Annotated in this window: 35 protein-coding genes and 4 pseudogenes; 17 read left to right on the top strand and 22 right to left on the bottom strand. The window is 61.5% G+C overall.

The features are described 5' to 3' along the window. Nucleotides 1-303: 303 nt before the first annotated feature. Complete coding sequence (locus BV911_RS14505; protein ID WP_086054342.1) at nt 304-1,890, bottom strand: hypothetical protein; 1,587 nt, start codon at nt 1,888-1,890, stop codon at nt 304-306. A gap of 102 nt (nt 1,891-1,992) precedes the next feature. Here BV911_RS14505 and BV911_RS14500 point away from each other — a divergent pair. Continuing rightward, a pseudogene (locus tag BV911_RS14500) lies at nt 1,993-2,550 on the top strand (transposase). 25 nt (nt 2,551-2,575) lie between these two features. On the opposite strand, the pseudogene tnpB reads toward BV911_RS14500, so the two are convergent. The 3 genes and pseudogenes from tnpB to BV911_RS20400 all read right to left on the bottom strand — a co-directional run. Then, nucleotides 2,576-2,868: pseudogene (tnpB, locus tag BV911_RS14495) on the bottom strand (IS66 family insertion sequence element accessory protein TnpB); the annotation flags it as partial. Continuing rightward, entirely contained in the window at nt 2,865-3,032 is a 168-nt protein-coding gene (locus tag BV911_RS20030) for a hypothetical protein (RefSeq protein ID WP_240512262.1), read from the bottom strand. The pseudogene tnpB and the gene BV911_RS20030, both read right to left, overlap by 4 nt. Nucleotides 3,033-3,119: 87 nt before the next feature. Continuing rightward, a pseudogene (locus tag BV911_RS20400) lies at nt 3,120-3,164 on the bottom strand (hypothetical protein); the annotation flags it as partial. A gap of 349 nt (nt 3,165-3,513) precedes the next feature. Here BV911_RS20400 and BV911_RS14485 point away from each other — a divergent pair. From BV911_RS14485 to BV911_RS14475, 3 genes are all read left to right on the top strand, one after another. Continuing rightward, complete coding sequence (locus BV911_RS14485) at nt 3,514-4,905, top strand: phosphomannomutase (RefSeq protein ID WP_086054340.1); 1,392 nt, start codon at nt 3,514-3,516, stop codon at nt 4,903-4,905. Nucleotides 4,906-5,324: 419 nt separating this feature from the next. Further along, a complete protein-coding gene (locus BV911_RS14480; RefSeq protein WP_240512261.1) occupies nt 5,325-6,413 on the top strand; it encodes an IS4 family transposase in 1,089 nt (362 codons plus the stop codon). A 50-nt stretch (nt 6,414-6,463) separates the two neighbouring features. Beyond that, the gene (locus tag BV911_RS14475) at nt 6,464-7,273 is read left to right on the top strand and encodes a hypothetical protein (protein ID WP_139840100.1); all 810 of its coding nucleotides are present in this window, start codon (nt 6,464-6,466) and stop codon (nt 7,271-7,273) included. Here the strand turns inward: BV911_RS14475 and BV911_RS14470 are convergent. Both BV911_RS14470 and galE read right to left on the bottom strand, forming a co-directional pair. Beyond that, a pseudogene (locus BV911_RS14470) lies at nt 7,254-8,185 on the bottom strand (IS5 family transposase). The gene BV911_RS14475 and the pseudogene BV911_RS14470 sit on opposite strands and share 20 nt — an antisense overlap. A 74-nt stretch (nt 8,186-8,259) precedes the next feature. Beyond that, nucleotides 8,260-9,249 (bottom strand): UDP-glucose 4-epimerase GalE, encoded by a 990-nt coding sequence (galE, locus tag BV911_RS14465; protein WP_086054338.1) that lies wholly within the window; start codon nt 9,247-9,249, stop codon nt 8,260-8,262. A gap of 384 nt (nt 9,250-9,633) precedes the next feature. On the opposite strand from galE, the gene BV911_RS14460 reads away from it, so the two are divergent. After that, nucleotides 9,634-10,935, top strand: coding sequence for a UDP-glucose/GDP-mannose dehydrogenase family protein (locus tag BV911_RS14460; protein ID WP_086054337.1), 1,302 nt, complete (start codon nt 9,634-9,636; stop codon nt 10,933-10,935). A gap of 191 nt (nt 10,936-11,126) precedes the next feature. Further along, nucleotides 11,127-14,090 carry a LamG-like jellyroll fold domain-containing protein gene (locus BV911_RS14455; RefSeq protein WP_086054336.1) on the top strand — a complete coding sequence of 988 codons (2,964 nt, stop codon included), beginning with the start codon at nt 11,127-11,129 and terminating at the stop codon, nt 14,088-14,090. A gap of 219 nt (nt 14,091-14,309) precedes the next feature. Here BV911_RS14455 and cysN read toward each other — a convergent pair whose 3' ends face one another. Both cysN and cysD read right to left on the bottom strand, forming a co-directional pair. Further along, nucleotides 14,310-16,217, bottom strand: a complete 1,908-nt coding sequence (gene cysN, locus BV911_RS14450) for a sulfate adenylyltransferase subunit CysN (protein WP_086054335.1) — start codon at nt 16,215-16,217, stop codon at nt 14,310-14,312. A gap of 53 nt (nt 16,218-16,270) precedes the next feature. Then, nucleotides 16,271-17,200, bottom strand: coding sequence for a sulfate adenylyltransferase subunit CysD (cysD, locus tag BV911_RS14445; protein ID WP_256388263.1), 930 nt, complete (start codon nt 17,198-17,200; stop codon nt 16,271-16,273). A 73-nt stretch (nt 17,201-17,273) separates the two neighbouring features. On the opposite strand from cysD, the gene BV911_RS14440 reads away from it, so the two are divergent. Beyond that, a complete protein-coding gene (locus BV911_RS14440; RefSeq protein WP_086054333.1) occupies nt 17,274-18,389 on the top strand; it encodes a hypothetical protein in 1,116 nt (371 codons plus the stop codon). Here the strand turns inward: BV911_RS14440 and BV911_RS14435 are convergent. Then, complete coding sequence (locus BV911_RS14435) at nt 18,355-19,152, bottom strand: glycosyltransferase domain-containing protein (RefSeq protein ID WP_168184092.1); 798 nt, start codon at nt 19,150-19,152, stop codon at nt 18,355-18,357. The two genes, BV911_RS14440 and BV911_RS14435, sit on opposite strands and share 35 nt — an antisense overlap. Nucleotides 19,153-19,398: 246 nt before the next feature. On the opposite strand from BV911_RS14435, the gene BV911_RS14430 reads away from it, so the two are divergent. The 3 genes from BV911_RS14430 to BV911_RS14420 all read left to right on the top strand — a co-directional run bounded on the left by BV911_RS14430 (nt 19,399) and on the right by BV911_RS14420 (nt 23,518). Continuing rightward, nucleotides 19,399-19,824, top strand: a complete 426-nt coding sequence (locus BV911_RS14430) for a hypothetical protein (protein WP_086054331.1) — start codon at nt 19,399-19,401, stop codon at nt 19,822-19,824. A 132-nt stretch (nt 19,825-19,956) separates the two neighbouring features. Beyond that, entirely contained in the window at nt 19,957-21,885 is a 1,929-nt protein-coding gene (locus tag BV911_RS14425) for an acyltransferase family protein (protein ID WP_086054330.1), read from the top strand. A 229-nt stretch (nt 21,886-22,114) separates the two neighbouring features. Continuing rightward, nucleotides 22,115-23,518: an oligosaccharide flippase family protein gene (locus BV911_RS14420; protein ID WP_139840098.1), complete on the top strand. Its 1,404-nt coding sequence runs from the start codon at nt 22,115-22,117 to the stop codon at nt 23,516-23,518. Nucleotides 23,519-23,567: 49 nt separating this feature from the next. Here the strand turns inward: BV911_RS14420 and BV911_RS14415 are convergent, their stop codons facing one another. The 9 genes from BV911_RS14415 to BV911_RS14375 form a co-directional block, all read right to left on the bottom strand. After that, on the bottom strand, nt 23,568-24,836 hold the full coding sequence (locus BV911_RS14415) for a nucleotide sugar dehydrogenase (RefSeq protein ID WP_086054328.1): 1,269 nt from the start codon (nt 24,834-24,836) through the stop codon (nt 23,568-23,570). Nucleotides 24,837-24,946: 110 nt separating this feature from the next. Further along, nucleotides 24,947-25,165, bottom strand: a complete 219-nt coding sequence (locus BV911_RS14410; RefSeq protein WP_086054327.1) for a hypothetical protein — start codon at nt 25,163-25,165, stop codon at nt 24,947-24,949. Nucleotides 25,166-25,172: 7 nt separating this feature from the next. Next, entirely contained in the window at nt 25,173-25,721 is a 549-nt protein-coding gene (locus tag BV911_RS14405; protein ID WP_086054326.1) for an acyltransferase, read from the bottom strand. Then, on the bottom strand, nt 25,703-25,996 hold the full coding sequence (locus BV911_RS14400; protein ID WP_086054325.1) for a hypothetical protein: 294 nt from the start codon (nt 25,994-25,996) through the stop codon (nt 25,703-25,705). The genes BV911_RS14405 and BV911_RS14400 overlap by 19 nt, the downstream gene beginning before the upstream one ends. Before the next feature lie 149 nt (nt 25,997-26,145). Further along, on the bottom strand, nt 26,146-27,378 hold the full coding sequence (locus tag BV911_RS14395) for a hypothetical protein (RefSeq protein WP_139840097.1): 1,233 nt from the start codon (nt 27,376-27,378) through the stop codon (nt 26,146-26,148). Between the two features lie 56 nt (nt 27,379-27,434). Further along, nucleotides 27,435-27,953 (bottom strand): DapH/DapD/GlmU-related protein, encoded by a 519-nt coding sequence (locus BV911_RS20325; RefSeq protein WP_205963863.1) that lies wholly within the window; start codon nt 27,951-27,953, stop codon nt 27,435-27,437. A 138-nt stretch (nt 27,954-28,091) separates the two neighbouring features. Continuing rightward, complete coding sequence (locus BV911_RS14385; RefSeq protein ID WP_086054323.1) at nt 28,092-29,114, bottom strand: SDR family NAD(P)-dependent oxidoreductase; 1,023 nt, start codon at nt 29,112-29,114, stop codon at nt 28,092-28,094. Nucleotides 29,115-29,205: 91 nt separating this feature from the next. Next, entirely contained in the window at nt 29,206-30,651 is a 1,446-nt protein-coding gene (locus tag BV911_RS14380; protein WP_086054322.1) for a hypothetical protein, read from the bottom strand. A 250-nt stretch (nt 30,652-30,901) separates the two neighbouring features. Beyond that, nucleotides 30,902-31,966: a glycosyltransferase family 2 protein gene (locus tag BV911_RS14375; RefSeq protein WP_086054321.1), complete on the bottom strand. Its 1,065-nt coding sequence runs from the start codon at nt 31,964-31,966 to the stop codon at nt 30,902-30,904. Nucleotides 31,967-32,152: 186 nt separating this feature from the next. On the opposite strand from BV911_RS14375, the gene BV911_RS14370 reads away from it, so the two are divergent. Next, entirely contained in the window at nt 32,153-33,043 is an 891-nt protein-coding gene (locus BV911_RS14370) for a glycosyltransferase family 2 protein (protein WP_086054320.1), read from the top strand. A 43-nt stretch (nt 33,044-33,086) separates the two neighbouring features. Here BV911_RS14370 and BV911_RS14365 read toward each other — a convergent pair whose 3' ends face one another. Together BV911_RS14365 and BV911_RS14355 are read right to left on the bottom strand one after the other, a co-directional pair. Continuing rightward, entirely contained in the window at nt 33,087-34,304 is a 1,218-nt protein-coding gene (locus tag BV911_RS14365; protein WP_086054345.1) for a glycosyltransferase family 4 protein, read from the bottom strand. 222 nt (nt 34,305-34,526) lie between these two features. Continuing rightward, nucleotides 34,527-36,653, bottom strand: a complete 2,127-nt coding sequence (locus BV911_RS14355) for a right-handed parallel beta-helix repeat-containing protein (protein ID WP_086054318.1) — start codon at nt 36,651-36,653, stop codon at nt 34,527-34,529. Between the two features lie 354 nt (nt 36,654-37,007). Here BV911_RS14355 and BV911_RS14350 point away from each other — a divergent pair, with 354 nt between their 5' ends. Then, a complete protein-coding gene (locus tag BV911_RS14350) occupies nt 37,008-37,832 on the top strand; it encodes an SGNH/GDSL hydrolase family protein (RefSeq protein ID WP_168184091.1) in 825 nt (274 codons plus the stop codon). Here BV911_RS14350 and BV911_RS14345 read toward each other — a convergent pair. Then, nucleotides 37,801-40,233 (bottom strand): hypothetical protein, encoded by a 2,433-nt coding sequence (locus BV911_RS14345; protein WP_086054316.1) that lies wholly within the window; start codon nt 40,231-40,233, stop codon nt 37,801-37,803. The two genes, BV911_RS14350 and BV911_RS14345, sit on opposite strands and share 32 nt — an antisense overlap. A gap of 334 nt (nt 40,234-40,567) precedes the next feature. Between BV911_RS14345 and BV911_RS14340 the strand changes: the two genes are divergently transcribed. From BV911_RS14340 to BV911_RS14325, 4 genes are all read left to right on the top strand, one after another. Then, nucleotides 40,568-41,599 (top strand): endonuclease/exonuclease/phosphatase family protein, encoded by a 1,032-nt coding sequence (locus tag BV911_RS14340; protein WP_139840096.1) that lies wholly within the window; start codon nt 40,568-40,570, stop codon nt 41,597-41,599. Between the two features lie 152 nt (nt 41,600-41,751). After that, nucleotides 41,752-42,030 carry an acyltransferase gene (locus tag BV911_RS14335; RefSeq protein ID WP_086054344.1) on the top strand — a complete coding sequence of 93 codons (279 nt, stop codon included), beginning with the start codon at nt 41,752-41,754 and terminating at the stop codon, nt 42,028-42,030. A gap of 97 nt (nt 42,031-42,127) precedes the next feature. Continuing rightward, on the top strand, nt 42,128-43,546 hold the full coding sequence (locus BV911_RS14330; protein ID WP_086054314.1) for a mannose-1-phosphate guanylyltransferase/mannose-6-phosphate isomerase: 1,419 nt from the start codon (nt 42,128-42,130) through the stop codon (nt 43,544-43,546). Nucleotides 43,547-43,761: 215 nt separating this feature from the next. After that, a complete protein-coding gene (locus BV911_RS14325) occupies nt 43,762-44,718 on the top strand; it encodes an IS5 family transposase (protein ID WP_086054313.1) in 957 nt (318 codons plus the stop codon). Nucleotides 44,719-44,916: 198 nt separating this feature from the next. Here the strand turns inward: BV911_RS14325 and BV911_RS20395 are convergent, their stop codons facing one another. Then, nucleotides 44,917-45,030, bottom strand: a complete 114-nt coding sequence (locus BV911_RS20395) for an integrase core domain-containing protein (protein ID WP_086054343.1) — start codon at nt 45,028-45,030, stop codon at nt 44,917-44,919. 95 nt (nt 45,031-45,125) lie between these two features. Between BV911_RS20395 and BV911_RS14315 the strand changes: the two genes are divergently transcribed. Further along, on the top strand, nt 45,126-45,579 hold a 454-nt coding region (locus BV911_RS14315; protein WP_240512260.1), incomplete at its 3' end, for an IS6 family transposase.

Here is a 45,579-nt window from a genome sequence, read left to right as displayed (position 1 = left end):
CTGACCAAACCCGCTTCTTCTGCCCCTTCTTGCCCGCCATCGCTTACCTCAAGATGTCCACTATCCATGGTGGACATCTAGCAGGCACTCCATCACGCCGTCAGAGCGGGGACACCGGACGGATACAGCGCTCCCGCTGGGCCAGACGATGATCGCCCGGGCGAACCGCGCTGATGCAGGAACGGCCGGTCCCGGCCAAAATTGTGTTGCTGGAGAAGTTGATCCGGGCGGTCCAGACATCAAGCGTCGCAGATTACCCTGACCTTCGGTCTGGGTTTGATCCCGAAGAGGCCGCGTCTCGTGTCAAGGTTCTGGGCTTGCCGCGGCTCCCATGTCAGCGCGCGGCCTTCCGTAAAGCGCGCAGAACGTTGCGAGAAGCGGCAAAAGCCAGATCACCCTGGCACCATATCGCGTTGCGGGCTGCGAGACGCCGCCGCAGACAAAGGCATTGGTCAAAACGCCCAGTAACCCCATGAGCACAAGCGCGCGGAGCGGGCCGGTCATTTTTCCGGGCCAGACCAGCAGCGCTAGAAGTACAAGCAGGGAGGTCCCATAGAGCAGGTTCTGCGCGACCGTCACCGGGTCAAGCCAGGCGGTATTCCGGCTCACGCCGCCCAGCCGGAACGCCCCCTTGGCAAGGCCGTCCTCGTCTGCGAACCTCTCGACAAGAGCGGCCGTCGGCAGGGTCATGTCGACCCGGTTCATCCGAACCTGACGCAAGGTATTCTTCAGGAACGCCAAACTGGTCTGCACGGGCATGGCACGCAGGACCGCAGCGAACAGCCGGTATTGTTCTTGGGCAATCGCGACCTGCTCTGGCTGGGTCAATAACCGATAGGAGCCAAGCTCGGGCGTCCGTTCGAACAGGATATGGGTTGCCGTCCGGCGCATCGGGTCGCCCGGCTGTGCCAGCACCTGATAGAGGGCGCAGGTGGCGAATGCCGCTGTCTCACAATGGGTTTCCAGAAACGTATAGGTGACGCCATCCTGAAACAGCCGGGCTGTCAGGAACGGCATGGCCAAGGTTTCCCGCCCGGACATCTGCTTGACGGCCACATTGAAGACCGATTTCAGGCCGATGCCGGCGACGACGATGCAGGCCACCAGCAGCGGTGCCAGCCACCACCGCTTGCGCGACACCAGCAGCGAAAGCCCGGCGGACAGCGGCAGCAGCAGTATGGCAATCAGAAGATGCGAGGTATGGGTCGACACTGACAGAACGCCCAAAGCCAGCCAGGCTAGGATTTCCCATCGGGTCATCTGGCGACCAAACCCGGTCAGGCTGGCGATGGTCAGGATCAGCAGCGGCGCATAGATATCCGGCATCAGAAAGGCGACATAAAACGGCAGAGACCCCAGACAGGCGACCAGCAATGACAGGCAAACGGCGGGGGCCACGGCCAGCGACGGGGTGATCTGGCGAGCGGCCACCCGGACCATCAACCAGACCGCAGCCAACACCAGAGCCGCGTTGAAGACGGTCATCGCGCCAAGCTGATGCACCGAGGCAAACAGGCCCGACATCAACGAGAAAACCGGCGATCGCGACGATTCAACGGGGAGGGTTTCGCCGCCCCCCGCCCCGGTTCCGCTCGCGGGGATCGCAGCCTCGCCGGGCAGCAGGCGCAGCAGGCTGTCGATCATTTTCTGACCGACAGCCAGATAAGACCCGGTATCGAAATAGAACAGAGGCGTTCCGTTTAATAGGACGATCGCCAGACAGGCCAGCAGTGCGATGCCATAGCACAGCGCGTCCCGCCCCGCCGTGGCAGAAATTCGAACGCCCATCCTGTCAGGGTCACCAGCGATCATCCCGTCCTCGTTCCGAGAGATATGGCCATCATAGACCCTCCAGATGAACACTCGGTGAATGGCGTTGCCGCCCCGCATCCCGGCCTGCCGGAGGCTTTGTCGCAAACTTTTGCGACGGTGTAGCTGTCGCGCCGCCAGTGATAGCCGGCTCCGGTTGATATTTCAGATAGGGACCCGGACGTGGCGATTGATTTCGAAGGCGTGCATTATCCAAAAGACGTGATCCTTTTTGCCGTGTCCTATCGCGATCTAGAAGACATCATGGCCGAACGCGGCGTGGATGTGGCCATGCGACACCAAGCCGATGGGTCGTGAAATTCGCGCGGGTGGTTGCTGCCGAAGCCCAGCGGCGCAAATCACCTACCAGCAAATCTTGGCGCATGGACGCGACCTATATCAAGGTCAAAGGCGTGTGGACGTATATGTATCGCGCTGTCCGAGCGACGTGATGAGGCGGCCACGGCCTTTTTCGCAAGGAAAATCCGTAACAATGGCTAGCCGGAGACGGTCGTGATCAACAAAAGAGGCGCGAACCTGGCCGGGCTCGAAAAACTGACCCGCCCGAGGAAGGGGTTCAAATCATTCCGGTCGGCGTCTGCAACGCTGGCAGGTATCGAGGTCGCCCACATGTTGCACAAGGGCCAGTTCGAGATGGCTGGGAAAACCGTATTTCAGCAATTCGCGGAACTCGCAGCATCACTGTGTCCGTGGAAAGGGGGGGCTCCGCAAAATCCATAAATTTGCGACAGAACCCGATACCTTCCAGAAGATAACCCAACTGCGCTGCCGAGATCTGTACCGCGTCGCCCGATCGGCTTGCTGGCCAGATGAACTTTCCCGCTTCCAAGCGCTTCAAGTAAAGCGACATACCCACGCCATCGTGCCATAAGATCTTGACCACATCGCCCTGCGGCCCCGGAAGCAAAATATCTCTCTGACATGCGGATCGCGCCCCAACCCTTCCTGAACCTGCAGCGCCAGGGTGTTCATACCTCGACGCATATCAGTCACGCCGCCAGCGATCCAGACCTTCACACCTGCCGGAAACGCAATCATTGATCGTCCACCACCGACAGAAGCCGGGCAAGCGCTTCCGGGTCCACTCGGGTCGGCACGATAAGCCGACGGCCATTGAGCAGGGCAATCTCGACCTGACAGTCTCGGGTCGGCACAATGGGATCGATCGATTTCTGCTGGGAGGCCGCGATATCCTTCGCCACGGCGACAGGCGAAAAAGATGCTGCACAGGAATTGCCAAGTTCTCCGTCACGATACTGTCGGCACCAGGGTGTCCGCAACGAGCGGCAAATGCCATGTCGCCGCGCCGTGGCCGCCGTTTGGCGATGGCCGATAAAGCTTTCCTCGACGATCCGGGGCTTGTCCTCATCCGGCCAATGCCGACGGCGAACACCATCGGCAGCGGAAAGAACCTCAATTTTCGGGCGGTAGGTGGTAAGTTCGGACTTAGCATCGGATCGCAGGCCGCGTCAGATGGCCGCCGCCGGAGCATTACTGTGGGCTGCTTGCCTCAGGAATTCATATCAAAAGAAACCGGAACTAGACTGCGACAAGACTAACATCATCATTTTCTACACCATTGCCACCAGCCGCCCATCCTAAGACCTAGGATGCGAATGCTTGGCCTGCCGTCCTCTGCCGGATAGGGAAGGAGCAGTCTGTCTTTCGTTCCCGGAGTACCTCATGTCTGTCCAAGCCGTTCCTACCGCCCCGCCCCGCCTGACTTGCTTCAAGAGCTACGACATCCGCGGCCAGTTGGGAAAGAACCTCGATCCCGGAATCGCCTATCGCATCGGCCGCGCTTTTGCCGCTGTGATGACGCCAGGGTTGACCGTCACCGGCCGTGATACCCGCGAGAGCAGCCCCGAGTTGCAAGCGGCGCTGATCGAGGGGCTGCGTGATGGCGGCTCCGACGTGATCGACATCGGCCTTTGCGGCACCGAGGAGGTGTATTTCGCCACCACGCATTACGGCGCCGGTGGCGGGATGATGGTGACCGCGTCCCACAACCCGATCGACTACAACGGCGTCAAGCTGGTGCGCGACGGCAGCCGCCCGGTGTCCGGCGACAATGGCCTGACCGAGATTCACGACATGGCCGCGGCGGAGTCGTTTCCCGAGGGGGCCGTGCGCGGCACGCTGCGGCAGGAAGACCCGCGCGCTGACTATGTGGCGCGGGTGCTGTCCTTCGTCGACGTCGCAGCCCTCCGCCCGCTGAAGATCTTGGTCAATGCCGGCAACGGCGCGGCAGGTCCGACCTTCGATGCCATTGCCGCAGGGCTGGCCGCTGTCGGCGCGCCGCTGGAGTTCGTGCGCCTGCACCATGATCCCGACCCGGCGTTTCCGAACGGCATTCCGAACCCGCTGCTGCCCGAGAACCAGCCGGTGACCGCCGAAGCCGTGCGCGCCGCCGGGGCCGACTTTGGCGTCGCTTGGGACGGCGATTTTGACCGCTGCTTTCTGTTCGACGAAACCGGTGCCTTCATCGACGGCGAGTACATTGTCGGCCTGCTCGCCGCGGCCTTTCTGGCCAAGGAACCGGGGGCGAAGATCGTCCATGACCCGCGGGTGATGTGGAATACGCTGGACGTGGTGGCTGGTGCCGGCGGCGAGGCGGTTGTGTCGCGCACCGGGCACGCGTTGATCAAGGCGCGAATGCGCGAGGTCGACGCTGTTTATGGCGGTGAGATGTCGGCGCATCACTACTTCCGCAATTTCATGTATTGCGACAGCGGTATGATCCCTTGGCTGCTGGTGGCAGAACATGTTTCGCGCGCGACACAGCCGCTTTCAGCGCTGGTGGCCGAAATGCAGGCCGCTTTCCCATCCTCCGGCGAGATCAATTTCTGCCTCGATGATCCCGGCGCCGCGATAGCCCGCGTCGAGGCCGAATACGGCCGCGCTGCGACCGGAACTGACCGGCTCGACGGGCTCAGCTTGGCCTTCGCCGACTGGCGGCTGAACCTGCGCAGTTCCAACACTGAACCGGTGCTGCGCCTGAACGTCGAAACCCGAGGCGACCGCACCCTGCTGGCGGAACGTGTGGCCGCCCTGCGCGAGATGATCGAGGGATAGGCCGCTCAGGGCGCCGCTGTCGGAGCCGGGCCGGCGGCGGCCGCTGTCCTGACAGACCCTTGCCCCTATGACGCCGCCAATGTGCCGGTAAAGCGGATGCTTTACCTAATCCGCGGACCGTTTCGCGCGCGAAACGGTCCGCCCCATGCAAGGGCAGAGCCCCTGAGCAAGGCCCCGGTCTTCAGGCCAACGCCTGCCGAAAACTTTCTTGCGCAACGTCATTTCAAGACGCTTGTGCGAACGCGAAGTTTGTTCGAGGATTTGACGGCACATTTTATTTTAGGAACAGATATTTATGAAAGCTATTCTGATAGCGATCAGACTACACGACACTGGGCGCATATTGCAGATTTTCGGGCTGGTGCCGACCGGCGAGGTGGATTCTGAATACGGACTCGTTCCCCTCAAGGAGTTCGTCCATGACCAGTTTTGCTCTCGTCGATCTACAGAGGGTGTTAACCCCACATGTTCATCTGGGCAAATCACGCGTGGAGACACTCTGCCTGCTTGTGATTGGGATGATCAGCGCCCGCACCGTCAACCTGACCCATATTGCTGCAGAGCGACCGGCTCGCGCTAAGGTTGCGTCAACCTACCGCCGCCTGCAACGTTTCTTCCAACAGGTGATCCTGCCCGACGATTGGAGTGTCGGCATCGTAATGGCGCTGATCGGAAATCCAGATCGTTGGTATCTGTGTCTCGATCGAACGAACTGGAAGATCGGCAAGTCCGACGTCAATGTCCTTGTGCTGGCCGTGGTTGCCGAGCGCTACCGCGTTCCCCTCATGTGGACCTTTCTGGATCACTCGGGCAACAGCACGACACAGCAGCGCATTTCCCTGATGCACCGCTACCTGGCGCGCTTCAACGCATCGACAGTGCGCATGCTGTTGGCAGATCGGGAATTCATCGGGCAGGAATGGTTCAAATTTCTCAAGGACAAGAATATTCCATTCGCGATCCGCGTGAAGCAAGACCAACTCGTTGTCGTTGAGGGGCGCGAATACCCGCTGCGTACTTACCTGTCACGCTGCAAGGGGGAGCGCGGCTTTACTGCAACCCTGCCAGCCAAGGCAGGTCAGCCGGCCCTTGAACTTCACTTTGGCGCAAAGCGTATCAAAGGAGGTGAGTTGCTCATCGTTGCCTGCTCCGAGCCGCTTCGCGGATCGCGCATCCTGCGATATTACCGGTGGCGCTGGTTCATCGAGTGCATGTTTTCTGACAGCAAAACAAAGGGGCTGAACCTCGAGGATACGAGGATGAAGTTCTCCAAAAGGTTGAGCCTTTTGATGGCAGTCTCCGCGATCGCTCTCGCCATGGCATGTCACACAGCTTCCAGGCTCATGGGGTCAAAATATCCCGCGCGGAAAAAGCACGGGTACTGTTCAAAGTCGTGGTTCAGGACTGGTTTCGATGAACTGCGCCGCCGCATTCGCACAAACGAAACGCCCCTGATCACAGGCAAAAAATACGCCATCAGAAAACGCTTCAGACCGAGAGTCGCGTAGTGTGGATAGCGATAGTCGCCATGCTTCCGGGGGCGGCAAAGGCGACCAGTGTGACCTTCGACGAAGGCGCTGGAACGTTTGCCAATGTTCGCGAAAACGATGGTGCGTACCACGGAACGTGGCAGGAAGCTGGCTTCGAGGTTGATTGGTCGCACGCAGGCCATTTTGAAGACGAGCTGACTGCCGAGTATGCCTTATCGGCTGTGCGGGACACGCCGACCCTCAATGACAGTTGGGCCGGGCTCGGCAGTTCCCTGGAAATCCACCGTCCTGACGGAGCAGCATTTTCTCTGAATGGAATTGATGTATCTCAATCATGGTCCTCTTGGGACCTCTTTGCGGAATTCACGCCCTACGATGCGGACGGAAGGCTGGATCGCAGCAGGACGACCGGGACCGGGACGCTCGATGTCGGCGGCTACAACAACATCAAGTTCAGCGGAACCAAAAGCAATGGCGACGCCGTGACGGCCTGGGCCAGTTCGTATGTCGGCGCGCTCTACCCCAACAACGATTCCTATTCGAAAGGCGGGCGGCTGGACATATCCGGAGAGCTTGCCGCAGCGCTCAGTGGTCTGTCCAGCCTCCGCGTCGAAGTCTCCATGGGCGATTCGTACCAAACCATGTTCAGGAATTCGCTCGTTCTCAGCGGTGTGGACCCTCTTTTCCTGACCGGGTTCGATCAGTGCGGACCTATCAAAAGCTTTAATTCCAGAGAAATTGGTGCCACCTGCGATTTTGAAAAATTTGGCCAGTTTGGGTTCGGAGGAGATGCCACGGCCAGATGGCGCTGTTGCACAAATCTGAAATGGTCCGCAGTGCCCCTTTCCCCAGACACACTTATCCCACGGCTTTCGTGACGGGTATTCCGAGGGCGGTGAACCGGTTCAGCACGGCCGCTCGGATCTGAACCTCGGCTACCTGGCGGTCAAAATCGCGGGCCATGAGGCACTGACCGAGCCCCTTCACACAGTTCATCTTTGTCTCTGCGCGACTTCGTCGGTGGTATTTGGTCCACAGCCGCCAAAGCGATCGACCGAGATATTTGGACGCCCGGAGCGCTTCATTGCGGGCCCTTGCTCCGGCGGTTGTCGGCTTCCAGGGCACAGCATTACGGCGAGGCGGTATGATGGCGGCTGCGCCGCGATCAGCGATGGCATTGTGGCATTTGCGTGTGTCATAGGCCCCGTCGGCAGTGACGGTGGCAATCTCTTGGTGCGGGTCGATCTGGCCCAGAAGATCGGGCAGCATGGGTGCATCGCCGACATTGCCGTGGTCACTTCGACAGCTCGGATTTCCAGTGTTTCTTCATCGATGCCGAGGTGAATTTTCTGCCAAACCCGCCGTTTCGAGCCACCGTGCTTGCGCCTATGCCATTCGCCTTCACCTTCGACCTTGATGCCAGTGCTATCGACGAGCAGGTGCAGCGCTCCCTTCGAACTCCGATAGGGAATGTTCACTGCCAGGGTCTTTTGTCGGCGGCTTAGAGTGCTGAAATCGGGCACAGACCAGTCGAGCCCGGCGAGCTTCAGCAGGCTGGCGACGAACCCTGTCGTCTGCCGAAGCGCCATACCAAAGAGGACTTTGAGCGTGAGGCAGGCTTGTATCGCGCCATCGCTATAGGTCGGTTGGCGGCCACGTTTGCCGGTCGGAGCCGCCTCCCAAACCATTGCAGGATCGAACCAGACAGTTAGAGAACCACGCTGTTTCAGCGCGAGGTTGTAGTCATGCCAGTTCGTCGTCTTGTAGGTCGTCTTTGCGGATATGCTCATGCGCATCAGCTACCATATTGGATTCACGTGGTGAATCCCAAGCAGGATTTGCGCAACAGAGCTGCGCGAAACAGTCAGCAGGTGTAGCCGGGACGCTGGTGCCAGCGCCACGCATCACCGATCATCTGTTCGGGTGTGGAATGCACCGGTTCCCAGTTCAGTTCCTGTCTGGCCAGGGCTGAGCCACAGATCAGAGATGCCGGGTCGCCGGGGCGGCGGTCGGTCATCTCGTGGGGCACCGGCGCCCCGGTGATCGCCTCGGCGGCCTTGATGATTTCCTTCACCGTCATGCCGCGCCCGGTGCCCAGGCAGATCAGCGGCACCCGCGCCGCGGCAGGTCGGTCCAGATAGGGGATCGCCGCCACATGGGCCGCCACCAGATCCCGCACATGCACGTAGTCACGCACGCAGGTGCCGTCGCGGGTTGGGTAGTCGGTGCCAAACACCTTCAGCGCCGCCCGGTCGCGGCGGATCGCCTGGATCACCAGCGGGATCAGATGGGTCTCAGGCTGATGCTGCTCGCCCAGTTCGGCTTCCGGATCCGCCCCGGCGACGTTGAAGTAGCGGAAGGTCAGCGCCTGCAACCCGTAGGCACGGACATAGCCCTGAAGCATCAGCTCCACTGCGGCCTTGGTCGCCCCATAGGGAGACTCGGGATTGATTGGCGAGGTTTCGTCGATCTCTACCCCGTCGAGATCGCCATTGACCGCGCAGGTGGAGGAGAACACCAGCTTGCCGGTTCCTGTCGCCACCATCGCATCGAACAGTGACTGGGCGGAGGAGAAATTGTTGGCCCAGTAGCCGGCCGGATCCTTGACCGAAGCCCCGACCTCGATCCGCGCGGCGAAATGCAGAACCGCCTCGGGACGGACCTCGCGCAGCGCCGCCTCGATGGCGTCGCGGTCGCGCAGGTCGCCCTCGATCACCGGACCAAACCGGACCGCATCGCGCCAGCCGGTGCCAAAATTGTCAAAGGTGACCGGCTCGTATCCTGCCGCTGCCAGAACCTTGCAGGCATGGCTGCCGATATAGCCGCCGCCACCTGTCACAAGCACTCGTGCCATTTAACCCCCTCTGCACCGGCCTCGTCCCGGACATTCCCTCGTGCAGGCATAGTGGTCTTGTCGCGCTTGCGTTCCGGTCCCTTAGCTCATTTAGGCAGCCTTTCGTTCGAAGGCCAAGGGGCTTTTGCCGTTACCCGAGGAGATCCTGCCGGGGTGGTACCGCGCGCGCCCTGAGGTATGACCGCGCTGCTGTGTTTCTGGCCGAAAGGATGAGACCTCAAGCGAGACTTGACGCCTGAGGTTGGGGTAAGGTCAGAATGTCCGGTCGACAGGACGACAATTTAAGGCGAGATAGATAAGGTGAGATAGACAGGTAATAGTTCCACCACGCCACGTGAGCCTCTGGATGTTGCGTATGGTCGGACAGAACGAAGTGAGTATGGCATGAAGATTGCGATGATTGGGACAGGCTATGTTGGGCTGGTCTCTGGTGTGTGTTTTTCCGACTTCGGTCATGACGTCATCTGCGTTGACAAATCCGAGGACAAGATCTCGAAACTTAAGGGTGGTGAGATCCCGATCTACGAACCGGGCCTCGACGAGTTGGTGGCCAAGAACATCACCGCAGGTCGGCTGAACTTCACCCTCGACCTGGCCGAGGCGCTTAAGGGGGCCGAGGCGGTGTTTATCGGCGTGGGCACACCCACCCGGCGGGGCGACGGCCATGCGGATCTGAGCTATGTCTATGCCGCCGCCAAGGAGATCGCGCAGAATCTCGACCACTACACAGTGATTGTTACCAAATCGACCGTGCCTGTCGGTACCAACCGGGAAATTGCGCGCATCATCTCTGAAACCAACCCAGCTGCCGAATTTGACGTGGCTTCGAACCCTGAATTCTTGCGTGAAGGGGCGGCTATCGAAGATTTCATGCGTCCGGACCGGGTGGTGGTCGGCGTCGAAAGCGCTCGCGCGAAAGCGGTGATGGCTGAGGTCTACCGGCCGCTGTCCCTGCGCAATGCGCCAGTGATGTATACCGGGCTGGAAAGCGCGGAAATGATCAAATACGCGGCGAATGCGTTTCTTGCCACCAAGATCACCTTCATCAACGAGATCGCCGCGCTCTGCGAGAAGGTTGGAGCGGACGTACAGGCCGTGGCCAGTGGCATGGGCAGCGACGGTCGGATCGGGCCGAAGTTCCTGCATGCGGGGCCCGGATACGGCGGATCGTGCTTTCCCAAGGATACCTCGGCCTTGGCTCGGATCGGCCAAGACAATGCCAGCCCGATGAGGATCGTCGAGACCGTGATGGCGGTGAACGACGCGGTGAAACGGCGAATGACCGACAAGGTGGTCGACTTGGCAGGGGGCTCTGTCAACGGCAAGACAGTCGCTGTGCTGGGTGTGACCTTCAAGCCCAACACGGACGACATGCGCGACAGCCCGGCATTGACCATCGTGCCCGCGCTGGTCGGCGGTGGTGCCGATGTGCGCGTCGTCGATCCGCAGGGGCGCCGTGAAGGAGAAGCGCTGCTGCCTGGCGTTGCCTGGCACGACAGCGCCTATACCGCTGCCGAGGGCGCTGATGTGGTGCTGCTCCTGACCGAGTGGAACGAGTTCCGCGCGCTCGATCTGGAGCGTCTGGGCAGCCTCATGGTGACGCGGAAATTCGCCGACCTGCGCAACGTCTACACGCCGCAGGAACTGGAAGCCGCGGGCTTTGAGGGAACCTTCGTCGGCCGTTAAGGCCGCCGCCGGGACCGAACTGCGCCATTGGACAATGGCCCAGTTTATGGCTAACTTCTCTTTACTAACTCTCTGAGAAAATTTCCCAAATTATGCGGGATTAAGGTCTCAGAGTGTATGGGACATAGCCGTGGGGGCGCTGGTTGAACCGATCCTAGAATCCGGATCGCCTAGTGCCAAGGAACTCTTGGATGTCCGAGATTATAGCTGAATTCGAGAAACTGTTCGCAGGGCCGGTCACGCCTGTTGTGCCCTATTTCACAGGAGAAGACATGATTGAGGCAGGTGACATCGTGTTTCCGACTGCGCTCCTCCTGCTGGGGGTTGCCGGGCATCCGGTGCTGCCGGCAGCGGGGGTCTCGGAGTTGGCGGTTCAGGCGCCAGCGACCGTTTCTGAATCTTCCGAGATCGATGTCAGAATGCTCAATCTCTTCGACCTTGCGATACCGGCGGGGTCGCCGGACATGGTCGTGGTTGCAACTTCGGTCGGCGCAAACAGCGTCATGAGCCTCGGTTCTGACACGGCCGGGCTGGGCGCGAGGCCCACGCCGGATGGGATCACCGTTACGGATGCCGCCAGCCTGGCCGCTGCGCTGGCTGGCGCACAGGACGGCGACGTGATCCGTCTCGCCGGCGGCGACTATGGGCGACTTAATCTGTCGAAGTTCGACACGCGGGTCACATTGCTATCCGACCTCGCTGATCCGGCGGTGTTTGACAGGGTGGAGTTCCAACACGTGTCTGGCGTTACCTTTGACGGGGTGGTGTTCGACTACACCTATACCGAGGGCGATGCCCAGTGGCATCGCCCGTTCCGCTTCGCCAACTGCCAAGATATTACTCTGCAGAACTCTCTGGTCGACGGAGACACGGCCTATGGTCGTGGCGACGAGAAGGATGGCCATGGCACTGCCACCGGCCTGCGGTTCGAATCCTGCGAAGACATCCGGATTCTCGGCAACGAGGTGCGCGGGTTCAAGGACAATGTTCAGCTCAGCGGAATTCGGGACCTCGTGGTCGCGGGCAACGAGAACCACCACATGCGCGAGGATGCTTTCGAGTTCAGTGCCCTTACGAATGCCTTGTTCGAAAATAATCACCTGCATGATACCGCCGGTTACCCGCTGCCTGACGGCGCGGCGGCGGGCAGCGGTGACCATCCGGATTTCTTTCAGATTAACGGCGGCGGTGCGAGCAGCGCGAATCTGACCTTCCGGGGCAATCTGATGGATCAGGGCAGCGGTACCGGTGCGCAGGGAATCTTCCTGCCCAACCGAGACGACGTTCCGTACCGGAACATTACCATCGAAGACAACACATACATAAGCGACCGTGGCAACGGCATTTTTGTCGGATCGACCGAGGGGCTCGTGCTGCGCAACAACACGATTCTCCATGCCTTCGACAATGTGGAAGACTCGAACGTCCCGGCGATACGGATAGACACAGGCAGCACCAATGCCGTGGTCACCGGCAACATCGCCGGCACCGCCGCGATCCTCAATTTGCCGGAGAGCTGGGCCACCGGCAACAATTTCGTGCTCCAGAACACCGAGCCGCATGCGCCGGACCATTACACCGAGCATTTCGTTAACGCGACGGGGCAGTTGGGCGGGCACCCCGAGAAGTTCCTGCTGCGACCGGACAGTCCGATCTACGCCGCCGGTGCGGGGTCTGAGTATCTCTATGGAAAAGGGGTGTTCGCGGCCAGCGATCTGACCGCGCGCATTCTGGTGAGCGCGACCGACGTCCCCGATCAGTTCGTGTTCGATGCCAGCATGAGCCACCTGCCCGAGGACATCTCCGGCCAGAACTCGGCGGAAACCGCGCCGAATGCGTTTCTGCGGTTTGATCCGGCGACCGGCGATCTGGTGCTGAGCGCGGCGGATGGCGAGCTGGTCGTCGCGGATCTGGAGCCGGGCGCACTCGATCTGCGCGGACTCGAGGCGCCGATAGGGATCCTGCGTACTGGGCTAAGTCCGCTGCTGGAGGCCGGATCGTTCCGGCTTGACATGACGCTGGGCCTCGACCCCACGGCGGAAGGGGCGATCGCTGGCGAGGTGATGAGGCTCGATCGCGCGTTCCAGATGAACGTGACCGAGAAAGGGGAAATCTACTTTCGTCTGAAGACCACCGACGGGGACTGGCACCGGCTGAAGACCACTGGGGCCAATCTGTCCGACAGGGAGATGCACGAGGTCTCGCTCCTTTATGATGCGGGCGAGAACATCCAGGTCATCGTCGATGGTGTGGTTCTAGCCAGCACGGAAATCGAGGTAGGTATGTCGCCTGGCGTCTCCGACCGCATGGCCATTGGTGGCCAGTATGGTGCGCGCCCTTTTGCGGGACTTCTGCAGGATCTCGTGGTGACGCTTGACCCCGAGTCCCAGACGGGAGGGGATGCATTGCTAATGGCGCGCGAGATCGTCTGGTCCCCTGCCGATGACTACAGTTTCTTCTGGAGCTTTGACGACGGCTCCCGAGCCGAGGGTATGGTCGTTGAGCACAGCTTTGGAAAGGCGGGCTATCACACGGCCACCATGACTGTCATCGGCAGAGACGGGTCCGTCGATGTGGTCGAGCGCACGGTGGGTGTCGCCGGCAGCAGTGTCATGGATTTTGACAGCCAGAGCGGTGATTTCTACCGCACGGCTTATGGCGAAAGGGTCGTGGTGGTCGATCTTGATCCCGGTGCGATTGACCTGCGCGATCTTGACGAGCTGATCGGGATCCCGCGAACTGTGATCCAGTCGATGATTGAGGCCGACGAGTTCCGCATCGATCTGGTGTTGAGCGCCGATCCCGACGAGACCGGCGCAATCGGTGGCGAGATCATGCGGCTCGACCGTGCCTTTTATGTCAACGTCACCAACTCTGGCGAGATCGAGTTCCGCTTGAAGACCGCCGATGGAAGCTGGCATCGGCTGATCTCCGATGGCGCCAACATCGATGATGGTCTGAGCCATGACGCGTCCATCCGTTTCGACGCTGGCAACATGGTGCAGATCGTGGTTGATGATACGGTGCTTGGCGAGGCGCCGATCACGGATGAGATGGCTCCCGGCATCGCGTCGGCTATGGTGATCGGTGGACAATATGGGGCAACGGCCTTTGGCGGGCTGCTCGAATACATGCTGATCGATCTGTCCTTTTAGGCCGCGTCCGAAATCCTGACCTTGAATGACAACTGGCCGCCTGAGCCGGTTCCGGGTTGATGTGAACCGGATAGGTTTCGGGCGTGGGAAATACCACCCTTGCGCGATAGCCCGTTGCGGGAGCGACACGGCAGGTCCATGGGCCTCAGATGCGCCTGATACCCATGGAGTGAGTCTGGCTGTGCGCCAGACCTCAGACTGTTGATCGTGCGCTGCCTTTTACGGGATCAGCCGCGCGATGATCAGGTCGGCCGCCTCTTCCGGGGTCATCTCGGTGGTGTCGATGCGGAGCTCCGGCGCCTCGGGGTGCTCGTAGGGGCTGTCGATTCCGGTGAAGTTCTTCAGTTGCCCGGCACGCGCCTTGGCATAGAGGCCCTTCACGTCCCGGCCCTCGGCCACTTCCAGCGGCGTGTCGACGAAGACTTCGATGAATTCGCCCGGCTGCATCATCGACCGCACCATGTCGCGTTCCGAGCGGAACGGCGAAATGAAGGCGGTGATCACGATCAGCCCGGCATCGGTCATCAGCCTGGCAACCTCGCCGACGCGGCGGATGTTCTCGATGCGGTCGGCTTCGGTAAAGCCCAGATCCTTGTTCAGCCCGTGACGCACGTTGTCGCCGTCCAGCAGGAAGGTGTGGCGGTTCATCCGCGCCAGCTTCTTCTCGATGATATTGGCGATGGTCGACTTGCCCGACCCCGACAAGCCGGTCAGCCACAACACGCTGGGTGTCTGGTGCTTCATTGACGCATGGTGCTCGCGGCCGATATCGGTGGCCTGCCAGTGGATGTTCTGGGCCCGGCGCAAGGAGAAGTTGATCATCCCGGCGGCGATCGTCTGGTTGCTGATCTTGTCGATTAGGATGAAGCCACCCAAGTCGCGGCTCTCGTCATAAGGCGCGAAGGGGATCTCGCGGTCGAGGGTGATGTTGGCGACGCCGATGGCGTTGAGGTCGAGCGTCTTCGAGGCCAGATGATCTTGGGTGTTGACGTTGACCTCGTATTTCGGCTCCTGCACGGTTGCCGACACGGTCTGGGTCCCGATCTTCAGCCAGTAAGCGCGGCCCGGCACCAGATCGTGCTCGTCCATCCAGACGATTGTGCTTTCGAACTGGTCGGCCACCTCCAGCGGCGACTGCGATGCGACGATCACCTGCCCGCGCGAGCAGTCGATCTCGTCGGCCAGTGTCAGGGTGATCGACTCGCCAGCGACGGCCATGTCCCGGTCGCCGTCCAGCGCGACGATGCGCGCCACGGACGAGGTCTTGCCCGAGGGCAGCACCCGCACCTCGTCGCCGGGACGGATCTGGCCCGAAGCGATGAGCCCGGCGAAGCCGCGGAAATCCAGGTTGGGGCGGTTCACCCATTGCACCTGCATGCGGAACGGGCCGGCCTGCTCGCGGCTGTCCTCGACCTCGACGGCCTCTAGGTGCGGCAAGAGTGAGGCACCGTCGTACCAGGGGGTATTTTCGCTCGGGCCAGTGATGTTGTCGCCCTTAAAGCCCGAAATCGGGATCGGGGTGAATGTCTCGATGCCGATTTCGGCGGCGAAAGCCGTGTAGTCGGCGACGATCTTGTCGAACACCTCTTGGCTGTACTCCACCAGGTCCATCTTGTTGACCGCCAGCACCACGTGGCGGATTCCCAGCAGCTTGACCAGATAGCTGTGGCGTCGGGTCTGGGTCAGGATGCCCTTGCGCGCGTCGATCAGGATCACCGCCAGATCGGCGGTGGAGGCGCCGGTCACCATATTGCGGGTGTACTGCTCGTGGCCGGGGGTGTCGGCGACGATGAACTTGCGCTTCTCGGTGGTGAAGAAGCGATAGGCGACGTCGATGGTGATGCCCTGTTCGCGCTCGGCGGCCAGTCCGTCGACCAGCAGCGCGAAATCGATCTCTTCGCCTTGGGTGCCCGAGCGCTTGCTGTCGGCCTCAAGTGTGGCGAGCTGATCCTCGAAGATCATCTTGGAATCGTAGAGCAGTCGGCCGATCAGCGTCGACTTGCCGTCATCGACCGAGCCGCAAGTGATGAAGCGCAGCATGGTCTTGTGCTGATGTGCCTCGAGATACTCTTCGATGTTCTCTGCGATCAGAGCATCGGTTTTGTAGATGGAGTCTTGGGTGTTCATGAACTGGATACCTGATTGAAAAGGGGGAAAGAAGGTGTCCGGCGCGGTGGCGCTCAGAAATAGCCTTCCTGCTTCTTCTTCTCCATCGAGGCAGCCTGATCGTGGTCGATGGCGCGGCCCTGACGTTCGGAGGTGGTGGTCAGCAGCATTTCCTGAATCACCTCGGGCAGGGTCTTGGCCTCGCTCTCCACCGCGCCGGTCAGCGGATAGCAGCCCAGCGTGCGGAAGCGGATCGAGCGCATCACCGGCTCTTCGCCGTTCAGCGGGAAGCGATCGTCATCGACCATCAGGGTCAGCCCGTCGCGCACCACCGTCGGACGCGGGGCCGAGAAGTAGAGCGGCACGATCTCAATGCCTTCCAGATGGATGTACTGCCAGATGTCCAGCTCGGTCCAGTTGGAGATCGGGAACACCCGGACGCTCTCGCCCTTGGCCTTGCGGGCATTATAGATTCGCCACAGTTCCGGGCGCTGGTTCTTGGGATCCCAGCGGTGGTTGGCGGAGCGGAAAGAGAACACCCGTTCCTTGGCGCGGGCCTTCTCTTCGTCGCGGCGGGCGCCGCCGAAGGCCATGTCAAAGCCATATTTGTCGAGTGCCTGCTTCAGGCCTTCGGTTTTCCACATGTCGGTATGCAGCCCGCCGTGATCGAACGGGTTGATGCCGCGCTCCTGGGCCTCGGGGTTCTGGTAGACCAAGAGCTCCATGCCGGCATCCTTGGCCGCCTTGTCGCGCAGCTTATACATCTCTTGGAACTTCCATGTGGTGTCCACATGCAGGAGCGGGAACGGCGGCGGCGAGGGATAGAAGGCTTTCTTCGCCAAGTGCAGCATGACGGCGCTGTCCTTGCCGACGCTGTAGAGCATCACCGGGTTCTCGGCCTCGGCGACGACCTCGCGCATGATGTGGATGCTTTCCGCTTCCAAGCGCTGCAGGTGGGTAAGGGTCTTGTTATCCATGGGGCGTCTCTGCTGACTGGTACTCACTGAGATCGGAAACTAACCTTGCCTGCGCCACGAATAACCCCCCATATGGGGGGGGGTAACCCTTGGAGAATCCATGTCGCAGGAAGAAGAGATCGTCGCGGCGCTGTTTGCGGCGGCCATGGGGGGGGCGGGCTCCGGTCCGGGGTCCGGTTCTTGGGACGGCTTTCTGGCTCTGTTGGCGCAGATCACTCGGGCCGAGACCGCGCTGATGCAGCTGTCCTGGTCGGGCAGCCGGCGCCACGTCTGGCAGAGCGGAGTGCCTTGGGGGGGGCTGGGCGAGGACGTGGTCGAGCGGATGCGCAGCGGTCGAGTCTATTCGCAAATCGACCTGCCGGGCGCCGATGCGGGCGCCGGGTCGGCGGCGCAGCCCCGGCGCGCCCTGCTTTTGCGGATCGAAGGCGCGGGACGGGTGCTCATTGCGTTGCGGCGCAGCGGCAGCGATTTCCACGCGATCGACGGGCGGCAGCTGTCCAATCTCACTCCCTATTTCGGACCTGCCCTGAACGGCTGGCGGCAATTGTGCCGCGACCGGGCGCAGGCCGCGCTCGATCGGCAGATCTGCGGCGACCTCGGGGCTGGCTGGATCCTGTTCTCGGCCTCGGGCCAGGTACTGGAGGTGGCCGATGGGCTGGTGGCCCGGCTGCAGACGGTCGCGGGAATCGGGTTGAGCGCCGATGGATGGTTGTCGCTGCCCGCGCCCGCGGCCCAGGCGCTGCGACGGGCACTGGTGGCCCTGGCTCGGCCAGGCGCGGCGGCGCAGTGGATTGTTCTGTCGCCCGATCCGTTGGTGCAGCTTCTGCTGGAACCCCGGCATCCGACCGGGGATCCATTGCTGGTGGGCCGCCTGCGTCATGGCCTCTCGGCCCGAGCGCAGGCGCCCGAGCGCCTGTCCGCCGCCTTCGGGATCAGCCGCAGCGAGGCGAGGCTGGCAGCGCGGCTTTGCGACGGGCTGAGCCTGTCCGAGGCGGCCGCGGAACTGGGCTGGACCGTCGAGACCGCGCGCAGCGCCTCGAAGCAACTCTTCGCGCGGATGGGGGTGCGCGGCCAGACCGGGGTGGTGCGGCAGGTGTTGGCCAGCGCCGTCTGGCTGGAGGGGTGCGCGGCCGATGACGGGCGCGGCTTACACCGCGACGCCGGCCGCGGGACCGGAAGGATCAGAAATGCGGCGACCGGCGACCGTAACTGCTGATGATCAGATCGTGCAGCCATCGCCAGGGTAGACCGCGCGCCTTGCGCTGCGCCGCCCAGACCAGCGCGCGGCCCCGGCGGCCCGAGGTTTGCCAGTGCGGATAGCGCAGGAAATAGGGGCTGCCCAAAGTGAAGTCCGGCGACAGAACCCGCACGGGAAGTTTCTGTTTCCACAATACGTAGGGCAACGACAACTGGTCACGGGTGCTTCCCTTGGCCAAAAGCTCCCACCACAGTTCCATCGCGGCGATAACCTCGGGTTCCATGTGGCGGCGCATGAGAATGGCGGTATGGATCAGCCCCTGATCATCGGGGAACCCGTCTGCGAAGTAGCCGGCAACTTCGCCCTCGACCTTGTCTAGTGCCTTTGCCCGGCCGGATTGAAGGATGACCTCGGCCTCGGTGGCAATCGTGTCCCGATCCGGATGGGTGTAGACGATCATGTTTTCGGCAGAGCCAAACACATCGTCGAAAAATGGTGCCAGAGAACTGGTTATGGCGATGTTGGAATCGACCCAAATCGCTTCGTCATACTCGGGTACCACCTTGTGTGGCAGCGCTTTGTAACGGCGGGCGCATAGCGTAGGCGAGAGGCCCTCGGGCGTCTCAATCAGCCTAGTTGTCCAACCTTCCACCCGATCGTCTTCCGGACGATCGGTGAACAGGATGTAATCGACCCCCGGCACGGGCTCGACGGGCGGAATGAGCCGGTCATAGCCGTTGGTGAGACACGTATAAACAACGCGACGCGGTGAACCCGTCATGACACTACCCTCGCTATAAAGCCGGGCGCTACACGGGCCGGCCCGGAAACCCTTACCAAGTTCGGGATACAGGGCCCCGGCGGTCTTGGACAAGCAGATATCTGATTCCGCAACGGAATTCCAGACGATAAAGCCACTGGTTAACATCTCGCCCGATTTGCTATCCTTGCGGGGGTTGTTCCAGTACGTCAGTGGCGTGTACATATCGAGGCGCACAAAACCGCCTCCACACATTTTCAGGATACGTTGGCCCTATGTCGCCCGGCGCTGCTGGAAAACGGCATCGACTATTTGCGGGTCGCCGATGTCCGGGCGGTGCTGCGCCGGCACATGCGCCCGGAGGGGTGGCGTAGCAAACTATGGTCGACCCCGGTCCGAAAGCTGTTCGGCCACGACCTAGAAAAGCTACGCACCGGCCCCGGAACATTGCTCCTTTCTGAGGAGGATCTGCTGGGTTATACTTTTGACCAACTGGCGGTGCCGTTCTACGGGCGGTTCCCGAGTCTGCCGCTGATCCGCGCCCTCGAACGCCTGGGGACGGAGTTAAAGCTGTTTCTTGCGGTGCGCAGCCTCGATGGGATCATCCCGTCGGCCTATGCCCAGACGGTAAGAGCGCTGACCCCGGCCATTGCGACATTAGACCGTGGGGTAGATCTGACGGCGCTGATCTAGAAGGGTGAAGTACGAGTTTTGTCAGGTCACGTGTATGCAGAACGCTAGCAAGGTGGGAACATCCGGTTTTCGCCCGAATCCCGCAAAGACTCTCCGTCGCAGGGGCCAGACATTCCCAGTCGGAGATGCGGCATGACCTATCGCAAGGATATCGACGGGCTGCGCGCCATCGCGGTCTTTCTCGTCCTGTTGTTTCACTGTCAGTTCACGGGATTTACCGGGGGATATATCGGCGTCGACGTGTTCTTCGTGATCTCGGGATTCCTGATCACGGGCATCATGCTGGAAGACCTGAAGCGCGACCAGTTCAGTTTCAAGCGGTTCTACATCCGCCGGGCACGACGGCTTCTGCCGGCGCTGGCGGCCACGATTTTGCTGACCCTGATCGGCTCCGCGCTGATCATGACGCCGCAGAACCTGAAGGAAACCGCGGTCTCGGCGATTTTCACCGCCTTTTCACTGGCCAACCTGCATTTTTCCATGGCCGACAGCTATTTCGGCGCCGCCTCCGAGGTCAAGCCGCTCCTGCACACTTGGTCGCTGAGCGTCGAGGAACAGTTCTACCTCGTCTGGCCCGTGGCGCTGGTGTTCTGCTACCGGCTGGGCGGTCGCCGCGCGGTGCTCGCCGGGGTGATCTTGGGGTTCGTTGCCGGGCTGGCCCTGTCGGAATACTGGATCGGGCGCAATCCACGGCAAGCCTATTTTCTGCCGATGTTCCGCGCCTATCAGTTCCTCGCTGGCGCCGCGCTGGCTTTCCTTCCGCATCTGCGCCTGCCCGGCAGGATTGAGGAGGCTGGGCAGGCGCTGGGGCTGACCATCGTGATCGGTTCGGCGCTGGTGTTCGATGAAACCACACCCTTTCCGGGGATCGCGGGCCTCGTGCCGACGGTTGGCGCGGTCCTGATGCTGCTATGCGGGCGGGCCCCGATGATCGGGCGGGTCCTGACCTTGCGGCCGATGATCTGGCTGGGGAATGTGTCCTATTCGGCCTATCTGGCCCATTGGCCGGTGATCGTGTTCTGGCGTTACCTATCCACCGATCCGTTCACCTTTGCCGAAAAAGTCATTCTTCTAGGCTTGAGCATCGGCCTCGGCGCGCTACTTTATTACTTCGTGGAAACCCCGTTCCGGCTGCATCGCGATCAGGCGCGCAACGTGACCTGGAAGCAAATGATGCAACCGCTGGCGGCGCTGGCGGCGCTGGCCGTCGTCGCCCTTGGCATCCGCATCACGGACGGGCTGCCACAGCGCATGGCGCTGGCTCCGGCGCATGAGGAATACGCACGGCTGAGCCGGTTCCAGTTCCTTGATGACTATAGCGACGGGAGTCTGCGTTTGGGCAGTGGGCAGTCCGGTGAACGGATTCTGATCTTCGGCGATTCGATGATGCAGAACTACGTGCCGGCCCTGATGTCCCTGCCTCGTTTCGCCGAGGCCGAGGTGACGGTGATCTCCCGCGGTGGCTGCGTGATGGCGGTCGGTTCGGTACGGGTCATCAGCCATTCGCCTGACCGGGGCTGCTTGGGCTATCGCAATGAGGTGATGGCGCTGTCGGGGCCTTTCGATCTGGCCGTGTGGTCGCAGAACTGGAACAGCTACGGCGACACACTCTACTGGGAGCAGACAGAGGGCGACCTCACGCCGGCCTTCACCGATGGGAACCCGGACTTTTCCGGATGGCGGGACGGGGTGATCGCCACACTGGATCACATGGAAAAGATTTCGGCCTCGATGGTGGTGATCGGGCCCCAGTATCGTGCCGGTCCGGTCCCGCACATCCTCGAACGCATCGGTCCGCTGGCGCCGCTTGAGGCCACGGCGGCAGCGGTGACGCGGATCGGCCATGTGCCGACGCCCCATCGCGACCAGATCGTCGCGGGGTTCGGCGTGCTGGCCGAGGCCCGTTCCGGGCTTGAGGTGATCGATCCCCGCGCGCTGATCTGCGAGGGCGACGATTGCCGGTTCCACGACGGCCCGCTGAGTTATTACATGGATCCGATTCACCACACCACAGCCGCCACCCCCTATCTGTCCCGGCGACTGGATGCCGTCTTGCGCTGACGCTGCGGCGATCAGTAAGAAGACGGCCCTGACGCCGCCCGGCTATAGCTGATCTGGCGGACCCGAATTCTGCGAGGCCCGTCCGCACCGGAAGCGCTGCGCCATTGGAGTATTTGTTTTGTCCCCTGTTCCCGCGCCCCCCGATCCCCGCGACAAGCTCTTCGAGCTTGAGAGTGATCAGCGTCAACTGGGCCGCAAGGCCGGAGGCGCTTCGGTCTATGTGCTATTCATGGCCTTTCTCAAGGCCGCTCAGCAGCTGGGTAGCATCGCGATCATTGCCCGACTGGTGCCGCCCGAGGATTTCGCTGTCTTCGCCTTGGCCATGCCGGGGGTGGTGCTGGCGACGGTGCTGTCGAATTTCGGCCTGCCTGAGGCCATCATTCAGAGACGGCAGATCACCCATGCCCAGGTCAGCGCGTTGTTCTGGGCCAATGCGCTGCTCGGGCTGCTGGCCGCGCTCGCCTTGGCGGCACTGGCGGTGCCGGCAGCGGGTTGGTTCGATGAACCGCGGGTGACGCCGATCTTCCAAGCGATCGCAGTCAGTGTGCTGTTTTCGGCAATCGTCGGGCAATACGTCGCCATCATGCGCCGCACACTGCAGATTCGCGTCACCGAGCGGGCCACGTTGGCCGCCGAACTGGGCGCCAGTGCCGTGGCGATCATTACCGCACTCATGGGCTGGAGCTACTGGGCGCCCGTGTTGCAGCAGATCGCGATCCCGATTTTCACCCTTGTGCTGCTGATGATCGCCATCCGCTGGCTGCCATCGGGACCGCGCAGGTCGGATTTCAAGGATATCCGCTCGTCGCTGTCTTTTGGCGGTTTTGTGGCAGGCAGCTCGCTCCTGACCCGGATGTCGCAGTATATCGGCACGACCATCATCGGCGTTACACTCGGCCCGACACCGACAGCACTTTACTTCCGCGCCACCAACCTCGCCATGCTGCCGCAGCGGCGGGTGATGGTGCCGCTGTCATCGGTATTCGGCCCCACCCTGGCACGGCTGCAGGACGACCCCCCCGCCCTGAGCTCGATGTTTGGACGCCTGATCAGCCGGGCGGACCTGCTTTTGAACCCGATCGCGGTCGGCATTGCTTGCGGCGCGCCTTGGATCGTGGCGCTGATGCTGGGGCCGGACTGGACGGCGGTGACGCCGCTGCTGTTCTGGTCGAGCCTCTTCACCTTGGGCGCGGGGCTGCGCAACGGGCTGCAGTACCTGTTTTTCGCCTGTGGCAAGAGCCGGGCGTTCTTCTGGGTCTCGGTGCTGCGCTTCGCTTTGGTGTCGCTGTCGCTTTACCTGATGGCGCCCTACGGCATCGAGGTGATGATCGCGGCCTACATGCTGGCCGAGTTGTTTCTCATCCTGCCGGCGCTGGTGATCGTGGCCGACCGAACAACGCCGGTCAAATGGCGCGCCGTTGTGCGCTTCACTTGGTTCGACTTCACCTTTGCCACCGGGCTGGCGGCGTTGCTGCTGCTGTTCGTCGTGCCGCGGCTCGAAGGTTGGGACGCGGTCCCGGCGCTGGCGGTTCTGGGGGGATTGATCGGCACGGCCTATGTGGCCAAGGTGCTGCTGACGCCGGAACTGCGTGGCGAGGTGATCCGGATCGTCGCGCGCAAGTTCGGGCGCTGATCCAGAGCGCAATCGGCCCCCTCCGGCGCACCGGAGGGGGCCTGCAGTCTCAGAGAGAGCCGAGGTCGCGGATGTCGCTGCCTGCGGGCAGGTCCAGTTCCTTCACCGTGGCATTGGCCGCGATCACCCGGGCATAGCTGCCGCTGTCGGCGGTGGCCTTGTCAACGAGAAGGCTCTGGATCATCGGCAGCTGGCTGTAGGCGTAGCCGAGATTGGTGCCGACCAGTTTTTCCGCATTGATCGCCGGGTCATAGATCTCAACCGCGAAGCCGGCCTGCAGCATCTTGCGCGCCAGATCGACATTGGGGCTTTCGCGCAGGTCGTCGGTGGCCGCCTTGAACGCCAGCCCCGCCAGCAGAACCTTGGCGCCTGGCTCCAGCCCGTCGACGGCATATTCGTAGAGCCGATGCTTGTGCGCCTCGTTGGTGCGGATCAGGCTTTCGACCAGCGGCATGGAGGTGCCGCTGTCAGCACCGATATATTGCAGGGCGCGCACGTCCTTGGGCAAGCAGGAGCCGCCAAAGGCCCCGCCCGGTCGGGTGTAGTAGGCCGAGATGTTCAGTTTGGTGTCAGACTTGAAGATCTCATGTACCGTCGAGGCTTGGATGCCAAGATTGAGGCAGACCCGGCCAATTTCGTTGGCATAGGCCACTTTCACCGCGTGCCAGGTGTTGTCGACGAACTTGGTGAACTCCGCCTCGCGATAGCCCACATAGAAGGTCGGCGCGGTAATGTTGGTGTTGAGCTCTTCCATTACCGGATTGGGCTGGCCGTCCTGAGTGCCGATGACGATTTTCGGTGGCTCGAAATAGTCCTTCACCGCCGAGGATTCGCGCAGGAATTCGGGGTTGTAGATCAGGTCGAACAAGCCACTGGCGTCTTCGCCCAGAACGCTCTGGAAGATCGGCAGGATCAGATCCTGAATGGATCCGGGGCGAATGGTCGATCGATAGGCCACCGCCAGCGGTCGAGCCCGGTCGGCGCCCTTGAGCGCCAAGGCGATCTGCCGTGAGACATCGGCGATGTAGCCCATGTTGTGCGACCCATCCGCAGCCGAGGGCGTGCCCACACAGACAATCGCCAGATCGGCGCCGTCGAGATTATCCCCGATCGAAGTCGCCGCGGTGATCAGGCCTTTTTCCAGCCCTTCCAGAAGCATCTCCTGAACCCCAGGCTCCACGATTGGGGCGTGACCGTCGAGGATCGATTTCACCTTCTTGTCGCTGACATCGATGCCGACCACCGAATGGCCTTCGCTCGAAATGCAGCAGGCTGCGGTGAAACCGACATACCCCAAACCAAAAATGACAACTTTCATGCGACTTTATCCATCTTTACTATGCTTCTGGTGCTTTCGGGCACCCTACATGAACCAAGTCCTACCACGCCAATGCCTGTCTGCAACGCGACCGACAGTCCACCCCCACATCAGGACGTGCTAGAAATCAGCCGCGCGCGCCAGCGCTTCACCGGGTGCTCCGCAAAGTAATAGACGGCCATGGCACAGGCCGGACATAAGGCCCCAGCCACCAGGGCCATGATGATCAGAGGCCGTCCGCCCAGCCCGGCAGCGTGCCACCAGACATTGAGATTGGCCAAAGCTACCGTGTGGATCAGGTAAATCGAGTAGGAATAGAAGCCGATCATTCGCACCCTAGCTCCAGTTGATCGGTCTGAACGGCGGCAGGTCGGGCTGGGTGATCGCGTAGTGGAACAGGGGCATCAGGGCCAGTCCCTGCATGCTGTAGCGGAAGGTTTCGCGAAAGAATTCGCCGCCCAAAACGAAGCAGGCCCCCAGCACCGCGAGGCTGCCGAGAAGCCACAAGACGCGCCCGGTGCCGCCGGTCGGAAAAATCCGCGCGGAAACGCCGCGCGCGTTCATGATCGCCAGAACCGCGCCATAAAGGATCCAGTCGAAGCGCGTATCTGTGGAGATGTAGATCGTGTTTGCCGTGGCGCCGAACACACCCATGCGCAAAATCCGCCACAGCAGTAGCCCACTCAGCATCATCCTTATGTGGCGAAGCGTCAGGCGGCTGTGCAGGAACAGAAGGAACATGCCGGGAAAGATCAGGTAGAAATGCTCTTCCACAGCCAGAGACCACAGCACATTGAGCCCGCGTGCGCCCTCGTTCCAGTTCGACGCCAGAACCTGATAGTAATTGTAGAAATAGAACAGCTGGCTCAGGATCGCCTCCGGCACCGTCTCGCCGAGAAAATGCCGGCGGCCACCAGCCCGTAGACCACGATCAGCGTCACCAGAAGCGGTGGGCTCAGCCGCAGCAGGCGGCGGATGTAGAAGGCTTTGAGGTTTATTGTTCCGGCCTTCTCTGCCTCGCGGAAGAACACCGTCACCCCAAACCCGCCCGGCAACGGCCGGCCGATATGGGCGTGGGCGAAGAACACGATCGCGATGGAAACCGCGCGGATCCCATCAAGCGAGGGGATGATGGCGTGGTTATGCAGTTTAAGGGCCATAACGGGGCTCCAACTTTTGACACGGCCGCGTGGGGGCTTGACCGCAGATTAGTCGTGACAATAGCCGTCCGCGCACCGCAGCGACCTGCGCGACACTGCCTGCCGGAACTGCTCCGGACCATGTGTCATGACGCCAGTCGTGGTCGGCCTCAGCCGGTCCATCCCCGGCGCGCCCGGTAAGCGGCCGCCGGTGACGCCAGATCTGGCGTCACCTTGCGCCAGAAATTCGGCACAACCGGGCGAGTGTCAAGAAAACGGTTGTCGGAGGCGAGCCGCACCCGACCGTCCTTAAGCGCCCCCTTGTCTGCCCGGATCGGTCGATCCGGGCCCTGAAAGGGCAGCAGCGTATTGCGGATCACGTCGACATCGCGGCATCCCTCGAGAGAAATCGTCGGCGTGTTGATCTGCTCTGGGTCATCCGGAAGATCTGGCGAGGGCAGAAGCAGATTGTCAGTCACGACCACCTGAGAGGCCTCACCCAGATAGATGGCCCAGATGTGACGGTTGATGATGGTATTGCCGCTAACGTAGATCTCCGAGGCCTTGTCCGCCTGTCCGGAGCGGTTGCGCAGATGACCGAAAATGGACTGGGTCCAGGGGAGCCCCGGCCCCTGATGGAACAGGCAGTCGCGGATCTCGATGCGATGAACGCCGATTTCCTTCGTCCCTGCCCAGTACTGGATCATGTCGGGATGGTCGCGGTTCGGCGATGCCTTGGCCAGCCAGGGCTTAAAGCCGTAAAAATGACATTCGGCGATTGTCAGGTCGCGCGTGTCGAGGAAGTTGACGCCCTCGCGCGCGCCGGCCACCTCAATTCCGTACAGGCGGATCCGTTCGCAGCTGCCGCAAGTGAGCGCGGTGCGCAGATCGAGCATCCGCAGCCCCTCGGCCTGAATGTTTTCGCACTCGACGAGGGCGAGGCCATTGTCGCGGGTATAGCCCGCCAGCGCGAAATGCCGTTCCAAGTCGGGGGATTCTGGATCTATTCCTTCCTCAACCGTTGGAATGTAGCCGGTGAAGGTTGCGTCTGAGATCAGCACGTCGCGGCAGCTTGTCAGGCCGAGCTGGACCTTATCCATGCGGCCTTGATGTTCGAAAAACCGGGCAGTGGTAAAATCGACACCGGTGATCGTGACGTTCTCGACACCGTTTAGATAGAGATTTTGGGAAAACACCGCACGGCTGGACGGGTCTGCTGAGGTGATGAGCAGCCCGCGTGCAAAACTACGCGCGCTCAGCCGAGCCTGATCATATTGTCCCGGCGCCAGTAGCAAGCGGCTGCCGTCTGGGGCGTTGCGAAACGCGTCCTCCAGTTCGGCCGCGCTGCGCACCAGTCGCGTCGGCAGAACTTGGCCCAAGCCCGGCCCGGCCATGCCCAGCACGGGGAGGGCCGCCAGAGATCCGAGCAGCATCCGGCGCCCGGGGCTGAAAGTTGGCATCACGCCCCCTCCTCGACCAGCGCGCTTTCGCGGGCATCGGCATCGGCGAAACGGCCATAGGCCCCGACCTCGATGCCCTCACGCAGGATTTTCGCCGGGTTGCCCGCGACCACGCAGCCTGCCGGGACCGACTTGGTAACGACCGACCCGGCCCCCACCACGCAGCCATCACCGATCTCCACCCCCGGCAGGATCAGGCTCGACCCGCCGATGAAACAGTTCGTGCCGATGCGGGTGTGCAGATAGAGCCCGCGGGTGCGGTCATGGCAGAGGATGCGGCTCTCGAAAGCAACGTAGGAGTTTTCGCCCACATGCACGCCCTGCGGGTAGGTCTTGTCGAATTTCGCTGACATCGAGAACTGGCAACTCGGATGCAGGTCCATCTTCCAGATGCGGGTGTAATACCAGCGCATCATGTCGATGATGACCGTACGGACACCGAGGAAGCGGCGCAGGCCGCCCTTTTTGATCTTCTTGTAAACGGGGGCCTCGTCGGAGGTGGCGCTTACCTGTGTCATGACCGGAACCTCGTAAGGGAACAAAAGAGTGCGTGGGCAATTCGGACGGGGCCAGACTAGCGGCAGCCGCCCGCGCCGTCACCCCACGCCCGTGCAATAGGCCGTCGGCTGCACAGGACAGACGGCAGCCTGCCCGGATCAGACCTTGTAGTAGTCGCGGTACCAAGCGACGAAGGCCGCGACGCCCTCGGTCACCTCGGTCTGCGGCGCATAGCCGGTGAGCGCGCGTAGCAGGTCCGCATTCGCCCAGGTGGCCGGCACATCTCCGGGCTGGATTTCCATGTAGTTTCGCGTGGCCGGCCGGCCGATCGCCACCTCGATCGCATCGACGAAGTCCAGAAGCTTCACCTTGGTCGAGTTGCCGATATTGACCACACGCCAGGGCGCGACCGGGCTGAGGCTGTCGCCCGGCACCGCAGCGGCCCCGGCATCAGGGGCCGGCGGGGGCGCGTCCATCAACAGTGAAATCCCTTGGACCAGATCTTCCACATAGGTGAAGTCGCGATACATCTCGCCGTGGTTGTAGATGTCGATGGGGTCGCCGTTCAGGATCGCCTTGGTGAACTTGAACAGCGCCATGTCCGGCCGGCCCCAGGGCCCGTAGACGGTGAAAAAGCGGAACATGGTGATCGGCAGGCCGTGGATATGCGCCCATGCATGGGCCATCGCCTCGTTGGCCTTCTTGGTTGCCGCATAGAAGGACATCTGCGTGTCGCATTTGTCGGTCTCGGTATAGGGCATCTCGGTATTGGCCCCGTAGACCGAGGAAGTCGAGGCCATCAGAAGATGCGCCGGGCGCACCTTAAGCGCGGCTTCCATCAGGTTGAAGGTGCCGATCAGGTTCGACTCCACATAGGCCCGCGGGTTGTCGATCGAGTAACGCACCCCGGCCTGGGCGGCGAGATGAACGATCACATCGGGTTTTGCGCGCGACACCGCCTCCATGAGGGTTTCTGCGTCTTCCAGCAGCGCCTCATGGGCGGTGAAGCCTTCGTAGCCGCGTAAGAGGTCATGGCGCGACTGCTTCAGCGCGACGTCGTAATAGTCGCTCATCCCGTCATAGCCGGTGACCTGCCAGCCCTCCTCGAGGAGCAGGCGGGCCAGATGAAAGCCGATGAACCCGGCGGAGCCGGTGATGAAGGCATGACGGGCGGCGGACATGGCAGAACCTCCTAACAAAACAAGTTACGCCCTGACTGCCCCATTTTCCTTCCCGACCGCAAGCGCCGCCCGCATCGCGCGCGGCAGAAGATCATCGTGATGCCGGAGACGGTGGGCGCTTTAGGGAGGGTCCTGCTGCGACAGAAGAAGATGACTGTCGGGGTCTCGGCGGCCCGGAAAACCGGGTGTAGCTCTGCCGCCGCGGGGCGGCTTCCGCTTCGGCGTCCGTCGGAGCCGCCTTCGGATCCGGCGGTTCGATCTTGATCAGCCACACCGTGGCGCCCATCATCATCATGATCAGCGAATACTGGATGTTCCAGACCGCCACCGTCGCCATGCTGATATAATAGGCGAACATGGAGAAAATCATCGCGTAGCGGAAATCCGACAGCATGGTGTTGCCGCGGTAGTCCTTCATCCCCAGTTTCACGAGGGGATAGAAGGCGGCGACCACCAGCGTGAGAAACCCCGGATAGCCCCATCGCATCGCCTGCAAGAGCCAGTGGTTGTCCACCGAAGGGATCATCCAGGGCGCGCGGATATAGTCTGAGAACAGCCCCATGCCGAAGATCGGATGCCGCGCGACCTCGGCGGAGCCGTACTCGAAGATCAGGTAGCGGAACCATGCGGTTCCTTGGTCGAGCGCGACCATGCGCGACAGCACCACGAAAGGCGGCCGCTCGGAGTAGAAGACCAAGAACATATAAAACGCGGCGAACCCCCACAGGAGCAGCTTCCAGCGTGCGGTGATCTGGCGGAAGACCTTGTTGTAGCCCATGAAGCCGATCTGCATCATGACATTCATCCAGCCGCCGGAGGAGAGCGCGAAGAACGTACCGCCCAGGCTACCCGAGACCCGCCACAGTCGGCCGAACACGCCCTTGACCGGTTTCTTGGCATGAGGCAGCACCAGCCAGCCCAGAGAAAAGGCCATGGCCGAGGTGATCCCGTACAGGATCGGATGCGGCGTCGCGGTTTGCGCGCGTAGCATGCCGAAGCGTGGCTCATAGGCCAGCGTGGTTCGTTTGTGTGCTTCCGCTAAGGGAATTTTTTCGACTAGATCATTGAGGATCATGACCTTGCCGATGCTCTCAATGATCGCGAAAGGCAAGAGGATGGCCAGCGTGATCAGCAAACAGCGGGTGAAGTAGATCAGGTCCTCCTTGTTCTGGAATGCCGCCCGACCCAAAAGATAGCCGCCGACGATATCGACGAACTGGGAGGACACGTAGGTCACCATGCCTGCGGCCTGACCGTTGACGATCATGCTGATTGGCATCCACATCAAGTGCCCCAGAACCAGAAAGTCGGACAGGAAGAAGCCGTTGTACTTGCCCGCGGCCCAATTCAGCATGAGCGGCACCAGCATGATCAGTAACAGCAGCCGGTAAGGGGCCATTATGAAGCCCCCGAAATTGAACAGGTAGGGTTGGGTGATCGAGAACACGAACAGTCCCAGCATGAACGGCATGGAGAGGCTGTCGCTCAGCCCCGGGGCGGTCCAGCCGCGCGGATAGGTGGTTTTCATCGTGCTCATCGGAGGTTCTTTCGACGTATCGCGGTGATCTGATCGTGTGGCCGGTCGGGACCGGATCGGAGCCAAGCTACCAAGAGGCGAATATAGCAGTCCATGGCTTCGGTGCACATTTCCTCCGGCAGTGGCCGATGGGCCGAAAGTTCAGCGATATTGATGGTTTCACCGGATTCCTTCCCGCATCGGCGGTTCCGGATGGCACCATGGCGGTCCCCAGCGGGACGCTCTCCGGTGGCGTGGCGGGATCGTTGCATCACTTCCCAAAGGCAATCCGGCATGCCTCCGGCCCGAGACGATCGCGGATGGCCTGCGGTGCGCCTAACCCCAATGCTCCTCGAAGCACCGCGGCGGCGGCCTTTGGCTGGCGATCACGCAAGACGCAGCGGGCCGCATAGGCCAGCGTATAGGCATAGGCCGACAGCCGCGCCCCGGGCAGAAACCGGCGCACGAACATCATCCGCCCGCGGTGCTTGAAATAAAGCGAAAATGGCGAGGCCAGTTTCGACAGGGTGGGCGAGCCGATGGCGGTCCCGGCAAGATGGTAAATGCGCAGCCCCTCGCAATAGGCCAGCGGCAGGTCGCCCCGGCGCATCGCCCAGTCCACCTCCTCATAGTACAGAAAGTAGTCCTCGCGCATCGGGCCGACGCTGTCGTAGAAGGCACGGCTGGCGATAACATTGGCCCCCATGATGAAATCCATATCCTCCGCCCGGGCCGACGGGGTCGTCGCATGCGAGGCGCCCAAATTGCTGTTGATGCTGACGCCCGTGCGGCGGTTCACCCGGCCGCCGCCGTCGATCTGGATCATGTCCGGCGGATCGAGATAGGTCACCCGCCCGCCCATCAGCCCGTAGCTCTCGCCTCTGGCGAGTTCCGCCTTCAGGGCGACCAGCGATTCGGGAGGGACCACACTGTCTGGGTTCAGCACCCACATGTGGCGGAGGTCAGAAAACCGTGCCAGATAGGCCAGACCAGTATTCACGCCCCCGGCGAAGCCGCGATTGGCCCCACTGTGGATCAGCGCCACCGGTGCCTCCGGTGCCGGGGCCAGTTCCGGCCCCCCCTCGGGCAGGGAGAGCGGTTTCGGCAGCGGGTCGATGGCGAAGGGCAGGGTTTCCGCTGGGAGATAAGAGGTCGCGCCCGAGGCCCAGTCGCGCAGTCGCGCCACCGTGTCGTCGCCGGAGGCGTTGTCCACCACCACCACCCGAAGCCCGAGCCCGGCCGCACGGGCAGCCGCGAGCACGGATTCCGTGCAATCCACCACCTCCTGCCCAGAGTTGAAGGCCACAATCACGACACCAACGGAAATATTTTCCATTTCTTACCCTTTACACCTACCGTGTCCCGCCCGGTCGTTTCCGGGAGGGATATTTGACCGAAGGACACACGAACTGCCGGCGACATCATGAGGGGTTTGCCCCCGGGATGGGATTTGACAGATTGCCCCTGTATGTAACCTGCCGCCCCGATGCCGGTATCCCGGCGGCCCCTTTCCGAGAGAGCCATGTCCGAGTTCATTCCCCAAAGCCAGCCAGATCTGGCGGTCGTCATCCCCCATTACAACGATCTTGTCCGACTGGGGAAATGCCTCGATGCACTGGCCCCGCAGGTAGTCACCGCCGGGGCGGCGGTGGAGGTGGTGGTGGCCGACAACGACACCCCCGCCGATCTGGACCCGCTGCGGGCGGCCCACCTCTGGGCGCGGTTCGTCACTGAGACCACAAAGGGCGCGGCGGCGGCCCGCAACCGCGGCGTGGCCGAGACCTCGGCGCGGCATCTGGCCTTTCTCGACAGCGACTGCGTGCCGGGGCCGGACTGGCTGTCCACGGCGCTGGCTCTTGCGGGCACTGCCGATGTGATCGGCGGGCGCATCGACACCTTCGACGAAACCCCGGCCCCGCGCTCGGGGGCGGAGGCTTTCGAGACCGTCTTTGCCTTCTGTCAGAAGAGTTACATCGAGGAAAAGGGGTTTTCGGTGACCGCGAATCTCGTGACCTCGCGGGCGGTGTTCGAGGATGTGGGGCCGATGATCGTTGGGCTGTCGGAGGACATGGATTGGTGTTTCCGCGCCACGGCAAAGGGCTACGGCCTGATCTACCGCGACGATCTGGCGGTGTCGCATCCGACCCGGCAGGACTGGCCGGCACTGGCGAAGAAGTGGCGGCGCACCACGCTCGAGGGCTTCCACCTGAACGGGACCTCCCCAGTAGAGCGGGCGAAATGGGCGCTTCGGGCGCTGGCTGTCGCGGCATCGGGGCCGGCGCATCTGCCCAAGGTACTGGGATCGGACAAACTGAGGGATAGCACTGAGAAGAAACGCGGGGCGGCCACGCTCTTGCGACTGCGGGCCGCGCGGGCGCAGTGGATGCTGGCTCAGGCCCTGCGGGGAGCCTGAGCCGAGGTCATTCAGAGGCCGGGGACAACCTCCCCGGCCTCGATCAGCCCTTGGCACGCTGATAGGCAGCGATCAGCGTATCGACTTGGTAATCCCAGCTCAGTTCGCTCTCTACCCGGGCGCGCCCGATCCGGCCCATTTCGGCGGACCGTTCCGGGTCGTCGATCAGCGACAGAATTTTGTCAGCCATGTCGGTGGTGTTGTTCGGCTCAGCGTAAAGCGAGGCCTCTTGAGCGCTGTAGCGCCCCTCGGTCACCTCGAACTGCACGATCGGCTTGGAAAACGCCATGTATTCCAAGATCTTGTTCATGGTGGACTTGTCGTTCATCGGGTTCACCCGGTCCGGGTTCACACAGACATCCGCCGACGACATCACCTCGAAAAGCTCCGTATCCGGGGCCCGTCCGGTAAAGGTGACGTAGTCCTCGAGTCCCAGATCCTTGGCCATCACCTGAAGATCGTCCAAGGCCGGCCCACCGCCCACCAGTACGAACTGCAGGTCGCGGCCCCGGTCGAACACGATCTCGCGCGCGGCCTCCAGCAGCAGGTCGATGCCTTCTTGGTCCCCCATCACGCCGACATAGCCGACCATCGCCTCGCGGCCCTTCTTCCAGGCCGGGTTGGGTGGCATCACGTGCAGCCGGTTCAGGTCGGGGCCCGAACGCACCACGAAGATGTCCTCGGATTTCTTGCCACCGCGTTCCATCGCGATCTGCCGATAGGACTGGTTGGTGGAGATCACCACATTGGCCGACCAGAAATTCAGTTTCTCGAACAGCACCATGAGCTTCCAGAAGAAGCCGCGCTTGTTGAATTTCGCCTCGTAGAGTTCAGGATTGATGTCGTGGTGGTCGAAGATGTAGCGCTTGCCCATCAGCTTGAACGGCCAGGCCACCAGAAAGATCAGATCCGGGGGGTTACAGCCCTGGACCGTATCGAATCCGTGCTTGAATAGAATTTTCCAAGCTAGGCGGGTCTCGTGGAAAAGCGCGGCGCCGTATTCCAGCAGGTAGCCAGACGCGCCCTTGGCATCCAGCGGCAGCTTGTGGCGATAGATATGGACCCCATCGATTTCCTCGTAGGGTGCCTCATAGCCCTTGCCGGTAGGACAGATCACGGCAACCTGCGCACCGGCCGCAGTCAGGGTCCGGCTTTCGTGCCACACCCGGCGATCGAAGGGCAGCGGCAGGTTTTCAACGATAATGAGAACCTTGCGGCCCGAAAGCGGCTTGTCGGCGCGCACGGCTCCCAGTCGGGGCATCTCAGTGACCTGGCCATCCATCACGGGGCCTCCTTAATCATTACACAGCTTACTGTATCGCCGCCCAATGGGGGCGGCGTCCATGAGGCCATGTGCCCCGCCCACCGGATTGCGCGAAAAATCTGCGCAAGGTCGCAGAAACTTTCCGGCATCGGCAGGGCCGCCCGGACCATCATGTACGCAGGAAAGCCCCCACCATCGGGAAAAACCATGTCGCGGCGGTTACAGCAACGGGTAGAGGTCCTCGATTTGAAGGCCGTAGCCTGTTCCGTCCGCCAGGCGGAGGAACCCACCGCTGTCGCCGTCGCTGTCATAGGTCATCGCGCCAGAGGCCACAACTTCCTGCAGATCGGCGAGGCTGGTGATCATCACCGAGGCGCCATCGCTAAGGATGCGCAGGTCGTTGCCGGGGTCGTGGCTGTCGGTGAACTGGCCGGCGGTGTTCGTAAGAATGTAGATTTCGTCGCCCTCGGAGAAGTCGAGGTCGAGGATCAGATCATCCTCGGCGGCGGAGGAGGAGCGCAGGTCGAACACGAAGCGATCGGCACCGTCCCCGCCCATCAGGATATCGGCGCCGGTCCGCCCGAAGAGCGTGTCGTCTCCCTCCCGGGCGTCGATGAAGCTGCCCCGACTGCTGGCCCAGAGCGTTTCGCCGGCGGCGGTGCCAAGGATGTCGGGCTCCGGGTCGGCGGGGGTCGGATCAATGGTGTCCTCAGGCAGGGATGCCGCATCGAGCCCGGCGATGTACAGAGCATGGCCGTCGCCACTGGTCAGGGACAGGACGCCGCCGCCCAGCCCGTCGCTGTCATAGATCATCGCCCCGGAGGCGACGAGTTCTCCGATATCTGCAAAGCTGTCAACGATAGCCGAGCTGCCGTCGCCAAGCACCCGCAGGTCGTTCCCAGAGATGGCGCTGTCGCTGAAAAGCCCCATGGTTCCGGTGAGAATGTAGAGGCTGTCGCCCTCGGAAAAGTCTAGGTCTAGGATCAGGTCGTCGCCCTGCACTGTTGCGCCGCGCATGTCGTAGAGGAATCGGTCCGCCCCGCCGCCACCGGTCAGGATGTCGGTGCCTGCCCGGCCGCTCAACGTGTCGTCGCCGCCGAGACCTTCGATAAAGCTGCCATGCGAGCTGGCCCAGAGTACCTCCCCGGTCTCGGTGCCCAGGACCGTTCCCAGCCCGGCCTCCTCTGCCCATTGCACCAGCGGGTAGTCCGAGGCGGGGCTCCAGAAGCCCCAGTAATTCTCGTCGTCGGGGTCATCCGACAGGAGCGTGTTGTCGCCGATAGAGACATTTGCCGCAGCGCGCTCCTGTTCGTCGAGGGCCCAGACCCCGTAGCCGTTCCAGTAAACCACCACGTTGTCGTAGATCTCTAGGTTCTGGCCGCCGGGTGCGCCGATGGAGGGAGCCCAGTATTTCAGCAGCCCGTCGCTGTTGGGCAGCAGAACGTTGCCGGAGATGACCGCGCCATCGACATCGCCGAGGCTGATGGCATGGGGGTGGCCGTTGATGATGGTGTTGTCGGTCACGGTGAAGTTGCTGGCGGTCACCCCCGCCGGCCCAGTGCCGAGATGGCCGAATATGGTCTGGGTGGATCCACCCGGCTCGGCAATGAAGGTATTTCCGGTGATCGTGATGTCATGCACCCCCAGCGTGGAGTTGTCGCCCCAGTACTGGATCATGTCCGGATGATCGTGTGTATTTGTGTCGTAAGCAGGGTCATCCATGCCGAGCCAAGGCTTGAAATTCTGGAACACACTGTCGGAAATGACCATACCCTGAACCTCGTAGAACATGATCCCTTCGCGCACCTGTTCAATGCTCATCCCGGTCAGGTCGACCTCAGTGCTTTCACCTGTGTAAATGGCGTAGCGCAGATCCCGAAACGTGGCATCCTCGAGCGAGACATTGTCGGAATTGTGGATTCGCAGGCCTGTCTGGTAGCCGTAGCCGGTGATGGCATCGCCGCGCGTGGTGGTCGCAGCGTAGGCATCGACCCCCTCCTCTTCCGACGGAAGATAGCCGGTAAAGACGAGATCCGTCATGGTGACATTCTCGCTGCTGTGCAGGAACAACAACGGCGCCGATCCAGAGGTGCCCTCGATGCTGTCGGACTGGAATATAATATTGTCCAGAACCAGCCCGTTCGCCCGGACAAACGTGACTGGTGCGGTGAATACTGCCGGATTTTCTGCATCGAGCGACGTGAGCGTCACATCCGAGGCATATGCGAGATCCTTGATGAACAGGGTCTCATAATCGCCCGGTGCCAAGAAAATCGTGTCTCCGCCTGTTGCCTGTCTCAGGGCCTGAACAAGTTCGGACGAACTCTTAACGAGGATATCACTCATGACGGTGGCCTTTTTTTGACTGAAACTTCATTCTTTATCCCAGCCCGAGGTGGGCGGGACCGTTCAGGAACAGAGCCGCACAAAATCCATAGAAATAAATTAATATGGACCATCGGCGTTTGTTGAAAGAATGCGTATCGTGATTTTTTCCTCCCAAAAAGGAGGTATCGTCACAAGTCGCGGCAGACACCTCCTCTGCCACTGTTTTCGGCGGTTTTGCGCCATTGACCGGGCAGCACGTTTCGTTTTGAGAGTTAGGCAGATCGGCACCTGCAAGATTAGTGGCGTCGAGAGCTCCACGCCGACGCCCCGCTTGAATGTCGGATTCTAGCGGAAATGTTACATGTATCGGGCATGCGCAATATTCCACCGAAGTATATTTTCGGCGCGACTGAAAGATTGAGGCTTTGGCGTGATCCAGATCGGAATGCGGCCCTGAAACGCTTGGTAATTTTCTTGCTGGCTTTGCTGGCATTCTGTGTCGCCATCTTTGAGATCTGGGTCGCGATGGCACGTCCCTCGGCTCCGAGGGATCGGGTGATTGCACCCGTTTCCCTGTCTGGGTCGCCTGTCAGGCTGGTGGCATTCGGCTCCAGCCTGACCTGGTCGAATCCCTGGCCGGATGAGCTGGCTTGGGAGCTGTCGTCCTGTTTAGGACTACCCGTCGAGGTGGTGCGAGTTGCCCGCAACGGGGCCGGAAGTAGCTGGGGGATGGAGGCGGTGGATCAGGTCCTGGCCGCAAAGCCGGATCTTGTATTGATGGAATTCGCGATCAACGATGCGGATGTTCTCGACGGCGTATCGTTGCATCGCAGCCGCACGCAGCATGCGGCGCTGATCGAACGCCTAACCACAACTGTGCCGTCTGGCCATGTGGTGCTGATGACGATGAACCCGGTGGGCGGGATTCATCTTGTCCTGCGGCCGTTCCTGCCGCGCTATTACGCGCTGCAGGTGGGCCTGGCCGATAGCCATGACACCGCGCTAGCTGATCTCTATGCGGACTGGCTAGCGCTTCCGATGTCACAGCGGCGGTTTGCCGATGGGCTGCACCCCGCACCGGAGGACACAGCGCGGGTGGTGGTGCCGGGACTGGTCCGCCGGATAGCGGAGGCGGCGGGCCGCGATTGCCCGCCGAATCCAGAGCTTACAGGGCGCCCCCGCCCTGATACCAGGTGAACGGGTTCGGACCGGACTTGGCTGCGGCGAGTGCCGTTTCCGCATCGCCGGAGATGACCTTATAAGGTGTGGCGGCAGGGGCCGATCCATCTGCGGTGAAAGCCTCCCAGATCATGATGCTCTCGACACCGGCGGAGACCATTCCCGCGCCGCTGCTCAGCCCCAGAAGACGCAATCCATAGCTTCCCGACCATGTTCCGGTCGTCCCGGTGGCCTGCGAAACGACTTCGGTCCCATCGACATAGAGACCGAAGCTCCCTGTTGTTGGGTCGGCGGTAATCACAAACTCCCGCATGACACCGCCATAGGGCAGCGGTGAAACGATATTACCGGCGAGACCGGCAGGACCGAAGCTGTAGCGTAGGCCTCTCCCGCTGATGAGGGAGAGTTTCAGTTCTGACCCGCCGACCGGCAATCGCAATAGCCCCACCTCTGCGTTGCTCAAAGGGTTTGCGGTCAGGCGAAACCTTACAGTGATCGGCGTCGTCGCCCCCCAATTCCGGCTGTCATAGATCGCCGTATTTTCGGAAACCGTGAACTTTGGTGCGGCTGGCAGGGACGAACCGATCTCGATCTGATCAGGAAGCGGTCGTAGCGGAATGCCCTCCACGCCCAACACCATTCCCGTGGCAATAGGGAGGTTCATCCAGATCTTGTCGAACAGGTCGGCTTGGATCACGTCGTCGATTTCTATTCCCGAAACAGTGTGGATGCCGGACGCGCCGCCACGCCCGAAATCAATCCGGGTGTTGCCGGTGAAGATCCCAGAGTTCGGGTAGACACGCACCCGGCCTGCCTCGATCGTCACGGTTTCTGCGGCTGCGCCGTCAATCTCGAAACCAGCAACCTCTGCCCGGTGGGGAAGGTCCGCGCCAGCGATGTCGGTTTCTGCGCCAGCCCCCGTCCCTGACAGGGTGCGGGGGATGGCATCGACGCCCCGTGCGAGCCGTGTGGTCGTGATCGCAGGCGTTGCGCCGTCGCTGTCCTCATACCAGAACTCTGCATAAGCACCGGCAGGCTCCCAGTATGCTTGGTTGAACTCCGGTACGTCATGGCTTTGCGCTGCATCTGGGCCGATGCCGAGGCCATAAAGGGCCGCTAGGGCTGTGTACTGCGCCCGCCGGGGGGATCCGTCCTCGGAGAATTTCGATGGGTGCGCGTAGTCGATCCAATTCATTGCCGCCGCCCGTGTCAGTTCATAGCTGGAGCCGATGGCCTGAAACCCGCTCTCATAGGAAAGAATCTCCGGGCCCGCAAACGGCAGAATGTGCGACAGGCCATCGTCCACAAAATTGCGGATCGATACGCGCGTGTCCTGCTTTGTTGCCGTCAACTCGGAGTTTTCAAAGCGATGCGGTCCATAAAAATACGCCATGGTCTTCGCCGGGTCCAACTCGCCGCGCCCCTGCCCCGTCAGGTCATAGAACAGATAGTCATACGGACGGTTATTGATGGCGTCCTGACCAAGCACATAGGCCGCGCCGCCCTGTTCCTGTGCGTATCGACCAGTGTAGAGAGGGTACAGGCGCAGGCGATACCCGTCGCTGGTTGTCGCGGGGGCTGCGGTCCAAGTGGACATGAGCATCCCCGGTTCCGTCCCATAGGCGCGCAACATGCGCACGCCGCCCGCAAAAGACTCCACCCATGTCCGGTCGGTCGCCTCGTTGTTGCTCACTGCAAGGGCATCGCTGGCGAGGTTTCTGTAGCTTGTTCCAGATACTGCGGCATCAATCAGCAAGAACCGCTCTCCGGGGGCATTCTGCGCGAAGAAGTTCGACATGTACCCGAGGGCGGAATGGTACATGGTGTCGTTGGTGACAGGAAGAATCCCGTTGGTGTCGTAGCTGGTGCCGGGATACTCCCCGCCCGAACGGTACGTCACCACGCGCAGCGCGTCCTCATCCATCACCGTCGGCCGCAGCGCCTGCAACAGCGTCGTGTCCGTCACGGGCGACAGCATGTAGGCCTCTTCGGATTGTCCGATCAGCACGATGATATGGCCAATCACGATGTCCTGCCCGCCAGTAGTCTGCGTTCCCGATCCCGGAGAGCCGACTTGGACGTGCAGGCGGTGACTTGATCTCTGGCCGAGCGTCAGGAGGCCACTCCAGTTGCCGCCGGAGGTGGTTGCAATGTCCTGCCATTCTGTAACCGGGAGTTGGGTGTTGGCGCGCACCAGACGCGCCCGGACGACCGAGCCGTCCGGGGCGGCTAGGCCTTTGCCCGTGCGCAACTCGCCCGACAAAGGGATGCTGGTCTGGTTGACGCCGCGCGCGGCACCGGAATCAAAGAACACGGTGTCGAGAGGAAAGGGCGCCAGCGTCGCGACGAGATCGTTGTCCGGCACCTGTGCCGTTGCTGGCGTGTGCAGTCCCAAGCCCAGAGTGATCATCAGTCCCATCAAATACATCCTCATCCCGAATCGTGGTATCAGTGCATCTCGAAGACGCACCCTAGCGGGCATCCGCTGCGTGTTGCACGCCGGGCTAGGACAGCGCACGCTGCACCTTCGGGCTAGGTTGCGGGCGGAGAGGATTGAAAACTTGAACATCGGATTAGAACTCTTCCTTGGGGAACTGGGCTGAGACATGGATGATATGACCCTAACCGAAACGCGCAATTTTGCAGAGGGGAATGCTCATATGCCCCACTGTCGCGCCGCGCGGGCCTAGGTTAAGGTAACAGCGTTGTGCCGGGAATATCCGGCTTTGTTCGAGTTTTCAGAGTACCCGCCTGTGCCCCATCCCGATACCTTTCAGCGGCGCGCCTGGTGGCGCGGTGCGCTGGCACTTCCAACCTTGTTCGGCGCCCTCACCGTTGGAAGTGCCCAATACTGGCCAGACGTGCCCTTTCTGGGGCCCGTCGCCCGCATGACCGAAAGTGCCGCACCGCAGATCGCGCTGCTGACCTTGGTGCTTAGTCTTGCCATTGCTGGATTGGGGGGGCGCCGCTTCGGCCTCGCCATGGCGATCCTGTCTGTCATGGGGCTCGGCGGTGTGGCGCTCCGCCATGTCCAAAGCTCTGAGCCGCTGCGCCCCGAGGCCCCGCCCGTCCTGCGGGTCCTGTGGTACAACATGCTTCATACCAACCCGGTCCCCGCCGCCGAGTTGGTCGCGGCGCTGGAGGCCAGTGCCGCCGACGTGATTCTGCTGACCGAGGCCACCCCGCTCAAAGATTCGCGTGACCTTTTGTCCACGCGCTTTCCCGTGATCGAGGGCTGCGAAGGCCGGCGCTGCGACATCATGATCATGGGTCGCGATCCGGAAATCCGTGCCGAGATCCTGAAAATGCCCAGCACCGGAACCGAACGGCTGGGAGTGGTGGAAATCAACCTTCCGGGGGGGCAGGTACTGCGGCTGGTGGCGGCGCATCTGCTGAAACCCTGGTTCTATGGGCTCAGCGCCTCGGATCAGTGGATGGTCACGCATCAGGCCGCAGTCAGTACCGGCCCCTTGGTGATCGTCGGCGACTTCAATGCCGCCCCCTGGAGCAAACGTCTGCGGGAAATGACCGAACCCTGTGGTCTCAGGGCCGAACGCTGGCCTGTGCCGACCTGGCCCGCCGCACTCGGCGACTTCGGCATCCCCATCGACCTGATCCTGACCCGGAATGGAGCAGTCCTGCGAGAGGTGAGCCCTTGGGGAGGGGCCGATTTGGGTTCCAATCACCGCGGGTTGCTGTTTGAGATCGGCTACCTACCTGACACAGCCGACGCGATTCCGCCGGGATGCAAGGTGCCCGTGGATATGCCTGCCCGTCGGGCTTGACCGAAATGCTGTCCCGTTGAGCAGGGAATATTGCAAGGTTCGGGACAAATGGTCTCAAACTTGCCTTGGCTGGGCTTGCGTAGATGACAGTGTTTCGCGCAGGGATATAAGACGGCTAGGGTTTGTTTGGCCAAGTTTATAAGGACGGCGAAGTGAAGTATCGTGCCGATATCGACGGACTGCGGACTATCGCGGTCGTTCCGGTTCTTGTATTTCACGTGGGTCTGGGGCTGCCGGGCGGTTTCGTCGGCGTCGACGTATTTTTCGTGATTTCTGGCTTTCTGATCACCAGGATCTTGTGGGAAGAAATGAAGGCTGGAACCTATTCGATCATGACATTCTACAAGCGACGGGTCAGGCGGATTTTTCCGGCACTTTTTGTTGTTTTGGCGCTGACCACACTGGCTGCAACCGTCATCATGCTGCCCTAAGCTAGCTCATGCGGCACTGCGCTGCACTGCGCTACGTGCTGCATATTGTTAAGCTCTATGTCATATTCCAGTAACTCAGTTCAAGGATACGCGTTCCATGATACACCCGGTCATTCTCTGTGGGGGATCCGGGACCCGGCTCTGGCCGCTGTCCCGCAAGGATTTTCCCAAGCAGTTCACGAGGATTCTTGGTGACGAGACGCTGTTTCAGGCCAGCCTGAAACGCTTTATGGGGCCGAAGTTTGCCGCGCCTGTGCTTCTGGCCCACGCAGATTTCCGGTTTCTTGCCGCCGAACAGACCGCCGAGTTAGGCATCTCAAAGGCAAAGCTTCTTCTTGAGCCGCAGGCACGCAATACCGCCCCCGCGATTCTCTCCGCCGCGCTTTATCTCGAGGCGCAGAACGCCGCTGCCGAGGTGATGATCGTGGCGCCGTCGGATCACGTGGTGCGAGACGTGGACGCCTTCCTCGAGGCAGTAACTGCAGGCGCTGTCGCCGCTTCGGATGGCAAGCTCGTCACCTTCGGCATCGCCCCCGACCGTGCCGAAACCGGTTATGGCTATCTGGAACTGCCCACGAATCCCGAACTAGGCGCGGTCCAGCCAGTGCGCCGTTTTGTCGAGAAACCCGATGTCGTCACCGCCTCAGAGATGTTGGCGGCGGGCAACTATCTATGGAACGCGGGCATTTTCATGTTCCGGGCAGACACGCTGATCAAGGCGTTCGAAACCCATGCACCCGAGATGCTTGCCCCCGCCCGCGCCGCACTGGAAAAGGCCGAGTTGGATCTGGGCTTCCTGCGCCTCGATGCAGCCGCCTATGCCGACATGCCCGAAGACAGCATCGATTATGCGATCATGGAGAAAGCCTCGGATGTGGTTGCTGTACCCGTCTCCTGCGGATGGTCCGATCTGGGCGCTTGGGATGCTGTCTGGCGCGAGATGACTCCCGACAGCAACGGCGTCTCGGTTTCCGGTGATGTGACAGAGATCGATTGTCGCGACACGCTGCTGCGTTCTGAAGAAGATGGGCCTCGGCTGGTGGGCGTCAATCTTGATGGTATTGCCGTGGTGGCGATGCGCGATGCGGTCTTGGTGGCCGACAAGTCCGACCTGCAGGCCGTCAAGGCAGCCGTGTCAAAGATGAAGGCCGAAGGTGTGCGCGAGGCCGAGACCTTGCCGCGCACCTACCGGCCCTGGGGCTGGTATGAGACCCTTGCGCTGGCCGACCGGTTTCAGGTCAAGCAGATCATGGTGCCGCCGGGGAAAAAGTTGTCGCTGCAATCGCACCACCACCGGGCAGAGCACTGGATCGTGGTGAAGGGCACCGCCACTGTGACCATCGACGACGAGGTCAAACTCGTCTCCGAGAATCAGTCCGTCTACATCCCACTGGGGGCAGTTCACCGGCTAGAAAATCCGGGCAAGGTTAACCTGCACCTGATCGAGGTGCAGACCGGGGCCTACTTGGGCGAAGACGACATTGTCCGATACGAGGACATCTATAACCGCGCTTGATCGCCTCCGATTGGGGCCGCTTCCAAGGCGGCCCCGCAGTGAGGGACCGGCAGTGCAAAAGTTAACCACGGAAGGGGCGGAATGGAGGGCTGAAGCGCATAGAGGGCATCACCAACTTTCGCGCATTACTCTGATTTTGGTGCAAGAAGGACCGTGTTGCACCGGTCGCACTGGCATCGTAGTTTTGCGTCGTTTTCCAGCGGTGCTATCTTCGAATGCCATACAAACATCGCGACAAGCACAGAGACAAATTCACGAAGGCGGAATATCGGGTCACGAATTGGGCGTCCTATAACGAGAGCCTGCGCAGTCGCGGCGATCTGACGGTCTGGATCAGTGATGATATTGCGCAGCGATGGGTGCCGCCCCGACGCAAGACGCGTGGTGGCCAGCACCGATATTCTGATCTTGCGATCGAGATCTGCCTGAGCCTGCGAGTGGTATTTCGAATGCCGCTGAGGCAGACGCAAGGATTTGTCCGCTCCCTCATGCGGCTCCTGAAGGTTGACCTTCAGGTTCCTGATTTCGGCGCGCTGTCGCGGCGCGGCAAAGGGCTGGAGGTCGCGCAAAAGCCACGTACGACCAGCGAGCCGGTCACCCTGATTATAGATAGCACGGGGCTGAAAATGCAGGGCGAGTGTGCCTGGCATGTTGAGAAGCACGGCATCAAAAAGCCTCGCAAAACATGGCGCAAACTACATATCGCTTTTGATCCGGATGGTGGAGACATCGTTACGTCTGAACTGACCACACAAGAGACCGGCGATGTCACGGCGGTGCCGGAATTGCTTGCCCCGATTGAGGGTCGCGTTGTCCGCGTGATCGCGGACGGTGCCTATGACGGCGCCAGCGTCGATCAATGGCTTCGGTCCAAATTCGGGCCGGATGTCGAGGTCGTGATCCCGCCACCGAAGGATGCAGTTCCCGGCCCGGACACCAACCGAAACATGCGCATCAAGGAGATTTCAGACACGGGCAGAATGGCTTGGCAGGCCGCAAGCGGATATTCACAACGGGCACGTGTCGAGGCGCAGATCGGTCGCTGGAAGACTGTCATAGGAGACAGCCTTCAGGCGCGCCACTTCGAGACCCAAAAATGTGAAGTCAACATCGCAACCAAGGTGCTGAACCGGATGAATGATCTCGGCTGCGCCGTCTACAGCCGTGTCTGACGTAAACACCGGAGTGGGGCCAATACGTCGCAAAGGCGACCCGTGCAACATGGTCGTGAGCGATGATCTGGGGTGGAAACCGGTGGCGTTTGTAGCTGATGGTCGGCGTGTGCATGGCCGTCAGCTATGTCCAAACAGAGGTGGTCCTAGATTTTCGACCAGTTTTCCGCCGAGCTAAGCTATAGCATTGGGTTCATGTCAGGCGGCGGCTTTCAGGTATTGGATGTGAGTATCATAGGCCTCGCCGGGCGTCATCAGTCCGTGCGATGAGTGTGGCCGTTTCCCATTGTAGTAGTCGATCCAGGCACCGATCCCCTTGGGCTCTGTCGCAAACTTTTGAGATGGTGTGCCTGTCGCGCCGCCTGTGGTAGCCGGAGCCTGTCAAGATTTCAGACAGGGGCTCGGACGTGGCGATTGATTTCAAGGGCGTGCATTATCCAAAAGACGTGATCCTTTTTGCCGTGTTCTTCTACGTCCGCTATGCGGTGTCCTATCGCGATCTGGAGGAGATCATGGCCGAGCGCGGCGTGGATGTGGACCACGCGACTCTGAGCCGATGGGTCGTGAAATTCGCGCCGTTGGTCGCTGCCGAGGTCCAGCGGCGCAAATCATCAACCAGCAGATCCTGGCGCATGGACGAGACCTATATCAAGGTCAAAGGCGTGTGGACGTATTTGTATCGCGCAGTTGATAAGCACGGAAAAACCCTTGATTTCATGCTTTCTGAGCATCGTTGCGTATTCCGGAACATCCGGCCACCCATTCCGACAACATCCGGCCACCTGTTCCGACGCATTCGGCCACCTGTGACGCGTTGCCGTGAGGCAGCGTTTTTCGGGTATCAGGTTTGGGGCGTTTCGT

This window comes from Pseudoruegeria sp. SK021 (genome assembly GCF_002119405.1).
Lineage (GTDB): Bacteria > Pseudomonadota > Alphaproteobacteria > Rhodobacterales > Rhodobacteraceae > Meridianimarinicoccus.
The sequence above is the reverse complement of the archived record's forward strand: the minus strand, read 5'-3'. Positions and strand labels throughout refer to the sequence as shown.

What these genes read in the sequence shown, in the direction of transcription:
- BV911_RS14410 (WP_086054327.1), bottom strand. Translation starts at nt 25,165, where the DNA reads ATGATCGGCTTCTATTCCTACTCGATTTACCTGATCCACACGGTAGCT.
- BV911_RS14375 (WP_086054321.1), bottom strand. Translation starts at nt 31,966, where the DNA reads ATGGAAAATATTTCCGTTGGTGTCGTGATTGTGGCCTTCAACTCTGGG.
- BV911_RS14370 (WP_086054320.1), top strand. Translation starts at nt 32,153, where the DNA reads ATGTCCGAGTTCATTCCCCAAAGCCAGCCAGATCTGGCGGTCGTCATC.
- BV911_RS14345 (WP_086054316.1), bottom strand. Translation starts at nt 40,233, where the DNA reads ATGGGACTGATGATCACTCTGGGCTTGGGACTGCACACGCCAGCAACG.
- BV911_RS14365 (WP_086054345.1), bottom strand. Translation starts at nt 34,304, where the DNA reads ATGCCCCGACTGGGAGCCGTGCGCGCCGACAAGCCGCTTTCGGGCCGC.
- BV911_RS14385 (WP_086054323.1), bottom strand. Translation starts at nt 29,114, where the DNA reads ATGTCCGCCGCCCGTCATGCCTTCATCACCGGCTCCGCCGGGTTCATC.
- BV911_RS14400 (WP_086054325.1), bottom strand. Translation starts at nt 25,996, where the DNA reads ATGGCCCTTAAACTGCATAACCACGCCATCATCCCCTCGCTTGATGGG.
- BV911_RS14420 (WP_139840098.1), top strand. Translation starts at nt 22,115, where the DNA reads ATGGCCTTTCTCAAGGCCGCTCAGCAGCTGGGTAGCATCGCGATCATT.
- cysN (WP_086054335.1), bottom strand. Translation starts at nt 16,217, where the DNA reads ATGAACACCCAAGACTCCATCTACAAAACCGATGCTCTGATCGCAGAG.
- BV911_RS14505 (WP_086054342.1), bottom strand. Translation starts at nt 1,890, where the DNA reads ATGCGGGGCGGCAACGCCATTCACCGAGTGTTCATCTGGAGGGTCTAT.
- BV911_RS14485 (WP_086054340.1), top strand. Translation starts at nt 3,514, where the DNA reads ATGTCTGTCCAAGCCGTTCCTACCGCCCCGCCCCGCCTGACTTGCTTC.
- BV911_RS14440 (WP_086054333.1), top strand. Translation starts at nt 17,274, where the DNA reads ATGTCGCAGGAAGAAGAGATCGTCGCGGCGCTGTTTGCGGCGGCCATG.
- BV911_RS20325 (WP_205963863.1), bottom strand. Translation starts at nt 27,953, where the DNA reads ATGACACAGGTAAGCGCCACCTCCGACGAGGCCCCCGTTTACAAGAAG.
- BV911_RS14355 (WP_086054318.1), bottom strand. Translation starts at nt 36,653, where the DNA reads ATGAGTGATATCCTCGTTAAGAGTTCGTCCGAACTTGTTCAGGCCCTG.
- BV911_RS14455 (WP_086054336.1), top strand. Translation starts at nt 11,127, where the DNA reads ATGTCCGAGATTATAGCTGAATTCGAGAAACTGTTCGCAGGGCCGGTC.
- BV911_RS14415 (WP_086054328.1), bottom strand. Translation starts at nt 24,836, where the DNA reads ATGAAAGTTGTCATTTTTGGTTTGGGGTATGTCGGTTTCACCGCAGCC.
- BV911_RS14350 (WP_168184091.1), top strand. Translation starts at nt 37,008, where the DNA reads ATGCGCAATATTCCACCGAAGTATATTTTCGGCGCGACTGAAAGATTG.
- BV911_RS14325 (WP_086054313.1), top strand. Translation starts at nt 43,762, where the DNA reads ATGCCATACAAACATCGCGACAAGCACAGAGACAAATTCACGAAGGCG.
- BV911_RS14435 (WP_168184092.1), bottom strand. Translation starts at nt 19,152, where the DNA reads ATGACGGGTTCACCGCGTCGCGTTGTTTATACGTGTCTCACCAACGGC.
- BV911_RS14480 (WP_240512261.1), top strand. Translation starts at nt 5,325, where the DNA reads ATGACCAGTTTTGCTCTCGTCGATCTACAGAGGGTGTTAACCCCACAT.
- galE (WP_086054338.1), bottom strand. Translation starts at nt 9,249, where the DNA reads ATGGCACGAGTGCTTGTGACAGGTGGCGGCGGCTATATCGGCAGCCAT.
- BV911_RS14460 (WP_086054337.1), top strand. Translation starts at nt 9,634, where the DNA reads ATGAAGATTGCGATGATTGGGACAGGCTATGTTGGGCTGGTCTCTGGT.
- BV911_RS14380 (WP_086054322.1), bottom strand. Translation starts at nt 30,651, where the DNA reads ATGAGCACGATGAAAACCACCTATCCGCGCGGCTGGACCGCCCCGGGG.
- BV911_RS14330 (WP_086054314.1), top strand. Translation starts at nt 42,128, where the DNA reads ATGATACACCCGGTCATTCTCTGTGGGGGATCCGGGACCCGGCTCTGG.
- BV911_RS14425 (WP_086054330.1), top strand. Translation starts at nt 19,957, where the DNA reads ATGACCTATCGCAAGGATATCGACGGGCTGCGCGCCATCGCGGTCTTT.